The organism is Micromonospora sp. DT44 (assembly GCF_049841635.1).
Taxonomy (GTDB): Bacteria; Actinomycetota; Actinomycetes; order Mycobacteriales; family Micromonosporaceae; genus Micromonospora.
Window position 1 is genome coordinate 37970 of sequence record NZ_JBNCKS010000012.1, and the last position, 52535, is coordinate 90504.

The window sequence follows — 52535 nt, forward strand, 5'->3', positions numbered from 1 at the left end:
CGCGGTGGGGGGGGGGGGGGGCGCCCCCCCCTCCCCGGTGGGGGGGGGGGGGGGGGGGGGGGGGGGGGGCGGGGCGGGGGGCCGCCCCCCCCCCCACCACGTCGGGTCGGGTCAGGTCAGGGCGGCGGCGTCCGCGCGCGGTCCGTCGGCCTCGTCGGGGGTACGGAGCCAGACGGCGGTGTCCGACGGCAGCAGCCCGTCGTCGAGTGGGCCGCTGGCCAGCAGCACCTCTCCCTCGGCGGGCATCGGCACCGCCGCGTCGGTGAGGTTGACGAGGCAGTGGAAGCCGCCGCCGCGGCTGAAGGCCAGCACGCCGTCGGGGGCGGGCAGCCAGGTCAACTCGCCGTCGCCGAGCGCCGCCTCGGCGCGCCGGACGTGGATCGCGTCCCGGTACAGCTCCAGCATCGAGGCCGCGTCGCCGGTCTGCGCCAGCGCCGTCCGGTCCTTCCAGTCGGCCGGCTGGGGCAACCAGGGCGCCGCCGAGCCTTCGGGGCTGAACCCGAACGGCGGCTCGTCACCGGCCCAGGGCAGCGGAACCCGGCAGCCGTCACGCCCGGGGTCGACCCGTCCGGAGCGTTCCCACATCGGGTCCTGCCGCATCGCGTACGGGATGTCCTCGACCTCCCAGAGCCCCAGCTCCTCGCCCTGGTAGACGTAGGCGGCGCCGGGCAGCGACAGCGACAGCAGCGCGGCGGCCCGCGCCCGCCGGGTGCCCAGCTCCAGGTCGGTGGGGATCCCCTCGCGCTTCGCGGCGAAGCTGAACGTGGTGTCCGCCCGGCCGTAGCGGGTGACGTGCCGGGTCACGTCGTGGTTGGAGAGCACCCAGGTGGCGGGCGCCCCGACCGGCGCGTGCGCGCTCAGCGTGCCGTCGATGCTCTCCCGCAGCGCGGAGGCGTCCCAGGCGCAACCGAGGAAGTCGAAGTTGAACGCGGCGTGCAGCTCGTCGGGGCGCAGGTAGTTGGCGAACCGCTGCCGGTCCGGCAACCACACCTCACCGATCAGCGCGCGGTCGGCGTACGAGTCGGCGACCCGCCGCCAGCCCCGGTAGATGTCGTGCACCCCGTCGAGGTCGTGGAACGGGTGCGGCCGGTCCGGCTCGACCTCCGGCAGCGTCCCGTCCTTCACGAGCAGACCCGCGGAGTCGATCCGGATACCGTCGACGCCCCGGTCGAACCAGAACCGCAGGATGTCCTCGAACTCGGCCCGTACCCGGGGGTGGTCCCAGTTGAAGTCCGGCTGCTGGGGGGCGAAGAGGTGCAGGTACCAGTCGCCGGGCGTGCCGTCCGGGTTGGTGGTGCGGGTCCACGTCTCGCCACCGAACTCGCCGACCCAGTCGGTGGGCCGCTGGTCGCCGTTCGGGCCGCGCCCCGGACGGAACCAGAACAGGTCCCGCTCGGGCGCCCCCGGACCGCCGGCCAGCGCGGCCTGGAACCACGGGTGCGCGTCGGAGCAGTGGTTGGGCACCACGTCGACGATCGTCCGGATGCCCAGATCGTGCGCCTCCGCGATCAGCGCCTCAACCTCGGCGAGCGTGCCGAAGACCGGATCGATGTCGCGGTAGTCGGACACGTCGTACCCGGCGTCGGCCATCGGCGACGGATACCAGGGACTGAACCAGATCGCGTCGATGCCAAGCGCGGACAGGTGGTTCAGGCGGGAGCGGATACCTGCGATGTCACCGATGCCGTCACCGTTGCCGTCGGCGAAGCTGCGTGGGTACACCTGATAGATAACGGCTCCACGCCACCACGGACTGCTGTCTGCTGTGGACACGAGCACCTGCTTTCTGCGTCAGTACGTCGCCGGGTACGCCGGTGGCGATTGTGTGTCGGACGAACGGCCGTTGTTCGCTCCGCTGTCTTCGGTGAGGTCTATCCCTTGATGCTGCCGGCGGTCAGGCCAGACATGATGTTCCGCTGGAAGATCAGGAAGACGATAACGGTCGGGATGGCGGCGATGACCGACGCGGCGATCACGATGTTCATGGGCGTACCGCCCGCGAAGGAGTAGATGCCGACACTGACCGTCCGGGTCTCCGGTGAGGGCATGACCAGCTTCGGCCAGAGGAAGTCCTTCCAGACCGCCGTCATGGCCAGGATCGCGACGACGCCGAGGATCGGGCGGGACATCGGCAGGATGATCGACCAGAGCGTCCGCAACGACGTCGCCCCGTCGACCAGGGCCGCCGCCATCAACTCCTCGGGAATCGAGTCGAAGAATCGCTTCAGCAGAAAGATGTTGAATGCGTTCGCCACCAGCGGCAGCCAGATGGCGAACGGCGAGTCGAGCAGGTTGATGTGCAGGATCGGCAGGTCGATCACGGTCACGTACTGGGGGACGATGAGCACCATTGCCGGGATCATCAGCGTGCCGAGCATCAGCCCGAGAATCACGTTGCCGAAGATCGGTCGCAGTTTCGACAACGAGTATGCGGCGGCCGCGTCGAACACGAGCTGGAACAGCACCGCGCCGATCGCGTAGTAGAACGTGTTGAACAGCAGCTTGGCGAGTTCCAGATTGTTCCAGGCGTCGATGTAGTTCTGCGGCTGCGGGTCCTTCGGGAACAGCGTGGGTGGGGTCTGCGCGATCTCCTGGCCGGATTTGAGCGCGCCGGTGACCATCCAGTAGAGCGGCCCGAGGAAGATGAGCGTGAACGCCGTCACGACGACGACCAGCAGCGTCCAGTAGATGACCCGCCCGCGCCCCCGGCTGATCTGGGCATGCGAGATGAGGGTCCGGGTTCCGGAGTCCTGTGCCATTGGGCGCCGTCCTAGTCCTGTTTCGCAGTCAGCCGCACGTACACGGCGGAGAAGCCGGCCAGCACCACGAGCATGAGCACGCCGAGTGCGGCCGCGCCGTTGAGGTCGTTCTGGAAGAACCCGTGCTGGTAGATGAGGTACGCCACGGTGGTCGCGGAATCCTCCGCGCCCGCGCCGTTGGCGAGGATCAGTGGCTCGATGAAGAGCTGCATCGTGGCGACGATCTGGATCATCGCCAGGAGCGCGAGGATGAGCCGGGTCTGCGGGATCGTCACGTGGCGGATCCGCTTGAAGATCCCGGCGCCGTCGAGCTCAGCGGCCTCGTACAGCTCGCCGGGGATGTTCTGCAGCGACGCCAGGTAGATCAGGACAGCGCCACCCATGTTCATCCAGGTGGACGCGATCACCATGGCCGGCATCGTCATCTCCGGCGACTGCATCCACTGCGACGTCGGCAGGTGCAGCGCCTTGAGGATCGCGTTGAACAACCCGGCATCGCTGGGGTCGTACGCGTAGAACTTGAAGAGGTACAGGGCCGAGGCCGGCGGCAGCATCACCGGCAGGTAGACCAGGATCCGCAGGTAGCCCTTGGCGTGCCGGAACTCGTTGAGCAGGATCGCCACGAAGAACGGCACCGCGTACCCGAGCACGAGCGCGAGCAGCGTGAAGTAGAAGGTGTTCTTCCACGCCGGCCAGAAGCTGGGGTCGGCGAGGAGACGGGTGTAGTTGTCCCAGCCCACCCAGGTCGTCTCGCCGCGCCGGGTCCGCTGGAAGCTCATGACGACGCCACGGACCATCGGGTACCAGGAGAAGACCAGGAAGCAGAGCACGGCGCCGATCAGGAAGGCGTGCCCGGTGAGGTTGTCCCGTACCTTGCGGCCGAGGCTCGTACGCTGCTTCGGCCCTGCCGCGTACGACGGCATCGGGCGGCCCGGTTTCCCGGGGGCCTGGGGGGCGGCGGTGATCGCCACGGCACACTCCTGCGGAGATCGGTGAGGCGGACGGTGCGGCGCCGGGGTGTGGGGGCCGGTGCGACGGCCCCCACACCAGCGGATCAGCTCTCTGCGGCGAGGAGCTGGTTGACCTTTTCTTCGGCCGTCTTGAGCAGCGCGTCGATGTTCGCGTTCGGGTTCGTCAGCACCCCGGACATCGCGGCGTCGAGCACCGCGTAGATCGCCTGGGCGTTACGCGGCTCGCCCTTGATCGGCACCGGGGTCGCCTCGAAAAGGGCGAAGTTCGTGGTGTCGACGTTGGCATTGGCCTTGCGCAGGTCGAGTTCCTGCTTCTGCACCTCACTGCCGTTGGCGAACAGCAGCGGCTGCGGCAGACCCACCGGGTAGTTCTGCGGCTTGGCCCGCACGTAGTCGAACTGGCCCTTGCCCGGGGTCAACTTCTGGTACGCGACCCACTTCAGACCGGCCTTGACCTGCTCGGGAGAGAGGTCCTTCTTGAAGAAGTAGCCCTCGCCGCCGCCGAGCGTGCCCTTCGCCGGGCCGTCCTGGCCGGGCAGCGGGCTCATCGCCCAGTCCTGGAACTTGCCCTGGAACTGGCTGACGATCGCCTGGGTGGCGTCCGGCGCGCCGATGAACATGCCGACCTTGCCCGCGCCGGCGTTGGTGAGCAGGTCACCCCACTGGAGCAGCTGACGGGAGCCCATGCTGTTGTCGCCGTACCGCATGTCCTTGATGTTCTGCAGGACCTGCCTGCCCATCGGGTTGTTGAAGTCGGCCTTCTTGCCGTCGGCCGTCAGCACCTGACCGCCCTGCGAGTAGAGCAGGGAGGTGAAGTGCCAGCCGCCGGTGTTGCCGGCGCTGTACTCCGAGTAGCCGGCGATGCCGTTGCCGAGCGCCGAGATCTTCTTGGCGGCGGCCCGGACCTCGCCCCACGTCTTGGGCGGGTTGTTGACGTCCAACCCGGCCTGCTGGAACAGGACCTTGTTGTAGACCAGGCCCATCGAGTAGTTCTTCACCGGTACGGCGTAGAGCTTGCCGTTGTCGGTGAAGACCTCCTTGAGCGCCGGGTCGACGCTGTCCCAGGTGGAGATCGTGTCCTTGTTGACGTACTGGGAGATGTCCATCGCCTGACCGGAGTCGAGCACCTGCGCCAGATCCGTCATGTACCCGTAGAACACGTCGGTCACGGTGCCGCCGGCCAGGCGGGCGGTGAAGTCCGGCGGGTTGTTGCACTGCTCGCCGACGCTCACGCTCTTGATGACGATGTCCGGGTTCTGCTTCTGGAACTCGGCGACGTCGTCGTTCCAGTTCTTCAACAGCTCTTTCTGGGCGCCGACCGGCTGGCAGTCCACGGTGATGGTGACCTTGCCGCCGGCGGTCGAGTCCTTGTCGTCACTCTTCGTGGAGCATGCCGTGAGGCTGAACCCCAGGCCGGCCACGAGCGCCAGCGTCGCAGCCCTTCGGTATTGCGGTACGGACATCTGTCCATCCCTTCGGGAACGGGTGTCTCCATGAGATGCGCTGATCTGCGGTGATGCGACCTGACGCCCTGTAGCTGCGCCGGAGCCAGGTGTGAGTGGAGTCACTGTAACTAGCACGACTCATTTCAGCAAGGTGTCGACGATGTTTTGAAAGGACTCGACATCAGGGCGACAGACGGCGACAGGATGCGGGATTGCGACCGTTATGCGGCTACTTGGACACCAAAAAGGCCGCCGACCGCGAGAGCGGTCGACGGCCTTCGAGAAGGTCGTTCAGTAGGCCAGGAGCGCGATCACCGACCGGGTGCGGGCGCGGTCGAGCCGCGGACCACCAGCTCCGGCTCGAACAGCAGCTCGTCCTGGAGGACGCCGACACCCTCGATCTGGGTCACCAGCAGATCCACCGCCGCCTGCCCCATCGTCTCGATCGGCTGCCGGACAGTGGTCAACGGCGGATCGGTGCAGGTCATGAACGCGGAGTCGTCGAAGCCGACCACCGAGATGTCCGTCGGCACCGCACGACCCAGGCGCCGGGCGGCCCGGATCGTGCCCAGAGCCAGGACGTCGCTGGCGCAGATGATGCCGGTCACGCCCCGCTCGACCAGCTTCGTCGCGGCAACCCGTGCGCCCTCCATGGAGAAGCTGGACCGCTGGACGCACTCAGCGTCGTCCTCGCCCCAGCCAGCAACCCGCACCATCGCGTCCAGCTTGCGGCGCGACGGCACGTGCCCCTCCGGGCCGAGCACCATCCCGATCCGCTCGTGGCCCAGCGAGCGCAGATGCCCGTACGCCTGCTCCACCGCCACCGCGTCGTCGGTCGAGACCCGGGGAAAGCCCAACTCGTCGACACCGGCGTTGACCAGCACCACCGGGAGGCCCCGGTCGGTCAGCCGTCGGTAGTGGTCGTGCCGGGCGTCGGCGAGCGCGTACGAGCCGCCGGCGAAGATCACGCCGGACACCTGGTGATCGAGGAGCATCTCGACGTAGTCCATCTCGGACACGCCGCCGATGGTGCGGGCGCACAGGGCCGGCGTGTAGCCGCGCTGGGCGAGCGTCCCGGTCACCACCTCGGCGAGCGCCGGGAAGATCGGGTTCTGCAACTCGGGCAGCACCAGCCCGACCAGCCGGGCACGCTCACCGCGCAGCTTGGTCGGCCGCTCGTAGCCGAGCACGTCGAGCGCGGTCAGCACCGCCGTCCGGGTCGCCTCGGAGACACCGTCCCGGCCGTTGAGCACCCGGCTGACGGTGGCCTCGCTGACGCCTGCCTTCTTGGCAACTTCAGTCAACCGCTTGGTCACGGCCGCAATCGTACGTCACAGAAATGAAAGAAATGAACCGTGAAACGGTCAGATTTTGCGGTGCAACTGTCGCAGGTTGCCACGATTCATCCGCTCAACTTCGGTCGTCGTCGTCGTCGTCAGGACAGGTCGCGCAGCGCGTCCTCGATGGCACGGTGGAACGTGGGGTACGCGTAGATCATGTGCCGCAGTTGGCTCAGCGGCACGGCCGCGTGCACCGCCACCACGAGCGCCGACAGCACCTCGCCACCGGCCGGGCCGACCGACGTCGCACCGATCAGCACGCCCTGGTCGGCGTCCGCGATGAGCTTGATGAAGCCCTCGTCGCCGACCCGGTGGATCCAGCCCCGGGTCGAGCTGCTGAGCTTGGTGAACCCGACCTGCACGTTGATGCCGCGTTCGCGGGCCTGCCGCTCGGTCAGCCCCACCGCGCCGACCTCGGGATCGGTGAAGGTCACCCGGGGCAGCGCGCGGTAGTCGGCGCGCGGGACGGTGCCGGCCGAGCCGCTCGATCCGCTGGCGGCCAGCGAACTGGAGGAGCCCATCGCGCCGCCGACGACGCTGGCGGTGCCGCTGGCGTCCGGGCCGGCCGTCGCCTGCCGGTAGTGGGCGAGGATGTCGGACACCACGATGGCCGCCTGGTACATGGCGATGTGCGTGAACGCCCCCTCGCCGGTCAGGTCACCCACCCCCCAGATGCCCTCGGTGACGTGCATCCGGTCGTCCACCGGCAGGTAACGCTGCTTGGCGTCGACGCCGACGGTGTCCAGCCCCAACTCCTCCAGGTGCGCCCGACGCCCGGTGACCACGAGCAGTCGCTCCGCGGTGAACTGCGCCCCACCACCGCCGTGCAGCGTGAAACGGTCACCGTCGTGTTCGACCCGTTCGGCGCGTACCCCGGTGTGGATCTCGACGCCGTCGGCGCGCAGCGCGGCGGCGGCCACGTCGGAGGCCTCCGGCTCCTCCACGGCCAGCACCCGGTCCAACGCCTCCACCACGGTGACGCGGACGCCGAAGCGCGCGAAGACCTGGGCCAGTTCCAGCCCGATGGCGCCGCCACCGAGCATCAGCAGCGACTCCGGCAGCTCCTCGACCTCGATGGCCTGGTGGTTGGTCCAGTACGGCGTGCCGGCCAGGCCGTCGATCGGCGGCACCGAGGGCCGGGTACCGGTGCCCAGGACGATGCCGTGCCGGGCCTGGAACACCTGGTCGCCGACCCGGACGCGCCCCGGGCCGTCGAGCCGGCCACTGCCCCGGACGAACCGGCCACCCTTGCCGGTGAACCGGTCGACCGCGACCTTGTCGTCCCAGGTGTCGGTGGCCTCCTCGCGGATCCGCTTCGCCACCGGCGCCCAGTCCGGCCGGACCTGCGCGGTGCCCGCCAGCCCGTCGACCCGACGCGCCTCGGCCAGCGCGTTCGCGGCCCTGATCATCATCTTGCTCGGGATGCAGCCCCAGTACGGGCACTCGCCGCCGACGAGGTCCCGCTCGATGCCGACGACGCTCAGGCCGGCCTCGGCGAGTCGCTCGGCCACCTCCTCGCCGCCGACCCCCAGGCCCACCACGACAACGTCCACCAGCTCCGGCTCCGCCACCCCAACAGCATCCCCCAGCGGTACCATCCCGACCACCGGGGTCCGGAAAGTCGGCGGGCGCACCGCGCCGGAGCGCCTACGGTGATCCGATGCACGCACGCTTCGCCCCCGTCCGGGACTGTTTCCACGACCTGCTGACCGCCGGTCGGGAGACCGGTGCCAGCCTCACCATCTGGTACGACGGCCAGCCGGTGGTCGACCTGGTGGGCGGCTTCCGCGCCGGCGACGGGCCGTCCGGCCAACCATGGCGGCCGGACACGCTGGTCAACGTCTACTCGGTCGGCAAGCCGGTGGCCGCGCTGTGTCTGCTGCTGCTCGTCGACCGGGGCCGGGTCGACCTGGACTCGCCCGTGCAGCGGTACTGGCCGGAGTTCCGTACCCCGGCCACCGTGCGGCACGTGTTGTCGCACACCGCCGGGCTGCCGGCGTTCCCGGTGCCCCGACCGGCCAGCGCGATCGCGGACTGGGCGCTGCTCGCCGGCGACCTGGCCGCCGCCGACCCTGAATGGCCGCCCGGATCGTTGGCCGGCGAGCACGCCTGGACGTACGGCCATCTGGTGGGCGAGCTGGTCCGCCGGGTGGACGGCCGGAGCGTGGGCCGTTTCCTCGCCGACGAGATCGCCGGCCCCTGGCAGCTCGACCTCGGGTTCGGGCTGGTCGAGACGGACCAACGGCGCTGCGCGGACCTGCGCTACGGCGACCCGGAGTGGCCGACCCGCAAGCTCGGCGAGCCGGAGACCCTCCGGGCGAGGGCGATGGGCAACCCGGCCGGTGGGCTGGACCTCGCCGTGCTGAACAGCCCGCTGTGGCGGAGGGCCGAGATGCCGGCGGTCAACCTGCACGCCACCTCCGTGGGCCTGGGCCGGCTCTACGCGGGCCTGCTGGCCGGCGGCGTCCTGGACGGCGTACGGCTGTTCAGCCCCGCCCTTGTCGACGAGGCGACCCGGGTCCAGTACGACGGCCCGGACCTGGTGCTGGACCGCCGGGTCCGGTGGACGCTGGGCATGCAGTGGGAGCCCGACCTCAGTTGGGGCATGGGCGGGCTCGGGGGCAGCAGCGCCTGGGCCGACCCGGTGCGTGGCTACACGCTCGCGTACGTCACGGCACAGCTCGCCGAACACGACCGGGTCGACCAGCTGGCCGAGGCACTGCACTCCTGCCTCTGATCAGCGCAGCCAGACCGGATCGGTGCCGGGCACGGTGAGCGGCGGCGGATAGTCCAACGTGCGGCGGAGGTCGTCGGGCAGCTTCCACGGCTGGTGGATGGCCTTGCCCGACACCTTCGCCAACTCCGGAACCCAACGGCGTACGTAGTCGCCGTCCGGGTCGTACCGCTCGGCCTGCCGGACCGGGTTGAACCCCCGGTACGGCTTGGTGTCGTTACCGGTGCCGGCGACCCACTGCCAGTTGCCGGAGTTGTTGGCCACGTCGCCGTCGAGGAGCCAGCGGAAGAAGACCTGCACGCCGGCCCGCCAGTCCTGCCCCAGGTGCTTGGTCAGGTAACCGGCGGTGATCAGCCGGGCCCGGTTGTGCTGCCAACCCTGTGCCCGCATCTGCCGCATCCCGGCGTCCACGATCGGCATGCCCGTCCGGCCCTCGGTCCAGGCCGTGAGGGCATCGTCGTCGTAGCGCCACTCCTCGGTGGCGCCCCGCCGGTAGGCGGCCGTCGAGATCTGCGGGAACGCGGCGGTGACCTGGTAGTAGAAGTCGCGCCAGCAGATCTGCCGCACGAACGGACCGGACCGGTCGCCAGCGCGGTTGGCCACCGACAGCGGCGACACGCAACCGAAGCGCAGGTACGGGCTGAGGCGGGAGGTGTCGTCGCCGGCCATGTCGTCGTGCTGGTCGTCGTACCGGCCCAGCTCGGGCAGCCAGTCGGTGAGCCGCTGCCGGGCGACGCCTTCGCCGCCGACGGCCGCGTCCGGTGACTCCCCCGCCGGCAGCGCCGGCAACCGGCCCACGCTCACCCCGTCGGGCAGCACGATCCGGCGGGGCGCCGCCAACTCCTCGCGCCACCGCGCGGCGGCCCACGCCCGGTGGTAGGGGCTGAACACGCGGTAGTGGTCGCCTCCACCGCCGGGGCGCAGCGCACCCGGCTCGACGACCGTCAGCCCCGGAAAGAGCCGCAGGTGCAGCCGGTGCCGCTCGCACTCGGCCCGCAGTCGGCGCTCCCGCCGGCGGGCGTAGTGGCTGACATCGGCGGACAGCGCCACGGCGGTGGCACCGACCTTGCCGGCCAGCCGGATCGTCTCGGCCACCGGGTCGCCGCGCCGCACCACCAGGTCGCCGCCGCGCTCGCGCAGCGCCTCGCGCAGATCGGCGAGCGCCTGGTGCAGAAACCGGGTGCGGTTGGCCGACAGCCCGGCCAGGGCCGGGTCGAGCACGTACAACGGCACCACCCGGTCGAACGCCGCACAGGTCGTCGCCAGCGCCGGGTGGTCGTGCACCCGCAGGTCGCGGGTGAAGAGCACGACCGCGGTGCCCCCGCTCACCGGGCCGCCGGCTGGACCGTCGGGCCCGGGATCGTGACCGGGGTACCCGTCGACGTCAGCAGAGCACGCGCGGCCACCGCCATCCGTCGCCGCTGCGGCACCAGGGCGCGACGGGAGAAGACGTCGTAGTCCTGCTCGGCCACCTCGTCGAGGATGCCGCCGTAGAGCGCGTACGCCGTGCGCATGCACGCCTGCGAGGCGGGAGCGAGCATGGTGATGCCCGGCGCGGCGGCGGCGTAGTGCGCCTGGGCCCGGGTCACCTCGTACTCGATCAATTCGCGGGTGCGGGGCGTGCCCTGCCCCCGGTCGCGGGCCTCGATCAGCTCCTCGCGGGTGACGCCGAACTTCGCCAGGTCCTCGTCGGGGAGGTAGGTGCGGCCCCGGTCGAGGTCCTCGGCGACGTCCCGGATGAAGTTGGTGAGCTGGAAGGCGAAGCCGAGCTGCCGGGCCGGCTCGCGGGCCGCCGCCGGGTCGGAGCTGCCCAGGATCGGCAACATCATCGTGCCGATCACCGCCGCCGAACCCTCCATGTAGTCGAGCAGGTGGTCGTACGTCGGGTACGAGGTGACCGTCAGGTCCATCGCCATGCTCTTGAGAAACGACGCGAAGTCGTCCCGGTCCAGATCGAAGATGGCGATCGTGTGCAGCACGGCCGGCAGCAGCGGGTCGTCAACCGACGCGCCATGCAGGCCGGCCACGAACCTGCTGGCCCAGTCGTCGAGCAGCGCGGCCCGCTCGGCAGGTGGGAGGGCCTCGGTGCTGTCGACGATCTCGTCGGCGTACCGCGTGAATCCGTAGAGAGCGTGCACATGTCGTCGTTTCCACGCGGGGAGCAGCCGGGTGGCGAGATAGTAGGTGCGGCCATGGCGTTTGTGCAGCTCACGGCACCGGTCATAGGCAGCGGTGAGATCCGTTTCCACCGGCCCTCCTCAGATATCGACGCACCAATCGACGCAACTCGTACCCTAGGGTACGCTCGCCCACATGGCCAACGACGCAGTTGCGGGCAACGCGATACGTGTGGCGCCGACGGAGCCAGGCGAGCGGGACGACCCGGTCCGCGCTGTCCTGGCCGCTTACACCCAGGACCTGATCACTGCGGTCGACGAGACCCTCTCCACCTTCCTCACCGCCGAGGTCGACGCACTCACCGAGATCGACGCAGCCATGGGCGGATTCGCGTCCGCCGCCCGCGCGGCCGTGCTGTCCGGGGGAAAGCGGATCCGGTCCACGTTCGGCTACTGGGGCTGGCGCGGGGCCGTCGGTGGCGACGAACCGCTCCCCGCAGTCCTGCCCGCGCTGGCCGCGCTCGAACTGCTGCACACCTTCGCGCTCGTCCACGACGACGTGATGGACGCCTCCACCACCCGTCGCGGCCGGCCCACCGCGCACGTCGCGCTCGCCGCCCAGCACGTCGCCGCCGGTCACCGGGGCGACCCGGACCGGTTCGGCGAGGCCGCCGCCGTGCTGATCGGCGACCTCTGCATGGTCTGGGCCGACAAGCTGCTCGCCCGCGCCACCATCACCCCGGCGAGGCTGTTCGAGGTCCGCCGCTGCTACGACCAGATGCGGGTCGAGACGGTCGCGGGGCAATACCTGGACGTGCTCGGCGAGAACGACCCGGACAGCTGGTCGGTCGACCGGGCGCTGCGCGTGGCCCGCTACAAGACCGCCAGCTACACGGTGCAGCGACCGCTGCTGTTCGGCGCCCGCCTGGCCACGGTGACGGCCGACGACGCGCTGATCACCGCGTACACCCGCTACGGGCTGGCCGTCGGCGAGGCGTTCCAGCTCCGCGACGACCTGCTCGGCGTCTACGGCGATCCGGAGTCGACCGGTAAGCCGGCCGGCGACGACCTGCGCGTCGGCAAGCCCACCACGCTGCTCATGCTGGCCCGCCAGCTGGCCACGCCGAGCCAGCTCCGGGCGCTGGAGCAGGCCGACGGCGAACCCGTCGAACGGCTCGCCGACGTGGTCGCCGCGACCGGCGCGGTGGCCCGGGTGGAGCGGATGATCGCCGAGCGGGTCGGCGATGCCCTGGCCGCGCTCGACAGCGCGCCCGTGGACCGGACGGCGCGTACCGCGCTGACCGGGTTGGCCACCGCTGCCACCGGTCGGCGGGCCTGATGATCGAGGATCTCGAGGAGGTGGTCACGTGCGGACGGTGACGGGACGGACGGACCGGGTGGTGGTCGTGGGTGCCGGGCTGGGTGGGCTCGCCTGCGCGCTGCACCTCGCCGGCAGCGGCCGGCAGGTGACGGTGCTGGAGCGCGAGTCGGTCCCCGGCGGACGGGCCGGCCGGCTCGCGGTTGACGGCTACGAGTTCGACACCGGCCCGACCGTGCTCACCATGCCCGACCTCATCGCCGAGGCGCTCGGGGCCGTCGGCGAGGAGCTGCGCGACTGGCTCGACCTGACCCCGCTGGACCCGGCGTACCGGGCGTACTACCCGGACGGGTCGACCCTCGACGTACGCACCGACACCACCCGGATGGCGGCCGAGATCTCCCGGGTCTGCGGTCCCCGGGAGGCCGACGGCTACCTGCGCTTCGTCGACTACTCGCGCGAGCTGTGGCGGCTGGAACGGGCCGACTTCATCGAGCGCAACCTGGACGCGCCGACCGACCTACTCACCGGCAACCTGCTCAAGCTGCTCACCGGTGGGGCCTTCCGCCGCCTCCAGACCAAGATCAACCAGTTCTTCCGGGACCCGCGTACCCAGCGGATCTTCTCCTTCCAGGCGATGTACGCCGGGCTCGCCCCGCACGACGCGCTGGCCATCTACGCGGTCATCGCGTACCTCGACTCGGTGGCCGGGGTCTACTTCCCCCGGGGCGGCATCCACGCGGTCTCCCGCGCGATGGCCGGCGCCGCCGAGAAGCACGGCGTACAGATCCGGTACGACACCACGGTGACCCGGGTGGAGACCGCGAACGGGCGGGCCACCGGCGTGCTGACCGCCGACGGCGAGCTGGTGCCGGCGGACGTGGTGGTACTCAACCCGGACCTGCCGGTCGCCTACCGGGACCTGCTGCCCGCCGCGCCCGCCCGACGCCTCACCTACTCGCCGTCCTGCGTCGTCCTGCACGTCGGCTCGCGGCAGGGCTATGCGAAGATCGCCCACCACAACATCCACTTCGGACGCGCGTGGAAGGGCACCTTCGATGAGGTCATCCGCAGGGGTGAGCTGATGACCGATCCGTCGCTGCTCGTCACCAATCCCAGCCGGACCGACCCGTCGGTGGCACCAGCGGATCGGCACACCTACTACGTGCTCGCGCCCGTGCCGAACCTCGACCGGGCGCCCTTCGAGTGGCGTGGCGACCTGACCCAGCGGTACGGCGACCAGCTCATCGCGACGCTGGAGGAGCGCGGCTACGTCGGGTTCGGCGACGGCGTCGAGGTGCTGCGGGCGATCACCCCCGCCGAGTGGGCCGAACAGGGCATGGCCGCCGGCACACCGTTCGCCGCCGCGCACACCCTCTTCCAGACCGGGCCGTTCCGCCCGTCGAACCTGCACCGACACCTGTCGAACGTCGTCTTCGTCGGCTCCGGCACCCAACCCGGCGTGGGCGTACCGATGGTCTTGATCTCTGGCAAGCTGGCCGCCGGCCGGATCACAGGGGAGGGACGATGAGCAGCCGCGAGGACCATCTCGTCGAGCTGGTCGACGACGCCGGGCGAGCCCACGGCGACACCACCGTCGCCGCCGCACACCAACCGCCGGGGCAACTGCACCGGGCGTTCTCGGTGATGCTCGTCGACCCGGACGGCCAGGTGCTGTTGCAACGACGGGCCGCGGTCAAGACCCGCTTTCCGCTGCGGTGGGCGAACTCCTGCTGCGGCCACCCCCGGCCGGGCGAGTCGCTCACCGAGGCCGCCAACCGGCGGCTGCGCGAGGAGCTGGGCACCGGTCCGGTCGAGCTGACCCAGGTGGGCGTCTACGTCTACTACGCCGAGGACCCCACCACCGGTCGGGTCGAGTTCGAGTACGACCACGTGCTGCGCGGCGAGTTCCGGCCCGTCGCGCCACTGAGCCCCGACCCGGACGAGGTGGCCGAGCTGCGCTGGGCCGACCCGGCCGCCCTGGAAGCCGACCTCGACCGGGACCCTCGTTCGTACGCGCCCTGGCTGGGCGGGGTGGTGAACCGTCTGTTGCGCCCCGCGGGGTCGTCGTCGGACACCCCCGGCTCCACCACCAGGACCCCGCCCGGATCGCCGGCGGACGACGCGGTGGAGCGGTCGGGTGGCCGATGAGGCGTTGAGCGCGGGCGCCGTCGCGCGCCGGCTGGGGGTCGCGGTCACCACGCTGCGCACCTGGCACCAGCGCTACGGGCTCGGGCCCAGCGAGCACGTGCCCGGCCATCACCGCCGGTACACACCGGCCGACCTGGCCCGCCTCGAAACCATGCGGCGGCTGACCGCCGAGGGCGTCAGCCCGGCCGAGGCGGCCCGATGGGCCCGGCAGGCACCGGACCGCACGCACCTGGACACCGTCCCCCGGGGTCGGATCCGTCCGGCGAGCCGCGACGGCGGCGGCGCCATCGGGGTGGGCCGCGCCGGACCGGCGGCCCGGGGCCTGGCCCGCGCTGCCATGCGCCTGGACGCGGCGGCGATCAACGAGACGATCGCGCACACGATCGCCGCCAGCGGGGTCGTCGCCACCTGGGAGACCCTGCTGCGGCCGGTCCTCGCCGGCATCGGTGACCGGCATGTCGCCACCTCCGGCCTCATCGAGGTGGAGCACCTGGTCTCCCGATGCGTGTCGGAGGCGTTCGCCGCGGCCAGCCGGGCCAACCCGCCCGCCGGGGCCGCCCGGATCCTGCTCTCCTGCGCCGACGAGGAGCAGCACACCCTGCCCCTGGAAGCACTGGCCGCCGCGCTCGCCGAGGCCGGGGTGGGCTACCGGATGCTGGGCGCCCGGGTGCCGGTGGCCGCCCTCGTCGAGGCGGTCAACCGGACCGGACCGGCCGCCGTGGTCCTCTGGTCACACACCCGGGCCACCGCCGACCCGGCCCAGCTCAGCGCGCTGCTCGCCGCACCCCGTCGCCCGCTGCTGATCCTCGCCGCCGGCCCGGGCTGGCGGGCCGACGGGCTGCCCGCCGGAGTGGTCCGGCCGGTCGACCTGGCCGAGGCGGTCTCACTGGCGGTGGCGGTCCGCGACTCGCTGGACCAGTCGCGAGAGGCCTGACCGACCTGTCGGCTCCCCGGCCGCTTCCACTACCGTCGGGGTGGTCCGCCCACCCCGACCCTCCGGGAGCGAACAGATGCAAGCCCGCGCCGCCCTGGCGTCCGTCCTCGCCGTGGTGCTGGTCTTGTCCGGTTGCGCCCAGCCAGACACTGCCATCCACGTCGCCGGGCCGCCGCAGCCCGTCGAGTCGACCACCGGCCCCACGCCGAAGCCCACCCCCTCGCCGAGCGCCACCCGCACCAAGCCCCCGAAACCGCCGCTGCGACCGCTGCCGGCGAAGCTCCCGGCCGGGCTCCGGCGCAACACCGGCGTACGGCCCGTGGCGCTGACCTTCGACGACGGGCCCAGCCCCGCCTGGACGCCCAAGGTGCTCGACCAACTGAAGGCGGCCCACGTCACGGCCACCTTCTGCGTCGTGGGCCGCGAAGCCCAACGGCACCCGGAGCTGATCCGCCGGATCGTCCGGGAGGGCCACCAACTGTGCAACCACAGTTGGCGGCACGACCTCGACCTCGCCCGCCGACCGGTCGCCGACATCAAGGCCGACCTGGCCCGGACCAACAAGGCCATCCAGACAGCCGCCCCGGGCACTCCGGTGCTCTTCTACCGGCAACCCGGCGGCCGGTGGACGCCAGAGGTCCTCGGCGTGGCCAAGGAGCTCGGCATGCGCCCCCTGCACTGGGCCGTCGACCCGCAGGACTGGGACAAGCCGACCGCCGCCACGATCGCCAAGCGGGTCCACAACGCAGCACGTCCCGGCTCCATCGTGCTGCTGCACGACGGGGGCGGAAACCGGGCCGCGACGCTCGCCGCCTGCCCGCACCTGATCGCCGACCTGAAGCACCGCTACGGCATCACCCGGCTCAAGTAGATTGGCTCTGACCCGCGGTTATACGGTCCACCACGACCCCGGCGATACCGGTTTTGTCGACCGGCCAGGCATCACGTATGCTTTCCAAGCCTCCGGCGGGGCCGGATGGGAGCAAGTCCGCTTGAAGTTGCGAATGTGCAATGATGGCGGGGCCGCCCTCATCGTCTAGCGGCCCAGGACGCCGCCCTTTCAAGGCGGTAGCACGGGTTCGAATCCCGTTGGGGGCACGACCGGCGCAAGCCGGAGCAACACAAGCTAGGTCCTGTGGAGCAGTTGGAGTGCTCGCCGCCCTGTCAAGGCGGAGGTCGCGGGTTCAAGTCCCGTCAGGACCGCAGCGCTGACGCCGCGCCTCGCGCGGCGTTCTGCGTATCGGAGCGTGTGATCCTGTCAGCAGCTCAATCTGCTGACGGGTAGCATGAGCCGAGCAACACGGCCAGGTAGCTCAGTTGGTACGAGCGTCCGACTGAAAATCGGAAGGTCGGCGGTTCGACCCCGCCCCTGGCCACATAGCCTTTCGCCGGGCTATCCAGGGGAAACGCCCCACCGAGGTTAACTCCGGTGGGGCGTTTCTCTGCGTATGGGGACACCCTGGGGACAGGTGGAGCTACTGCCGCTGCCCGGTCTGCCCCTTCGGTAGAGCCGCGGCAAGCCGATTGACCGTCTCCCGGACACCCTCGACGTGGCCGCGCTCGAGCGCGCTGGCGAGCAGTCGGAGGGTGGTCGCGCCGAGCAGCAGATCCACCGCCACCAGGAGCACGTACCGAGCCGTTACCGGCGGGTGTTCGGTGTCGTAGGCGTACATCGCCAGGAGGGCGAGCAGGACCAGGGCGGCGGTGCCGGTGACGCAGCCGGCGATCAGCATGGTGCGGTTGCGGTGGTGGTGCATGGGGTCAGCTCCTCGTTGCCGATGTGCTGTGGGGAGGGCGGAGGTCGGGGACGCCTCCAGCCGGCCGCGGGTGGCCGGCAACCGAGACCCGCCTTGACGGTGGCGGGTGGGTCAAATCACGCGGGGCGTGGATCCAGGTGCGTCGACCAGCCTGCGGGGATGGCGGACCGGGCCCGCAGCGCGGCCAGTCGGCCCAGGGCCGGCCAGATCAGCGCGCCGGGGGTGTCGCCGAGGGAGGGCTCCGAGCTGGACGCACCCGGGCAGTGAACGGCAGCCATGCTCGTCACATCGGCATCAGGGCCAAGCGGCGCGCCGGGGCAGGGTCGAGTCACCTGGCCGGCTGCGCGCATGTCGCCGCGGCGTTCGTGTTCGGCAGCCATGGCGATCAGGGCCCGCCGAACCTCTTCCAGGGTCTGCTCGTGCTGGCTGCACTCGCTGACCTTCACCGTCGGCTCTGCGGCCGGCTCGGGCGGGCGGATGCCGTCGTCGAGCGTGCGGCCGAGGACCGGACCGATAGGGACAGGCAGGTCGGTGAGCGTCGACACGTGCACGGCCGGTTCGGTTGCCGTCGAGTCGGGCGTGGGCGCCGTGTCCACCTCGGTGTCAGCGGCCGGCTGCGCGACGGGGCCGACGATCGGGAGGGTGATGACGATTGGCGTCGGCGTGGTGGGTGCCGGGTCCGTGGCCGGTGGCGCGGCTGGGCGGGGAGCAGGCACCTCGATGACGATCGGCGGTGTGATCACGGTGATCGGCGGGACCACGGGCAGGTCGATCGGCAGCTCAATCGACGGCAGCTCGATCACCGGCGTACCGGCTGGCGGGTCGTCGTGGGGTGCGGGGGTGGTCTCGTCGGCCGGGGTTGTGTCCTTGGCCGGTTCGTCGCCGCTGTCGTCCGGGCGGTCGGCCGGTGGCTTGGGTTCGTCCGCGGGCTCGTCGTCTGCGGGCTTCGGCTCTGCGGTGGGCTTTGGCAGGACCTGGTCGACGACGTCGCGGACGGTGCCGAGCAGACCCCCCGGCTGCTCGGCGACCGTGGCGGGCCGGTCGTCGGCGCGAGCGGCGTTGGGACCGAGGGCGGCGAACGCGCACCAGGCAGCTCCGGCAAGGCCGCAGAGGATGGCGGCGCGGGCTATGACTGGTGCGCGCAAGCTGTGCCTCCCCCCGGTGGCTACTGCTGATCCCGTTGGCGGGACTAGCAGGCAAGGCAGCCATAGTGACGCAAACGGCCTGCGACCGCACTACTGGTGAGATCGATTCACGTCGCGGTTACGACAGTCACCGTGTACAAAAGAGTCCAGATCGGGCGGTGACTTGCGCGATATGCAAATTGCAGCCTGTCACCCACGTGGGGCAGATCAGTCACCGGGGCATGATTCGCACTGGACGGATTCCCAAGATCGGCGATCAAGTCAGCGGGTCGTCAGCTCTACGCCGCTCGCCGGATGGACACCAACCACCCGGCCGCCCAAAGAGATCACCTGAACGTGCTCGCCGACCGCCAGCCCGAGCTGAGTCCGCTCGGCGGCCGTCGCTGGCCGGCTGATCACGGTCGAGCCTCGGGCCACGGACACCTGCCTGCGCTGCTCCGCTACCCGCACCCGCGTACCGTAGCTCGGCTCGGTGACCACCAGCCCCTCTGCGCGGAGCACCGCCAGGGCGCGACGGATGGTCTCCCGACTCACCCCGTGCTCCTGCTCCAGGCGCTTGCTCGACGGCAGCAGCTGGCCTGGGCGGATCGCCCCGGACGTGATCGACGCGCGCAGCAGGTCAGCGAGCTGCTGGTAGACAGCCCGCTCCGACGCAAAGTCGATCACACGGGCACGGTACGGAGTCGTCATCCACAAGGGACCCGGGGATCCTCGGGTCCCCGGCCCCCCACCTCACGCCGGAGGGCCCGGCTGACGCGGCCGAGCCCTCCGGGTGGTGCTGCCACGCCCGACCCGCAGAAGGGGCGGCACATCCCAGAGTATCGGGACGCACCGATGCCGGTCACTACGCCGACGGGGGCCGAATGAGTACGCTCGATGCCGTGCCGACCGGCATCATTCGTACCGGCAAGGAGGGCAGGTTGACCCCCAACCCGCTGGCCAGGCAGCGCCGACTCGGGCTCGCGCTTCTCTCACTGCGCGAGCAGCGCGGTCACAGCCACGCCGAACTGAGCCGCAAGAGTGGCGTCTCGGCCTCGGTCATCAGCCGGACAGAGAACCCGTTCGGCGACGTACACCGCAAGCCCGGCCTGCTGTCCGTACGCCGACTCCTCGACGCCCTCGACGTCGAACGCGGCAGCCGAGAGTGGACCCTCATCGAGAGCTACGCCGAGGAGGCCGCGAGCAGCCGATGGTGGGAGTCGTCGGGGTTCGTCCGGATGGGCGACGGGCAGCGCACCTACGCGCTCGTTGAGGCCGGCGCCAGCACCATCCGGGAGTACGCGGGGATGCTGCTGCCCGGCATCGTCCAGACCGCCGAGTACGCCCGGCACCGCGTCCTGGCCGTGACCGGCGACGGCCCAGTCGCTGACCCGGATCCGATCGTGCGGGGTCGTCAGGAGCGGCAGCGCCAGACCATCGGGGGCGTCGCCGACTACCAGCTGGTGCTCGAAGAGCAGGCGATCCGCCGTCGGCCGGTGCCGCCCGCGGTGATGCTGGAGCAGCTGCGCCACCTCCTGGCGCTGATGGACGACGAGCGGGTGAGTGTGCGGGTCGCGCTGGTCGACGCGCAGCTCGCCGCCGGGTACGCCCCGAGGGCGCCATACGCCCACGTGACCTACCCCGACATGGACGATCCGCCGATCGTGGTGGTCGACAACGTGACCCGCGCGTTGCTGGTCACCGACTCGGCGGAGGTGTCGGGGTACGCGCAGCTGCATCACCGGCTGCGTGAGGCCGCACTGTCTGACGCGGACAGTGCGGCGTACATCCGCCAGGCGGCCGGCGAACTGGCCGCCACGACCCGAGAGGCATGACCATGTCCGACCCGCAGCAGTACACCAACCGCACGAACCCGCGCTTCACCACCTGGATGAAGAGCCCCGAGTCCGGAGGCAACGAGGGGTGCCTGTTCGTCTCCACCGCGAACGACGGATCGGGTGATGTCGCCCTGGTCGAGAGCGAGGCCGGCACCGACGCGCCGATCCAGGTGGTCCCGCGGAAGTCGTGGACGGCCTTCCTGGGCGGCGCGAAGACGGGCGCGTTCGACCACATCTGACACCTGCTCGACGAGGGGACCGGCACCGGAGGGTGTCGGTCCCCTTCTATGTTGCTGCCCGTGTTGCCCTTGTGACCTTGGGCGAACGATGCCAGGGTGACGAATGCCGGGACGAATCATTCCGGCAGCCAGCCGGGCACGGCGTGAGCGACGGTCCCCCGTTCCGTCCGCGAGCACCGGGTCCGGGTAGCGGCGGCGGTGAACATCCGAACCCGACGCGATGTGTGCGACCACCGCCGCCGCTACCACCCCAGGAAGGGCGGGGGCGGACGTGCCGAGAGGGCCGTCCGCCTCAGTCCCTGAGGCGAGAGGGCACCGCGATGAGGAACCCGTTCCGACGCCGCCGGCAACCCGTGCAACTCGACCAGACCAGCCCGGCCGCGCCCGGCACTCAGCGCGCCACCGGGGAAGCCACCCCGCCGGCGAGGCGTGGCCCAACTCTGATCACCACCGTCGCCCCGTTGATGACCCCTGGCCAGGTCACCCGCACCTGCGGAGACATGCGGTGATGGCCGAGACCTACACCACCGTCCGGGCGGCCCAGGAGGCCGAGCACGCCCGAGGCCAGCAGGCGGTCGCCACCCTCGACCGGCGGCTTGACGGCCAGCACACGCCACGCCGACCTCAGTGGGACTGCGACGCCTGTGAGCAGGATTGGCCGTGCGCCCCGGCGCAGGTCCGCCTCGCCGAGTCGTACGGCCGGGACCGGGTTGGCCTGGCCATGTACCTCGGCGCGGTGTACGCCGCCGCCGTCAACGAGCTGCCCGTGACGACGTCGGGCGAGACGTGGGTGCGGTTCGTCGGCTGGGTGCGGTGAGCAGTCTCAACCCAGGCGATGAGGGCATGCACCACTCGGATTGGTCGCACCGGTGGTCCGGTGGTCCGGCCGACGAGGCGGGCCAGGCGGCGTGGCAGGCGGCGCTGAGAGAGCACATGGCGGATCACCGGCGTCAGGCACCACCGCCACACCCTGACGCCCGACCACACGCCCGCAAGGACTGATCGCAGTCTCAGCACGACGAGCTGAACAGCAAAAGCCCCCGCTCACCAGGTAGGTGGCGGGGGCGCTGTGTGTCGGGGCTACTGCTCGGGTTTGCCGGCCTTCTTCATGACGAGGGAGCGGCGTAGCTGGTAGATCCCGCGTCGGGAGAGCGGCTTGTACCGCCAGCCATCTCCTTCGTCGCCCCACTCTTCGGCGCGCTGCTCGTCGTCGGCGAGGGAACGTTGCACAGTGCGGTCGGACACCTCCAGGGCGTCGGCCGTCTCCCGCACGCTCATCCAATCGCTGCTCAACGCACGCTCCCCGCTTGGCCGAAGTCTGCCCACGGATGATCGCACGTCGATCACGGTCACGGTAACCATGCCGACAGGCTAGTCGTGTGGCGACACTTGCGACAGTGGCGACTATGGCGTCATGATGTGTGGCATGACGATCGACGACGTCCGCGAGGCGGCCACCACGCTGGTCGACCTCGCCCAACGCCACGGCCAGCCCGTGCTCTTCGGCGCCGGCGCGACAGCCGCGCTACTCGCCCTGGTCCTGGTGTGGCGATTCCTGCGCACCGGCGAGGTGCACGAGAAGCTCGGCCGAGTCGCGGTCACCCTCGCCACCCTGTTCGCGATGGAGGGCATGTTCGAGGTGGCCCACGGTCCCCTCGACCTGAACGTTGCGGGCAGCCTGATGTTCTGCGCCACCTTCGAGGTGGTCATGCTCCATCAGGGCAGCCTCGCTGCCCACAAACTCGCAGCTCACACCGACGGGCCGGCGCCGGACATCAGCCGGCACATGCGCTTCGTGTGGCTCGTCGCCGGTGCGTCCGGGCTGGTCGCGTCAACCGCTTCCGACTCGGTCACCGAGGTGGTGCTGCGCCTGGCCACGCCGCCGCTGGCCGCTGGCATCTGGTACATGAGCCTCTACGCAGACAAGGAGCCCGCCGAGCGGCAGCCGTCCCGCTGGATCTGGACGCCGCAGCGCATCGGGGTCCGCCTCGGCCTGCTCAAGCCGGGCACCGTCGACGACCTGGCCGAGGTGTTCCGGCAGCGGGCCGTCCGCCGCATCGTCGACGCGGCCGTGATCGTCTGGCACGCCGACAAGGCCCGCGCCGCCGGGGAGCTCGACGACGCCACCGCGAAGCACGCGGCGAAAGCGGGCCAGCGACTCGACGACCTCGCCAAGACCGTCGACCAGGCGACCATGGCCGCCGCGCAGCAGCAGATCCGGCTGACTCTCGGCATCCGCCAGCAGCTCTTCGCCGGGATCGAGGGCGGCGAGGTGGACGGCTGGACCCGCCAGCAGCTCGACCAGACCAGCGCCGAGGCCCGCCGCGCCGCCCTTCGCTCCAAGATTCACGCCGCCCGCGCACAGCGAGCCCTGACCCGCCCGCGCACTGAGTCGATGGTGGAGATGGGCGGCATCGTGATGCCGGCTCACCTCGCGGCCCGAATCGGCCCGCTGCCTGACCCGGCCCCGGTTCACTCGGGCGGCTCGCTGGACGCGCTCGTCGAGGCTGTCGCCGAACCGGTCCGTGAATCGACTCACCTGGCCATCGACTCACCCCGTGAATCGGCACCGACCGACCCCGATGAATCGACTCGATCCGCCGATCCGTCACCGCGCCGTGAATCGGTTGGCGGCGATTCACCGAATCGACCCAGCGCGGCCCGGCGGACGACCCGCCGGACGGTCACCGAGCCGGTCGGCGAATCGACTCAGCAGCCCAACTCAGTCCGGCTCGCCGCCGCGTGGGAGCGATTCATCGGGCGTGAGGGCCGCGAGCCGAGCGACCAGGAACTGGCAGACGAGGCGGGGCTGTCGAAGGCCACCGCGAACCGCTGGAAGAACCGCAACGACCCCACCCTGACCGAGGAGAAGTGATCATGACGCAGCCAACGAACGGCCGGTCGTTCTTCACCGGCGCCGACTCCCTCACCGACAACGTCGCACTGCTGGAGTGGTGCGAGGGATCCCGCAAGCTCCTTCACGCTGGCGCCCTGGAGTTGGGCATCTGCGCGTCGGAGCTGGACGCTCGCCTGCGCGCCATCAGCCGCAGTCCCGTCGGCGGGCTCTCTGGCCGGGCCCGCGCCCGTCAGGTCGCGCGACCCATCCAGCAGGCGTCCGAGGCCCTGGTCATCGCGTCCCGGTACGTGGTCACCGCCTCCACCCGATTCCAGGCCATCTACCTCCCCGAGCTGGAGGCCGCCGGGCACCGGCCGCGCCGCCAGGACTTCCGTTTCAAGGCCTGACCCGAACAGGAGCACATGGTGAAGACCACCACCCGGATGCCGAAGAACGCCGGCTACGACGGCGTGGCCACCGTGCACACGGTGAAGCTGCCCCTCTGGCCGTACCTCGTCACCCCGGCCAGCGCGGTCGGACTGTGGGCGGCCACGGCCGGCGCCCATGCCTACTGGGGCGACAGCCCAGTCGCAGCCGGCGCGGCGGCGGCCGGCCTCACCCTGGCCGGCACCGCCCTGTCCGCGCTGACCTGGCGGGCAGCCGCCGCCCGCGGCATCGTCCGCCAGGCGGTCGCCACCGCGACCTGCGTGGCTGGCAGCGCCTGGACCATCGGGTCGACCCTGGCCGCGCCGTGGTCGCGGCCGTGGCTGGACCTGTGGCTGATCGGAGCGCCGACCGCGTCGATCGCCATGGGCGTGATTCGGGTGCTCCGATCGGGTCAGCCCGGTGACGGGGAGCAGGGTGGTGGCCTCGCCGAGGCCGTGAAGAGCCTGCGCGGCGCCCGCGTCGGCCGCGCCCACATCGACGGAGCCCGAGCCACCGCCCCGGTCATCCTCGACCCGGGCACCACCGCCGGCGACCTGGCTGCCGATCGGGGCGCGCTCGCCTCGGCGCTCGACGTGCCATCGACGGCAGTCCGGGTCATCCCCAACCCCGATTCGGCGCGACGGGCCAAGGTGTCCGTGGTGCCCGTCGACCAGCTCCGTGAGACCCGCTACTGGCCGGGCCCCTCGGCACCCGGCGCGTCGATCGCCGACGCGCCGATCCGGCTCGGTGTGATCGAGGACGGCGAGCCGCTCGACCTGTGGCTCCCCGGCGACCACAAGGCCGGCCGGAACTCGGCTCACCTGTCCGTGGTCGGCATGTCCGGCGCGGGCAAGACCGAACTGGTGCTGAACCTGTGCGCCGATGTGCTGACCCGCAATGACGTCGAGCTGGTCGTCACCGACACCCGCAAGGGCGACCAGCTGCCCGAGTGGCTGCGCAAGGGCGCACACGAGGCTTACCTCGACGCCGAGTCGGCGGAAGACTACGTCGAGGACCTGCCTCGACTCATCGCCGAGCGGGCACGGCACCTCGGGCAGCGCGGGCTCAAGCAGTGGGTCAAGGGCTGCGGCCTGCCCTACCTCGTGCTGGTGAACTTCGAGGCTGCCCGACTCGTCGCCGACAGCAGCACCTTCGTCGACGTCACCGAGTCGGCCCGATCGGTGGGCATCTTCCTCCTTGTTGAGCTGCAGCGCGCGACGCACGACCGGTTCCCCACCTCCGCGCGGGCGAACATCTCGGCGAAGGTGTGCCTCGGCGTGGAGCGGAACACCGACGCGGAGGCCGCCCTGTCGGAGCGCACCCTCGACTCGGGTGCCGCGCCGTGGGAGTGGAAGAACAGCCGTCCCGGCTACCTGTACGCCGAATTCCCTGGCGTCGACCCGGAGCGGTGGTCGATGCCGGCACGGGCGTTCATCGCCCGCAGTGAGGACGACCGGGCCGCCGCCATCGCACCGTTCCGGCCTGTCACCGCTCCGACTGCGCCGCCTCGCCCAGCCCCGACTCAGCGCCCGGAAGGACAACCCGTGAAGCAGCGCGACGACCTGGACGACGAGCGAGAACTCAACGCGGCACTCGACTTGGCCGAGCCACCCGATGACGTCGACCCCGCGCAGCCGATCGCAGTCCCCGCCGACATGCCGCGGCTGGCGTTCGGGCAGCTGCGCAAGCCGCCGATGGGCACGACCGAGGCGCGTGCATGGACGCGCGACTACCTGCTGCGGATGCACGAGTCCGGGAAGACCGAGTTCAGCCCGGCCGAGCTGGGCGACGTCATTGAGGCGACAGGTCTGACCGCGAGCTGGGTGGGCAAGGAACTGCGCCGGCTCTGCTCGGGGCCGGACTCGATCCTGCGGAAGACCGACCGTGGCATCTACAAGATCAGGGTTGCCGAGCCGGCGTGACGATCAGCGACCGCCAGGGCGTACGGACCGTCCGGACACACTCCTGTCCGGACGGCGTCCGTACGCCCATCTACCTGGAGTGGGCGGGATCCGTGCGGACGGTCCGTACAGCGCGCCCACCAATCACGGAGAGTGAATCATGAGCAGGAGCCTGGTCATCGCGTTCAGCGCCGGGGTGATCGTCGGCGTGCTGGTCACCTGGGAGGCCGCCCGCCGATGGGAGCGGGCCGCCTGGGCGTGGTCCTGGGCGTCGAGTTGGATCGCCGAGGCGCTCTGGCTCGCTGGGCAGGCTGCCGGCTGGATCACGGTCGTGGTGGTGACGCTCGCCGCCGCCGGCGTGGCGGTCTGGATCGCATTCTGACCGATACGACGAAGCGGCCCCGCCTCCTGCTGGAGTGCGGGGCCGCAGTGCGTCCGGGTGGTCAGTCGGCGGCGACCTCGGTGGCTGCGAGCTGGTCGATGAGGGCGGCCCGGAAGACGTAGGAGTTGCCGACCCGGGCGCAGGCGACCTCGCCCCGGGTGACGCGGTTGAGCAGGGACTGCTTGCTGGCGTAGCCGAGCCGGGTGGTGGCCTGCTGGAGGGAGTACAGGTCGGGGATCTCGGGGTCGCGTACGGGGTCAGCCATGCCATCAGAGTACACGCGGACTGGACGGACGTCCACAGGAAAGCGCATTCCTGATCACGCCGGAAATTTGTTCTCGGAATTCGCCTCTCGCACTGGACGAACGTCCATTGAGGGTGCTAGACTAATGACACAAGGGAGAACGAGAGAGGGAGACGGAAATGAGCCGGACCGCCGAGAACATCGCCACCGAGATCCGCACCGCCTACGACACCTACACCACCCAGCACGGCGAGGGCACCTGGATGTCCATCGTCACCCTCGCCGAGCGGGTCGACCTCACCCCCGAGCAGATCGCCGCCGGCGTGAAGCACCTCAACCGCACCGACCGGGCGTTCGCCACCGCCGGCAAGCCCGACCAGTGGTCGCTCACCGACATGGACCGGACCTACGCGGTCACGATCGGCGGCCAGGCCAACCACGTCATCACCTGGGGGTGACCCCACCCGGGGGCCGGGCGACCGGCCCCCGGGAAGCGCGATCGGAAAGCGCTTTCCTTCCTCTCCCTGTGCACACAGGAGCGCCCCCACTCGGTTCGGCCGAGTGGGGGCGCTTCGCCGTCGGGAACCCGACGCCGGCCTTGCCCCGTTGCCCCCGATCGGTACGGTGCCGGGAATGACCCGCCTCCCCCACCTCCTCCTCCCCGCACTGCTGCTCACCGCCGCCCTCACCGGCTGCTCCGGCGACAGCAAGCCGACGCCCGCGGCCGCCACCGCCAAGGCCACCACCGCGCCGGCCGCCCGCAGCATCGCCGGAACCCTGATGCTCGCCGACGCCGACGGGTTCACCTGGGACGCCACCACCGGATGCCAAGGGTCCGGCGGATACGACGACGTCACCCCCGGCGCTCAGGTCACCATCACCGACGCGGCTGGCGCGACCGTCGGGCTCGGGAAGCTGGGCAACGGCATCTTGGAGACGGCTGCGGGAGCCGCGACCGCCGACGGCTGCAAGTTCACCTTCACCGTGAAGGACGTGCCGACCGGGAAGGACTTCTACGGCGTGGAGGTGTCCCATCGGGGCAAGGTGCAGTATCCCGAGCAGCAGGTGTTCGGTGCGCTGGCGCTGACCATCGGCTGACCCCGGACAGCACGACGCGCCCCCCGCCACGAAGGCAGGGGGCGCTTCGCTTGTCGCTATGTATGCGACATCAGGACAGCGGCATCGGGTCCGACGTCGGGGTGACCTGCGGGCGGATGCCGAACAGGGCGAACCCGGCCAGCACCGCCGCGCTGAGAGCGCCGGTCACGCCGTCGGGGACGTTCATCCCGTACTCGGCGACCAGCGCCACCCCCGCCGCGATGACCGCGGTGAACAGGGCCGGCGCGACCGGGCGGGTGGTGGCCGCGATGATGCACGCCGCGGCGAACGCGGTGATGGCGGCGGCGGCTCCGGCGTCGATGCCGGGCACGTTGAGGCTGGCCAGCACGGTGAGCAGTGCACCGACACCGCCGATGACGAGGGCCGGCTCACGTCCGAAGATCTTCACGTCAGCCCTCCGGCTCGAAGGTGAGGGTGAACGCCTGGCCGACCTCGAACCGGTCGGCCACCTCACCCTTGAGGCCCATCGTCAGCGACAGGCCCGGGGTCCAGCGCGCCCACTCCTTGTTGCGTCCGTCGTTGTAGTCGGGGGCGAAGGAAACGTTGACCTGTCGGTCATCGCCCTCCCCGGCCTCCTGCTTGCTTTGGCACACGATCTTCGCGGTGATCACGATGTTCCTCCTGGGTACGGTGTGGGCATGGCTGGGTTTCCGCAGCTCCGCGAGGCGGGCTGGTTGTACGGCGACGACCCGTACCTGCCGCTCGCCCTGGTCAGGCTGTTCGAGCACGTGGACGGCACGGGGCGGTGGGAGGTGCGGTTGAACGCGCCCGCCGAGGCGGAGACGCAGCTGGCGATGTTCGAGGGCGAGGCCGGGGCGCGGGCCGAGGTGGCTCGGGTGTACGCCGACGGCAAGCAGTACGGCCAGTGGCGGGTACGGCAGCCCGACGCGCTTTAACCGCAGCGCTGAGACGGCGGCGCCGGCAGCGGGTTCGCCCGCCGGGCGGCGTCGGCCTGGTCCCGGCTCTCGTTGTACTGCCGCAGCGCGTCGATGCCCAAGCGGGGCTGCTCGGCGATCGACCGGAACAGGACGTCCTGCGCCCGCCGGTCCTGCTCCGCCGCCGCATACCGCGCGGCCTGGCTGCGGTTGTTGGCCTCGTTGTAGTCGGCGAGGCACTGAGTGAGCTGGCGTTGCTGCACACCGATGTACACCGACAGCGTCAACGCCACCACGGCGACGACCTTGACGGCCATGTCGGCGGCCGAGCTGTTCAAGGCACGCACCACGGGGGTCACCGATCACCACCGCCGATCCGGTTGAGCAGGGGACGCAGCGCCAGGCCAAGGCCCGCCGCGACCCCAAGGGACACGATGACTTGCAGGCCGTAGCTCACGAAGCTCTCTCCTCTACAGGGGTGCCAGGGTCAGCGCCGGACCGGCCGGGCAGCTTGGGCGGGGCCAGGGCGAGCACCAGGAAAGCGGGAACGCCGAGCAGCGCCGCGTCAGGCAGCTTGCCCTGGGCGAGGTAGGCGATGACCACACCCACCCACGTGCCCAGCCCCACCAGCATCACCAGGTTGCGGAGCCACGTCGACATGCTGCTCCCCGTCGGTCGTCGTGATGGATCAGCCCTGGAGTCGCTTGGCGAGCGCGTCGGCGACCTGCTCAGTGAGGGCCTCGGGGATCGCGGCGGCGATGCGCTCCGGGGTCAGCCCGGCCAGCACGTCCCGCACGATCGCGGCCTCGTCGGTGAAGTCGCGCCCGGCCAGCGCGGTCAGGGCCGTCTGCACGGCGGTGAGCTGCTTCCCCAGCGCCGCCAGTGACGGGAACGCCTGCTTGTGGGCGGCGCCCAGCACGGCGTCCGTGCCGTCGGTGATGCGCGTGTACGCCTGCCCGATCGGGTTGCGGCCGTCCATCACCGTGAGGTTCTTGTGCACGGTGGCCAGCCAGTTGTGCTCTTCCGGGGTCATGTCGTCCTCCTGCGCCAGGGCCTCGATCTCGCGCCACGGCGAGCCGTCGTTGTCGTACGCCGGGTCGCCCGAGAAGTGGGCGTGGTGGTCGTGCGGGTTGGAGCCGCTGTAGGGCTGCTGCGCCCAGCCCGACGAGGCCGACCAGATCCGCCGGTTGTAGATGACGTAGATCAGGCGGCGGCGCAGCGCCGGGGTGCGCACCACCTTCTGGACGACGGCTTCCATGTCGTCGCCGGGGATGTGGTCGATGCGCAGGTCACGGTCGATGTCACCGGCGCGGACCTCGGGGGTGGTGTCGGAGTCAGAGCGTTCGGCCCTCACGCCGGCGGTGTCGTCGGGGTTGTGGCCGGACACGCCGGTGGAGTGCGCCAGGTCACCGATGGTGCCGTCGCTGGTCTTGTCCCGCGCGGGTGCGAGCTTGTTGACCGAGGCGAACAGGGCCTTGATGTTCGGTGCGACCACCCACGCCATCAGTTCACCGCCATCTGCTGGCAGGGGATCCAGTTCGGCACCTGGCCGCCCGGCCGCCGCCCGGTCAGCCCGCACGGCAGCGGCGCCTGCGGCGGGGTGACCAGCGACGCGGCGATCGTGTTGAAGATCAGCCGACCCATGACGTCGTAGCCGCCCGGCGTCGGATGCACGCCACACTCGTCGAGGTAGCCCTCGGGGATGGACTGCAGGTCGATCCAGCCGGGCACCCGCCGGCCGAACTCGTCGACCACCCGGACGGCCCGGTAGATCGCGTCGTTGACCTTCGCCTCGGACGCCGGCAGCCACGCCGGACCGGGCAGTCCGCCGCCCGCCGCACACGCCGGGGTGGGCCGGCCCGCGCTGTACTGCACCCACGTCGGCCACACGATGACGTCGGGGTCCAGGTCGAGGGCCGTGTCGAGCAGCCCCCGGTAGGTGGCCTCGAACGTGGCGACCTGCTCGGCCGACGCCGCGCTCAGGTTGTTGTTCGTGCCGCACGCCAGCACGATCACGTCCGGACGGTGGGTGGTGACCAGGCTGGCCATCCTCGACGACCAATACCCGCACGTCGTCCCACCCAGCGCGCCGACGGCGAAGGTGTGCGGGATGCACGCGGCATCGAGCAGCCGGCCCAGCTCCGCCCGGTACGACGGGCTGACCGAACCCTGCATCGTCGCGCCCTCGGTGATGCTGTCGCCGACCGTGAGGATCGTCTTCGCCGCCGGTGCCGGGCTGGGGCATGTTGCCGCTGCCGCTCCGGTGGCCGGCTCCGGGCGGACGGCCAGGACAGCGACCGCGACGACAGCGACCGCGAGCCATGCTGCGATACGGCGCGTCACGGCAGCACCACCACCGAGATCTGCGTGTGGATGTTCAGCGCCTTGATCGCGGACGTGCCGACGCCCCGCAGCTTGAACGTGTGGTTGCCCGACGTGGCCAGGGTCGTGGTGAACGAGTTGCCCACCGTGACGCGGGCGCCGACGCCGGCCCCGCCCGGGTTCCATACCGCGTTCTGCGGCTGGTCCACGCCGTCGATGCTGACCAGCGTGTACGCGGTCACCGACCCCGTGGTCTGCACCTGGAAGTCCGTCGACCAGACGATCAGCGCAGGTGCGCCAGCGCGCGGCACGTTCAGGGTGACCGACGCGCCGACGAGGTCGGCCATCGACGCCGTCATCGTGTACGCCGTGGTGAGCTGCCCGCTGCCCATCAGCGGCGTCTTCGCCACGAACAAGTCGTTGACGTTCTGCGCGAGGGTCTGGATGTGCTCCCAGATCCGGGTGTGCGCAGTGGACGCCGGGTAGGTCAAGCCGAGCGAGGTCGTGGGCATCAGCCTCTCCTCCACGTGATGGTCAAGGTGAATGCCGGCGACCACGAACCGCGGCCCGCGAACCGGACGTACGGGGAGCCCCCGGAGGTGAAGAACGCCAGCCCGCCTGCGGTGCCGTCGACCATCGCCTGCGCCCACGAGGTGGGCACGTCGTAGGCGTTAGTCGTGGCGCCGACCGCGAGGGTCGGTCCGGCGCCGGAACTGGTGAGGGTGGGCGCCCCGCCGGGGCGGGTGGCCTGCGTCATCAGCCGCATCGTCGTGGACTGCGCCGAGTACGCCCCGGCGGACAACCGCTTGACGCGGATCTTCGCGTCAGTGACGGTCGCCCCGGCCAACGACCGGGGCTTGCTGCCGTAGAACACGGCGCCGGTGTGATTGCCCCACCCGCCGTACTGGCCCTGGTAGACGTCGGTGTTGTCGGTGCGCCACCCGTACGACGGCCGGTACGAACGGGTCTCCACCGGCGACACGACGAGCGTGCCGGTGACCACCGCCGGTTTCGGGTCCGGCGGGCGCACGTTGTCGTCCGGCGGGGTGGGCGCCGCGCTGTACAGGCGGACCAGCGCGAACCACTGCGCACCGACGCGCTCGACGAGCAGCACGTCACCGGCCGCGACGGTGAGGTCCCGGGCCACCTGAACGGTGGTCTCCACCCCGTTCACCACGGCCGTCACCGTGCTGCCCGACTTCGCCGCGGTCGCCGTGGCCAGGATGCCGCTCACGTCAGGCTCCTGACCTTGAGCTGCTGCCGGCCGTCGCCGGCCGTGTACGGCAGCGTCAACGCCTCCACCGAACACAGCAGGCCGGTGTACTCGTCGGTGGTGACAGAGATGGTGTCGCCCGCCTGCATGCCCGGGTGGGGCACCATGTCCACGCTGAACTCCTTGGACGTGCTGCGCTTCTTGCGGGCGAGGACGGTCTGCGCGGCCTTCGTCGCCTGCGCCACCGTCGTCACCAGCGGGCTGCTGTAGAAGTAGGGCACGGGCAGCGGGTTGAACGGGCCGCCGACCGCCGCCGGGCCGGTGAAGTCGTAGGCCACGCCCTGGACCTGACTGCCATCGGCGGCCGTCCCCCGGGCCACGACCACATTCCAGGCGTCCTTGCGGCTACTCGACCCGGTCGCCTCGATGATCGTGCCGCCGGCCAGGCTCGTCAGCGACAGCGCCGGCACCGTCGACGGGGTCGCGTCGGCGACGTACAGGTAGCCGTCCTCGGTCACCCACGCCTCGGCGCCCCACGCGTCGAGCAGCTCCAGCACCGCGTCGAGGCGGTCCTCGTCGTAGTTGACGCCGGTCGGCACCGCCCGGTCTGTGAGGCCAGGGTCCACCACGACGGTCAGTGCGGGCTCGACCAGTCCGCGCAGCGTCGACAGCAGCGTTCCCGTCGGCTGGTACGGGCTGACCAGGCGGGCCTCGTCGACGAGCGACATCAGGCCCACCGCGGTCACGGACACGTCGTCGCCGTCGGCCTCGGACTCCTCGATGACGAACCAGCCGCGTTGCAGCCACTCCGTGTCGCCGTTGCCCACACCGATCCCGAGCTGCACGCGCAGCCGCTGCCCGCGGGCGGCCAGGGGGTGGTCGTCGGTGGTGGGCGACCACGACATGCCGCGGTCACGCCGCGGCACGGTGAGAGTGACCCGCTCCGCCACCCGCAGCGACCGGTCAGACTCCTCCCGGGCCGAGTCGACGGGGATGTCGTCGGCGAGCAGTTGCCCGCCGAGCCACGACTCCACCCGCAGGCTGTACGTGTACGAGCGGGTCAGCACGGACGCCGCGGCGCTGCTGATCGGGATCATGTCCAGTCCGCCTGGGCGATGTCGAGCAACGTCGGGTAGGCGTTGGACAGCGCGGTCAGCGACTCGTACGCCAACCCCAACGTCGCCTCATCGACGTACAGCAGGTGCGTGTTCGGCGGTGTGCTTGTCTCCCGCGCCACCAGCGTTGCCCGCCCTGCCGTTGCCGGTGCTACGGGGGTGGCGGTGACCTGCGTCCACGTGTTCGCGGCCAGCGCCACCGGCGTGAACGAGTTGGAGATGAACACGCCAGCGGCGGTGTACCAGGCGATCCCCACATCGACGGTGCGCGCGACCGCGCACCGCACCCACGGGGTGGCTTGGTACACCTTGTTCGGGGCCACGGTGACCTGCGTCGACTCGGCCCGCGGGGTGGGCCCCGACCCAGATGGGGTGAGCAGCAGTGACGCCGCGCCTTGGTGGGACTGGGCGGTCGATCGGCTGATCGCGCCGTCCGCGCCGGACCACCCCGACACGTCCGTCTCGAAGTAGCTGTTCGGGATCAGGTTCGGGCCGGCCACGTCGTACACGGCGGCGATCTCGGCGAGGGTCGAGCCGCGGGCCTCCAGCAGCGGCGCCCACCCTTCGACCTCGGCGACGTCGAGGGAGATGACCCGGCGGGGGTCGGAGCCGTCCTGCGACCAGCGGCGCTCGGTCACCCCGAGCACCGACAGGTACGAGTCAACGCCGTCGTAGCCGCCGGGCTGGCGCACCTGCACGACACCCTCAGTCGCAGTCGCGAGCAGCCCGCGCAGGTTGTCCACGCCGCTGGTCACGTCGGTGAACAGCTCGATGGTGCCCTCGAACATGCCCAGGTCGCCGGACACGACGACGTTGCGGCCACCGACCTTGAACACCGTCGACTGCCGCTGATACGCCTTCTCATCCCACGCGAGGATGACCACCTCAGCGGAGTCGCCGGAGATGGCGTCGGTGACGGCGACCTTCCCGCCGGGCAGGGCGTACGTGGCCGGGCTGGTGGCGTACTCGTCGTCGTCGTTGACGACCGCCAGGTACGACACCGGCTGCCCGAACGGCAGCTCGGCATCGGTGCGCAGGAACGACGTGTCGGTGACGGCGTCGACCTCACCCGCCCGGACCAGCATCCGGATGCCGCCGACCACCCGGTACACGGCGATGCCGTCGCCGACGGTCAGGCCGGTCACCGACACGAGGACGCGGGGTGGCCAGGAGTCCTGCGCGGCGGCAGTGATGAGGACAGCCATCAGCGCCGCCCCACCTTCTGCCGCCAGGCGGTCCGCTTCTCGGAGGCGCTGACAGCGCGGGCGGTGTACGCGTAGAACGGGGTGCCATCGAGCGAGACGTTGACGGTGCTGTCCACGCGAACGGGAGTGGGTCCGCCGGTGCGGGACGTGCCACCGCCGGCCGCCGGCCCCCATGACTCGATCGCCGCGTTCTTCAACTGGGTGCCGACGCCGGGGATGTAGTGGTCGCCGGACGTCTTCACCTGGACGGTGACGGTCTTGCCCCGTAGGCCGTTGATCTTCTTCTGGAAGGTGTCGAGCCTGGTCGTCGCGGCAGCGGTGTTGACGTTGATGTCGGTCTTGACGTTGCGGGGGATGCGCAGCAGTTGCGCGGCGAGCTTCTCCGCCTCGGCCTTCGAATAGCCGGCCTTCTGCGCCATCGACACCATCGCGGCACGGTTGCGCTGGTAGGCGTTGCTGGCCGCGTTCGCCGACTGGCCCGACTTCTCACCGGCGACCGCCTCGGCGTTGAACGCGCGGGCGGCGGCGTTGAGGGCCGACTCGTTCTCCCGCGCCTTCGCTGAGTTGAACCCCTTGGCCCGGCCGTTTTCCTTGATGGTCTCCGTGGACTGCTTCACGGCGTCGCGGGCGGCGATCTGCGCCTCCCGCAGGCTCAGCGCACCCTCGGTCATCGCCTCGGCGGCCTCACGGGCCCGGGTGATGCCGTCAGCAGCCATGTTCGAGTCCGTGGCGAGGGCCCGGAAACCGCCGGCCAGGTCGAGGCTTTCACCCTTGGCCCGGTCCTGGCTGTCCGACATCGAGTCGAGCAGCCGCTTCCCGCCGGGGATTTTGTTGACGAAGAACTCGAACGCCTCCACCAGGGCGTTGAGGACCAGCCCGACCGACCGGATACTCCCCTCCACCAGCCAGAACACGCCCTTGAGCGCGAGGGCCATCGAATTGCCGTTGTCGGCCAGACCGGCGAAAACCTCGCCGGTGGCCTTACCGATCCCCTCGATGCCCTTGCCGATGACGGCGATGATCGGCCCGGCCTTACTGACCGCGCGGGTGATGCCGTCGAGGGCCGACTGGGCACCGCCAGCGAGCGACCGGGTCAGGGGTGCGACCCACGTCGAGCTGACGTCGAAGATCTGCTTCAGGTCGGGCAGCATCCCCCGGAACGCTGTCCGGGCGATCTTCACCGCGTTCAAGGTGGCCGGGATGAACCGCTTCGCCGCGTCCTGGAGGCTGGTGCCAGCCTCTTCCTTGAGGGCGGTGAACGCGGCGGACACCCGGGCGTCCTTCGACGCGATCAGGATCCCGCCGACCATCCCGCCCAGGCCAGCGCCGCCGACGAGCGCGCCAGCGATGGCCGGGGCAGCCGCTACCGCCGCAGCACCCAGCACCGCAACAAGGGCCACCTTGAGGTATGGGCCTGCGACGTCGACCGCCTTGGACAAGCCGCTGCCGATCGCACCACCCAGCTCAGCGAGCTTGCTGATACCCGCGCCGACGCCGCGTACGAACTTCTTCCCGGCGGCAGCGCCTGAGCCCGCCCAGGCGGCGGCCTTCCCGCCGATCTTCGACAGGCCCCGCCCCCACTGGTCGGCGACCTTCCCCAGCGCGCCGCGCTGCCGGTCAGCCTCCCGCGACACCTTGCGCAGGCCCTGCTCGGTGGACTTCACCCCCGGGCCGGTCTTGTCCCGGAGGTTGACATCGATTTCAACATCGCGGTCAGCCACGGCGGATCACCTCCAACGCGTCATCGACAGCCGCCAGGCAGGCATCGCGCCACTGGTCGACCTCTGCCGCCGGCCTCGTGAAGAACCCCGGGGCAACGGACTGGACATGCCATGCGCCCTTGCCGCGTCGGCCCCACGACGGGGCCCGCACCTTGCCCGCGTCAAGGCGCTTCAGGTCCGACTTGTCCTTGCTCGACTTGCGGGAGCCCTTGAGCTTCACGCCCGCCCCGCGTCCGGCCAAGGACACCCGGGCGGACACCTTCGTCTGCGCCGCCCACACGTTCAGGCCGCCCCGCTTGGGCAGGGTGTCGGTGGCGCGGCGGCGGATCGCCTTGCGGACGGCGGGGATGGGCTGGCGGATCTGCTTGCGCAGCGCCCTCGTGACCTCCTTGCTCCCCTCGAAGCGGCGCAGGTCGCGGATCAGCGCGTCGATCGACCCCACGGCTACCGCCTCTCCGCGCGGCGCCGGGCGGCGTCGGTCTCTTCCAGCAGGTCGACCAGGGTCGCCAGGTCCCGGGGATGCCAGGACTCCAGCCCGCCCGGGCCGGTCAGAGGCTGTCCGGTCCGCCAGGCGAGGACGACGAGGTCGAGGCGGGCGGATCCGTCAGGCCAGGGTCCAGGCCGTCAGCGGCGACCGCCGGCCCGTCGGCCCCCTCGTCTTCGTCGTCGCCCTGGGTGCTGTCGGCCTCCAGGCACGCCGCGTCGAACTCCGGCCACGCCAGCGTCACCTCACCGCGGCGGGACAGCGCCGACCAGGCCAGCCAGCGCATCGCCAACATCGGCGTCCGGTCCTCGACCTCCGTGAACGGGCAGCCGAAGTCCTGGACCTCCCACTTCGCGATGTCCCGCTGGTCGGCGACCACGCCGTACATGGTGCCGTCCTCCATCTCGACGTGCAGCTCGACCAGAAGACGGGCCATCAGGCGCTCACGCCGAACACCGGCTGCCCGACGACCGGCAGCTCCAACTCCTGCGTCAGCCAGGCGCCCTGCTCGCCGCCGAACTCCGGCATCAGCGCGATGCACGTGAACGTCGCCGTCGCCTGCCCGGTGCCCACCTGCGGCTGAAGGATGACCTCCAGCTCACCACCGTTCGCGGCGCGCAGCGCGTCGGCGAGGCCGTTCGCAGCGTTGATCTGCAACCCGGAGATCTCGAACGTCCAGGTGGCCGAGTCGACGTCGCTGACCGCGCCGTCCGGCACGAGGGTCCGCATCGTCTGCACCGGCTGGTCCGGCACCAGACGCGCCTTGTTGAGCTGGTTGGCGTACTCCACCTCGTCGATGGTGACCTTGGCGTTCTTGTAGACGCGGGCCCCGACAACTGCCGTCATGACTACTCACTCCTCATCGTGATCTGAAGGACGTACGGGTTCGCGTCGCCGTCGGGAATGGTGGTCGGCTCGATGCGGTCCACGAAGCCCACGTCTTCCAAAGCGTCGACCAGCGCCTCGTGATGGTCGTCAACCCACTGGGCCGACGCCGGGCCGTCCTGCGGCAGGAACACCAGCACCCGCCACGACACCTCGAACGCCCGGCCCGGGCCGCGTTCCATCGCCCCGAGCAGCGGCCACGCGTCACCGTGACGCAACCGCACCGGCCGGAACTCGTGCCCGGTCACATCGGGGGCAGTGGACAGGGCGGCGGCGATGGCCTGCCGGTCACCGGTGAGGCTCACGAGCAGCTCCTACTCGAAGGCGGGGGTGCGCGTCAGCGACACCTCGTCAAGCTCGGCGGTGACGACCAGCACCACCCGGTGCTGCGTCGCGTCGGGCACGGTGTGCGTCAGGTCCACGCCAGCCGACAGGCCGGCGACAGCGGCGAGCGCGAGAGCCCGATCACCCGCCGGGCCGCGATCCACGGCGAACAGGCCGCGCAGGCCAGCCCGGGTTTCCCGCAGGTCCACCGCCCAGCCGACCCGCTGCGACTGGTCATGGTCGACCAGTAGCGGCACCCGACCCTGCCAGCGCAAACAGCGCGGCGCGTACCGCCACCGGCGACCCCGGTTCACCGCGATTCGCCCGTACGGCACCACCAGGCCGGTAATCGTGCGGGCGTGGTGGTCGACGGTCAGGGCAGCCATCCGCCCTGCTCGTACGGCTTGAGCAGTTCCCGCACCCGGTTGGGCACGAAGAACCCCAGCCGCACCTCACCGGGCACGCCCTCGCCGGGTGCGTCGGTGTCGAACGGGGCGTAGTCCCCACCGAGCTGCGGGCGGAAGTTCACCATCACCAGCTCCTTGGCGGCCAGCTTCACCGCCGCCGGGATCGACGTGCGGCCCGCCTGGTAGACGACCGTGACCGAGGCCCGACCTGACGCCCACCAGCCGCCCGTGCGGTACAGCACCCCGGAGTCCAGCGCCGCCGTGTAGCCGGTGACGGCCGTGCCGCCCTCGGTCACGGACGTGACACTCAGGACCGGCGGCTGGCGCAGGATCAGCACCTCGGTGCCGCCGTCGTGGGTTTCGGTCACCGCCCGCGGGTCGACCGGGCCGACGATGCCTTCCACCACCTCGGTGACCGCGGCGACGTACACCGCCAGCTCCGCATCCTGGGACGTGTCGTCGTCGGGGATGTTGAGCTGCTGTTTCACCTCGGCGACGGAGACGATGTCGGCCACGGTCGCTCCCTCGGGTTACTTGTCGCTGGTCGAGCGGCGGGACTTGTCCGCCGGGGTGCGGGTCTTCGCCGCGGGCTTCTCGTCGGCGTCGGCGGGCTCGGGCTGCTCGGCCGGCTCGTCGAGCAGCTGCGCGTCGGGGTACGCCTTCGCGTCCTCGTCGTTGAGTTTCATCACGGTCTCGAAACCGTTCTGGGTGACCTTGTACTTCCGAACCTGGCTCACGCCGGGCTCCTTCCTGATCGGGATGTCCACAGGGGTGACGGCGGTGACCGGCCCGCAGGCCGCGTGCGCGGCGCCGCAGATCGGGCAGGTCACCGCCGTGGTCGGCAGCATCAGGGAGCGATGACGCCGGCGGTGCGCAGCGCCGTCAGTGCGGCGTTGAGCTTCGTCTGAAGCGCCGACACGTCCGCGCGTAGCGCGTCGTACTCCGCCTTCGTCGGGTTCGCCCCGGCCGCCACCACGCTGGTCAGCGCGGCAGCGTTCGTGACCGCGGCAGCCTGCTTGGCCGCCCGCGCGTTGCCCTTCGTTGGGTCGAGGTATGCCACGTCAGCCGCCTCAGACCAGCGCGATCTCGACGAACGCCGACGGCTGGATCACACCGAAGGCCGCCCGCATCTCGGCCAGGATCGCGACCATGTTGCGGATGAAGAAGTTGGCGTGCGAGTTCGACACCGTGATGCTGGCCTGCTCCCGGTCCCACAGGACCGCCTTACGCCAGTCACCCACGTACGCGGTACCCGCCGGCACGGCCTCCGACTCGACCACCGGCAGACCCCACAGGGTCGGCTGGCCGAGGCGCATCGGGCCGCCGAAGTAGTACCGGTTCTCGTTGTCGGTGAGCAGGTCGATGGACTCCCAGTCGGCCGGGTTCATCACGTACGCCGTCGGCGTCGACCGGCCCACCGTGCGCACCAGGGTCCGCGCCTTGCGGGTGGTGGTCAGCTTGTCGGTGACGAACGCCTGCGACTGCGTGCCGGACACGTTGCCGATGCCCATGAAGTTCTCGCCCGACCCGGAGCCGTTGACCATCTGGTCCTCCAGCTCCTCCTCCAGGCCGTAGCGCAGGAACGTGTCGATGAGGGTGCGCATCTGCCCGGCGTCGGACAACGCCCGCGTGGTCGCGGGCAGCCAGTGCGCGATCGTCTTCACCGTCTCCGTGACCTTCGCCAGCGCCATCGCCGACTCCGGCTTGACACCGTTGGCCGCGTTCATCGTCCCCGGGTCCGCCGTGGCGGTGGACTCGGCGACCGGCGAGGCGTTGTTGGTGGTCGAGGTGACCCGCACGTACTCGACGGTGTCGGAGGTGGTGGTGCCGTTGGTGACCAGGTTGCGGATGGTCAGGGGGCGCTGGAACAGGTCCAGGCCCACCTGGAGGCCCCGGTAGTCGTTCTGCACCAGCGCGCCACCAGAGGTGTCACTGGTGCCGGTGACGAGGGTCTTCGCGCCGAACGGCGCCGAGTTGACCACCGCCCGCTCCGGGATGCGACCGTTCGGGTACTGCTTGAGCAGCGCGCCGAGCTGGTGGCTCTTGGCGAACGCCTGCCCGAGCGTCTCGCCCTTGCGGGGCGTCCACAGGGCGGAGCCGTCGCCGCCGGTGTCGCCGCGGTCCTTGCCGCCGTCGGGCAGCAGGGCGAGGCCATCGCCCAGGTCGCCGATCTGCGCGGTGAGGTCCGCGTCGGCCTTCGACTGGTCGATGCGGGCCTTGATGCCGGCAGCGTCCTTGACGGCCGCCTGGATGCGCTCGCGCTCCTCGCCGGTCAGGTCGCGGCCCTCGGACTCCGCCTTCTCGGCGATCTCCCGGGCCGGGGTCAGGGTGTCGGTCAGCTCCTTGCGGAGCCGCTCCATCGTTGCGGTGGCCATCTTCGGTGTTCCTCCGGTGTCAGATGTCGAGGTCGTACGCGAGCGCGTCGACCTGGAGTGACAGCAGGACATCGGCGGAGCGCAGGACGGGCTCTGTCGGCGCCGCCGGGGCCAGCGGGGCTGGCGTGGGCGTTGCGTCGACGACGGCCGGGACTGGCGTGGCCTTCGTGCTGTCGGGCTGCCCGCACGTCGGGCAGGTGCCGGCCTTCGCCGCCACCAGGTCGGTGGCAGCGTTCATGCCGAGCAGGGTGGGGCCGACCTCGAACACGTCGAGGTCACGCAGCTCGTACACCTTCTCGCCGTCACGCTCACCGAGCGCGCCGTCGCGGATGTCGTAGCTGAAGCTGAACTGCTTCACCCGGCGGCCCTTGAGCAGCCGGTGAACCTTCGCTGCCCGGGGCTCGTCGAGGTCGAGCTGACCGCGCACCCACAGGCCGCCGTTGCCGCGCAGCTTCTCCGGCAGCCGGTCGTCGCCGGCCAGCAGTTCCTCGGCGTCGAGGACGACGCCGATGTGCGAGTCCGGGTCGCCGATCTGGTGCGACCAGATCACCGGGATGGGGTCGCCGGCGGCCTTCCACTCGGCGAGGGAGCGGGAGAACGCGCCGGGCAGGACGACGTCGCCGCCGTGGTCGACGTTGCCGAACACGGACACGATCGCCTCGAACTGGCCGGCGGCCAGGCCGTCCTGCTCGCCGGCCGCCTTGACGTGGGCGGGGAACGCCTTAGTCAGCATCGGGTTCCTCCCCGGAGGTGTCGGCGCCGGGCGGGCCGGCGGGTAGTGCGGGCTGCGGCTCGGGTTCGGGCTCGCCGATGGACACGTTCAGGGGCACGATCAGTTCGTCGCCGCCGTCAACGCGAGGCAGGTTCGACAGGCCGCGCGCCTCGTTGCGGGTCATGTACGGGCCGCCCACGGCCATCTGCAACTGCTGGGCCTGCTCGTCGAACGAGCCCTGCAACTTCTCGGCGATGTTGAACTCGACATACACGCGGCGGCTGTTCGGCAGGTCCGGGATCAGCTGCAACCCGATGTCCTGCTCGATCTCCGCGCACAGCGGGCCGAGGGTGTCCTGGTAGAGCTGCTTGTGCTGCTCGCGGATGTTGCTGAAGGTGGCGTGGTCGAGGATCCCGACCAGTGGCGGCGCGATGTGGTACTCGGCCGCGACCTCCTCGCGGGTCAGCTTGCGCGACTCCACGTACTGGGCTTCCTGCGGGTTGATGCCGGCCCGGACGAACTCCATGCCGTCCTCAAGGATCGGCGTGCCGCCCGCCTGCGGCCCATCGCCTGCGTACTGCGCCTGCCAACCCGCCCGGAACCGGTCCCGCGCCGGGCCCGACCACTCCGGGGCCTCCAGCGGACGCTTCAGGTAGCCCGACACGCGGGCCCCGTTGGACCACATCTGCTCCCGCCAACGGGCCGCCGCGAACTCCTCAGCGAGCACCTGCCGCAGCGCCTCGATCGGCGAGCAGCCCCGCCGCCCGTCGTCCGGGTTGTAGCCGCGGAAGTGCACCACCTGCTCCGGCGTCAGGTCGACGTGCCCAGTCGTGCCGTGCAGCCGGTAGCCAGTCGCGTCGGTCCAGTCCGGGCCGAGCACCTCCATCCGCCACGGCGGCACCCGGCGCAGCCCCACCGGGCCGCCGGACTCGCCGCGCAGCTTCACCCAGTACGCGTCGTCGTAGATCGCCTTGTCGGACACGAGGGCGTTGATGAGCCGGTAGGTCGTGGTGTGCGGGTTCGGCTGGGCCAGCAGCGCCGCGATCGGGTGATCGGTCAGCCGGCGCCGGTCGTTGTCGGAGATCCGTCGGTAGGCGTGCAGGCCGAGTTGCGCCAGGTTGCGGGCCAGGAACGACACCACCGTACGAACCGCCGGCTGGGTGCGGTAGATCGCCGCGTAGGTCACGTTGTAGTTGGCGGTCACCTGCGCCGTGTAGCCCGGCCACGACGAGATGGCCCGGTCGGCAGGGTCCAGGGCGCGCAGCCGGCCAGACGAGACGACGAACGCCATCAGCCCACCACCTGCATGAAGTCGATCCGGTGGCGCGGGATGAGCACGGCGCCGTCGATCCGGCTCGGCTCGCCTGGGCCCTGGTGCAGCTCGGCGTCGGTGAGCTTTACCTGCCACGGCCACGACAGCCGGCGGGTGCCGGTGATGGTGGTGCGGCCGTCGACCAGGTTCACGACGACGGACTTGCGACGAACAGTCAGCACAGCCCCGCCCCCTCCCTGGTCACACGACCATCAGCTCGTTGTCGTCCTCGTACGCCGACCGGCGTGGTGGTGGCACCTTCACCGTCAGCACCGCCCACGTCCCGAACGTCACCGCCAGCAGCGGCGCCACCGACGGGTTCGCGTAGTCCCACGCCGTGGCCCCGGACAGCGCCCGAGTGCCAGCAGCAGCCAGGGCCACGTTCAGCGGCGCCTCATCGAGATGGAACAGCCGGCCCTGATCGACCACGGCGTCGATGAACAGCCCGTACGCGATGGCCACGTCAGCGGCCCACGGCACGACCAGGTCACCCCGCTTGGGCCGGTCCCGGTCCTCGGCCGGGACGATGCCCAACTCGGCGAGGTCGGTGAACAGCGGTCCCGTCGGGCCCTTGTCCTGGGCGACGACGAACAGCGGGTTGTGCCGGCGCTTCAACTCGGCCAGCCGCCGCGGCGCCCAGTGCGTGCCCGGGCGGTGGTCGACGATCGACGCGAGCAGCGTGCCGTCCGGGCGGGCGCCGACGGCGGCAATGGTGGTGTGCGTGCGGGTCGCGTTGACCTGCACCACGAACACCACATCGGTCGGGCGTACCGCCCGCGCCGGGTCGGCCGTGTCCGGGTCGGCCACCGACGGGTCGAGCTGGCGGCGCCACACCTCGTCAGCGATGACGCCCGATCCGCCGGTCACCCGGCGCGGCCAGATGCCGAACCGCTCCCGGGCGAAGTCCTCGCGCGACATCGCCCGGAACTCGCGGCGGATGTGCTCCAAGCTGATGCGGATGCCCATGGCCGGGTTCGCCGCAGCGGCCAGTTCCGGGCTGGACAGGTCCAGTCCGTCCAGGCCCTCCAGGTCCCCGGCGTGGCCCCAGTCGCGGTAGCCGAGCGCCTCGTCAGGCTCCCACGGCGGGGCGTCCGGAGCGCGCGGCGCCGACGGGTCGCCGCGCTCCCGCAGCGAATACATGATCTCGCCGGAGACGCCGTCTAGTGGTGGCGACGACGTGTAGACGACCTGCGGGTTCGGCCGTGCCGACATGGTCGGCATCAGCGCCGCCTGGTGCACGCTGGTGTACGCGAACGCCTCGTCGATCAGGTTGACGTCACCGGAGAAGCCGCGACCGCTGCCCTTCGACCGGGCCACGAAGCGGATCCGGGCGCCGGTGTCGAGTCGCTCCAGCGACTCCTCACCGTTGGTGTTGATGACCTTGATGAGAATGCCATCAACGTCGTACAGGTTGTCGTTCAGCTTCGTGCCGAGCCGGCCGAGCAGCCACACCACCCGGCGGAACGCCTCCATGGCGGTCTTGTACTCGTGCGCCGACCACATGATCAGCCGCTCGCCCAGCAGCAACAGGCCCGTGAGCGCCCGCGCCTCCAGCACGCCGCCCTTGCCGTTCTGGCGAGGCACGAACTCGCAGAACTCGAAGCACGCCCACTTGCCATCGGCGCGCACCGCCAGCATCGCGGTGATCGAGTCCTCTTGCCACGGGTCGAGCGGCTGGCCCGCCCGGCACATCAACTCGATGGCCTCCGGGCCGTACGAGTCGACCGATGGCGGCTGCGTGTCAACCCGTGGCTTGGCCGCGGCGGGCAATCCGAGCGGTGAGGTCAGTGATGCCACCGCCGCCTCCCGTCGCTCTTGGCATGGCGGGCTGGACGCCCGGCCGGCCCGTGGCCCCGGCGCGCGACGTACGCAGCTCGGCCAGCAGCGCCTTGAGCGCGACCTGCTGCTGCCGGACCTCCGACAGCACGTTGTTGACGATCACGGTCACCTCGTCGCCGCCGTCGTTGACCCGAAACCGCATCCACGCGCCCTCGTCACCGCGCAGGATCCGATCAAGGGTGTCCAGCCGGTCTGTGGTGCGGCACGCCTCCTCCAGCAGCACCCGCTCGGCCGGCTTGAGCGCCGCGCCGTCGTCGGTGAACTGCTGCCAGAGACGCCGGCCCCGCTCGTCCAGCTCAGGCGTTACGGCGTTACGCGTAACCGGCGGCGTGACGGGCGCCGTAACGGCCGTGCCGCCCTGCTGCTGCTCAGCCCGCCGCCGCTCGCGGTAGCGGCGCTGCCGCTCGGCGTTCGAGAGGCCCACAAGCCGCCTCCAAGATCCGGTGCGGGGGGAGAAAAAAGGGAGCGGGCGGGGTCTCCCGCCTTGGCAGGGGTCGAAGCGATTCCGACCCCCCTACCCCTGACCTGCGCAAACGCGAGGCATTCACCATCGAAGAGCGGGCTTGAACATCGATGTCAGTGGCTTGGTGCCGCGCTCTTGGTTGCAGTGGCGTGCGCAGGTGGGGCAGGGGTTGCCGCTGCCGTGTGCTGGGCGCATCCGTCGAGGGTCGATGGGCTGCTGTGCATCCACTGCGACGGGCACGAGGTGGTCGGCGGTGTGCGCACCAGCATGACCGCACAGGTGGCAGGTGTGCCCGTAGAGGGCGAACATCTGGGCTCTGGCCCTGCGATAGGGGCGGCCGACACGGTGCCTGCTGCGGGTCACGGGCTGCGTCCTCCCGCGAGGGTGCTCAGATCCCGCCGAGCACGTAGTACTTGACCTCGGTGGCGGTGGCGTCGATGGCCACCTGCACGCGCCCGTTCGCGTCGCCCCACTCCATCGGCACCCGGCCGGCTTTGTTGGTGCCGGCGGCCAGGGCGATGGTGCGGTCGGCGACGGCGAGGTCGCCTGCGGTGTTGTTCGTGGTGAGGGTGACGGTGTGCGCACCCACGCCGGTGTTGCGCCAGAGGACGAGGGTTCCGGCGGGCACGGTGTCACCAGTCGCGGCGCCGGTCCGTTCGGTGACGGTGGCGCCCACGCTGCTGGCGACGTCGGTGGAGGCGTGGTCGGCCATGTCTGCTCCTCGGTGTTGGCTCCGTGGGTGGTTGCGGGCAGGCCAGCGCCGCACCGGCCTGCCCGCGTTCCCCGCCCGTCGACCGCGCAGGCCCACAAACTCCCTGCGCATCCCGTGGTGTGGTCCAGGGGAATGGCGAGGGCTTGTACCCCCGCCGGCCGCTGCGCGCCCCGTCCCGGACGCACAACAACCCGGGAGCGAGACCGCTCTACCGGGTTGTGGGCACACCTCGCCTAAGAGGTGAGTGATCAAATCATCGGGCTCCCTGACGTTGTGTGTCAAGCGCACCCCGTGCACACCGTGTCGTGTCGTGCAGTCCGTGCCGGTGTCGGCCCCGAGGCGACTGCCGCTTGGCCGCCTCAATGCTGGCCGCCTGGTCGAGGGGGTGGTAGACCGTCCGGCCGATCGGGTGGCGTTCCAGGCCGTCGCGCTGTGCCCAGTTGCGGACCATGGCGACGGTGACGTCTGGGCCGAGGCGGGCGGCGATCTCGGCGGCGGTGCCGTACTCCCGACCCTTGAGGCGGATCACGGTCGCCACTCGTCGCGGTAGCCGGGCCGGTCGGCGTACGGCAGGGCGAGAGCGCGGACTGCGTGCTTCATCAGCTCCCATGCGTCGGGCTTCAGCTCGCGGCTCGTGGAGACGTCGTACAGCTCGAGGATGCGCCGCTTGGCGTCCACCTCGGCCAGCATCCGGCGGGCGGTGGTCTTGCCGTTCTGCCGGGCGCCGGTGGCTGTTGGGAGCCAGTCGCGCTCATCTTCGGCGAGCTGGGCACGCAGCCAGACCAACAGGTCGTCCACGGTCCTCATCGTACCTTCCTAGGCTGATTCCCTGGGTGGAACACCATAACGGTAACTATGGTGCTCACGGATTAGGGCTAAACCGGACAGCGCCGGCCCGTGACGCGAGGTGGACTCACGCCACGGGCCGGGCTCAGTCAGTCCTGATACAGCTCGTCGGGCACTACCGGCCCACGGTCGACGGGCTCGTAGGTTGCCTCGAAGATGTCGGGCTTGCACGGGTACAGCTCGCCCTGGACGCCTCGGATCAGCCAGTCGTCCCGGCCGCCGAGCATCCGGCCTTCCAACGTGACGATCTCGATGCTGTCGCGCAGGACGAGGATCGTCCCCCCTTCGTACGCGTCACGAACCCAGTCCGGCAGGGCGGGCCAGTCCGACCGGGCGGCGCGGATCAGGTCGGCGATGACGACGGCCTGGATCTCGACGGGCTTCTTGCGGAACGTCGGCATGGTGGTCTCCTTCGGTCAGGCGGGTTGGGTCGGTGCGGCCCCCGCGACCGCACCGGGGTCACCGGGCTGGCACAGGTCCAGGTCGTAGTCCGGCGGGTAGGTGTCGGCGTCGGGCTCGACGGGTTGCAGCACGGCGGACCGAGGCCAGATGTGGGCGACGCCTTCGACGGCTCCGGGCATCCCGCAGGGGCAGCCAGCGCCGACGCAGAGGCGTCCGGTGGCGCAGACGACGGTCCAGGCGTCGAGGGGGCCGGCTTGCTGGACGTAGAGCTGGCGCTCACCGCAGTGGGGGCAGGGCACGCCGGCGAGGGGTGCGTGGTCGGGGCCGACGCCGACGGCTTCGCGGATCCAGCGGTCCTCGTCCTGGAGGTGCTTGACGACGACGGCGGCGGTCCCGGGTTGCATCGCGGCGATCGCCTCGATGATGCGGGTGAGGCCGTCGTCGAGGCCGTACGGGAGACGGAGCGTTTCGGCGATCCAGTCGAGCTTGCCGTCGAGCCGTTCGCCCATCTCGGCCCACCGGTTGCGCCGTTCGGGCCGGTCGGCGATCCCGATCATGCCGGGTGTGGGGTCGCTGTGTCCGCCGCTGGCGTGCGGGGAGCCGTAGACCGGGGAGTGCAGCAGCGATGGAACTTCCCTGGCCTCTGCGTTGATCTGGGCGGCTTCTTCGGCGGCGAGGTCGGTGAGGTGGCCGCGCGCCGCCTGGAGGGACCAGGCGGCGGCGGTGGCGTGCAGGTGGTGCGGCGTCACGGTGCTCCTCAGGCGGTGCGAGCTTCGGCGGCGGGCGGGGTCTGTGCGGCTAACTGCTCGACGAGGGCTTCGATCTCGGCGACGTCGGTGTGGTCGTAGTCGACGCCCTTGGCTTCGAGCAGTTCCTGGGCGGCGTCGCTGTTGACCTCCTCCCCGGCAAGGTCGGCGAACAACTCGGCCGCGTACTGCCGGTAGGGAATCGTCATCTCGGTGCCTCCTCAGGCGACGGCGTGGGCGGTGATCATGCGGCCGATGTACTCGCCGGCCTGGGGGACGACGGCGTTGCCGAGAGCTCGGAGCTGAGGTCGCACCACCCCGGTGGGAACCCCATCAACCACTCGACCCACCGCGGGTTCAGCAGGCCACGGGCAGCCTCGGTCGGTGGCGCCGTCCAGTCCCGCCGGCGGCTGAGGGTCCCGCGCGTCGCCATGAAGTGGAGATCCCCACGGCCGCCACGCTCGCCCATCGACGCCGCTGGTGTCGGCCAGAGCCCATGCCGCGCCATCGTTTCCAGTGACGGTCGGACCCTGCCGGTCCGCCCCGCGGCTCCACCCTGGTTCGTTCCGTAGCTGGACGCGCTCGGGGTGGGCAGCAATGACGAACAGTCGCCAGCGGAGGTGCGGAGCACCCACGGCGGCAGCGGGGACACGACCCCACCACGCATCGAACCCGTCTTCGGCAAGGTCGCTGAGGACGTCTCGGAGACCGGTACGGACGAGGTTGGGGACGTTCTCGATGAGGACCCACTCCGGTGCGACGGCCTGGACGACGGCGCGGAACCAGGGCCATCCCCACCGCTCGTCGGCGGTGCCGAGCTGCTTTCCGGCGATGGAGTGGCCTTGGCAGGGGAAGCCGCCGGCGACCAGGCGAACGGGAGGCCGAGCTGCTCCCAACCACCAACCAGCTGCGGTGCGGACGTCGTCATGCTTGGGCACCTCCGGCCAGTTCTTGGTGAGTACTTGTCGGCAAAACGGGTCGATCTCGACCTGGCCGACGCAGGTCATGCCGGCGCGGTCGAGGCCGAGGTCGAGCCCGCCGATGCCGCTGAACAGGGACAGGTAGTTCACGGCTTGCCCAGCTCGCCGACGGCGGCCACGGCAGCGACAGCGGCCACCCCGTCGAGGAACGCGATGGAGGTGCCGGCGAACTGTTCAAGCCGGGCGCGGATGGCGTGTTCCAGCCGGTCCCGCAACGCCTGCTCCGACTCGTGCGCCTGCGCGTCGAGGGCGCCCAGGACAGCCTCCGTGCACTGCTCCCGAACCGACAGCGGCACGAACGGCCCGATGTCCAACAGCGTGCGGCTGAGGGCGTTGAAGGCCAGGGCGTGACGGCGGCGAACGGCCGCCTCGTCGTCCTGCGCGCGAGGCGACACGGAACCGAGGGGGGCCTCCGCTTCGTCGTCGGGCTCGACGGGGGTCACTTCGGGTGCGGTGTCGTACCGGGCGAGTGCCCGTTCGATGCGCTCCTGGGCGTCGCGGACAACGGCGAGCACTTCCCCGGCCGCACCCAGCTCGGCGGCGTGGAGGTTGATGACGCCTTGTCGGAAGGTGGCGACCTGCTGCGTGGAGTCGAGGTCGTGGCGGAGGCGGCGGATTTCGGTGGTGCGGTTGGCGAGTTCGTCGAGGACGTCGCGCAGGGAGGTGAGTGCCTCGTCGCGTTCGGTGGTGATCTCCCGTATGGCCCGGTCGTGGCTGGCGTCGTCGGCGGCCTGGCCGTCGTCGTGGCGGTGCTGCTCGGGGGTGTGGCCGCAGCCGACGCGCTCGGCCATGGTCGGCACCCGGCGGGGTGTGGCGGACGTGTCGATGTACGCCTCGCCCTGGATGCCGACGGCGTTGATGAGTCGGGTGATCGCGGGTGCGGGTTCCATGTGCTCGGCGGGCTGGTCGGTCATGGCGGTCCTTCCTCAGGCGGGGATGTTGGCGGCGGGGAGGTGCACGGTGGTGATGCGGCGGTGGAGGCGGGGCTCGTCGACGTGCTGGCGGCAGGGCACGGTGTCGAGCGGGTCGACGTGGCGCGCGGGCTGGGCCCGGCGGCGGGCGGGCCGCTTCCGCTCGGTGGCGGCCTCGTCGACGGACTTGTTGTGGTGCGCCTGGACGCAGCCGGCGCAGCTCCGGAGGTTCCACCACCGGTCGTTGCCGAGGTCGCTGTTGGGCGGCAGGGAGGCGAGGACGTAGCGGTCGCCGGGCCGGATGACCCGGTGGCAGGCGCGGGACTCGTTCTCGCAGCGGTGGGTCTTGCGTGCGGTGCGGACGGTGCGGATCTCAGCCACGGCGGCTCTCCTCAAGGGTGTTGGCCAGCTCCAGGAGGACGTCGGCGTGGCAGGGCTGGCCGGGCGGGCACCAGCACGCCAGGTCCTTGCCGCGAAGGTCGCCGCGCTCGAGCGCCGCCTTGAGGTGGACGTGGGCGACGATCAGCTCGTGGTCCCAGAACAGCGGCGGGAGGGTGTCGAGCGTGATCCAGGTGCGGAACTGGGCGACCAGGTCGGCGGGCTCGTAGTAGCAGCGGATGGTGGGGCCGCAGAAGTCGACGCCGGCCCGGAACGGGTTGCCGTAGCGGGTGGGGCGGCCGACGTAGACGGTGTTGGCGGGCATGTGCCAGCCGGCGGTGCGGCGGCGTTGGATGCGTGTGGGCATGGCGTGCTCCTCAGGCGCTTCGGCGGGGCAGGTGGATGACGACGGCACCGGTGGCGGGGTCGGCGGTGGGGACGGCGCGGCAGAGCGGGCAGGCGGGCCGGCCGTCGGGGCGGTTGCCGGCGGCGAACGCTCGGCCGTGGACCGGGCAGCCGCGGGCGGGTGCCGGCTTCTCCCCCACATCGGGAATCGGCTCTTCCGGCTGGGTCGCGCGCGGACCTGTCAGGGCCGTACGAACCTCGTCGTCAGGGGGGGTAGGTCGTATACCTGGTTGGTCTTGGTTGGTATCGCGGTCCGGTGGACCCCCCACGGAGGTTCCATCGGACCCCCCACGGGCGGGTTTGGTGGGTCCATCGGACCCCCCACGGGTTTCGGCCGGATCGGCTTGTGGGGGTACCGGTGGACCCCCCACGGCGTTCTGCCCGACCGGTTCCATCAGGGGTCCGGTGGACCCCCCACGGCTTCCGCGCTGCTTCTCGTACTCGGCGACCGCGAGCACCTTCAGTTGCGCCGGGGTGAGCACGTCCACCCGGTCGAGGAGATCGGTGGGGAGGGTCAGCCGGTACTCGTCGCCGCGGTGCTGCCGGCGGGCGCGGGCGCGGACCTTCTCCGTGAGGCCGATCTCGACCATCTTCCGCTTGACGGCCTGGGCGACCTTCAGCCCAACCTCCGCTTCGACGGCGACGGTGGCGTCTCCGGGGTAGATGCTGGCCCCGTCGGGGTCGGCGTGGGTGGCCCACACGTGGGCGACGGCTTTGAATGCGGCGCCGGATACTCCGCCTCGGGTGCCGCGTCCGTTGCCCGTGATGAGGCCGGCGAGGCGGGCGCGGTTGATGATCTGCTCCCACTCGAATCGGCCTACGGGGCGTAGCTCGCGGTCGGTCACCGGTGCTCCTGATCTGGTGTGCGGGTTGGGGCGGTGGTGGCCGGCCGGGCCCCGTGGTGAGGCCCGGCCGGACCGGTCAGGCTGCGTTCGGGTCGGGTTGGCCGAGCAGGGCGCGGGCGAGGCGGAGCGCGTCCGTCCAGTCCTCGCGGGCGTCCAGCGGGTCCGGCTCGTTGAGCGGGTGGACCAGCCAGCGCTTCGACGGGATGTGGTCCGGATGCTCGACTTCCTCGGCGTGCTCGTCGTGCATCTCGTCGCCGATGTTCTGGAGCAGCACGGCCAGCGGCTTGGCGAGCTGCTCGGGCAGGCCGGTAGCGAAGGGCAGGCGGCCGTCGAGGCGGCCGGCGGCCTCCAGGACGATGTTCGCCTCGGGCGAGTGGCTGTAGGCGACCTCGCGGGGGGTGGTCTCGGTGCTCATGCGACTGGCCTCCCTCTCAGCGGCGGAACAGGTTGGCAGTGCGGAAGCCCATCGACTCCAGGGCCGACGTGCTGACCACCTCGTCGGTGGCGGCCTCCAGGAGGTCCAGGAGGGTGTTCAGGGCGTCGGTGTCCGGGACGCGGTCGGCGGGCGGCTCCCACTGGCTGGCCGGGTGGAGGTGGACCTTGTCGATCCAGCCGGCCTTCAGGACGCGAGGGGCGTCGTCGGAGGCCACGGGGCGGCCGGCGGCGAGCGCGGCGTTGATGTTGTCGGCGAACTCCTGCCACGCTTCGGCCGTGCCGTCGATGTACTCCTGTCGGCGGCGTGTGGCCTTCTCCTGTGCCTTGGTGTTGGCCTCGGTGGCGGCGAGGATGCGGCGGCCGATCTCGGCCTGGACGCGCTTGATGAGGTCGGTGCGGTGGAACTTCATGCGACTCGGGTCTCCTTGGGTGCGGCGTAGCGGGCGAGGATGCTCTGGACGGTTGAGGCGGGCGTGCCGGTGGTGGAGGCGATCTGCCGGACGGACCAGCGCAGCCCGGCCAGACGCAGCACGTCGCCCTCCAGCCGCGCCCGGCGGGCACCGGCGGTCTCCTCCATGTGCGCCAGCGGGACGGCCGGGGCGTCGCAGACGAGCCGCCGGTCGGCGACGGTCCACACCGGGTCGCCGGTGATGCGGGCGCCGTCGTTGGCGGCCATCAGGTCGAGGGCAGCGCACGCCTCGGCCTTCAGCGCGGACAGGGGCCGTTCGGCGACGCCGATCTCCCAGATCGCGCGGTACGTGTAGCCGGTCACTGGTCGTCTCCGATCCGCCGGAGGTGTGCGGCTTGGGCTTCGGTGGTGTCGGGCAGCTCGTGCACCCGGTTCGCCCGGGGCAGGCCGCACGGCGGCCGGCACGGGCGCTGGCCCTTGTGGTCCGGCGGGATGTCCCGGTCGGCCTCGTACAGGTGCGCGGCGGTCGTCTTCTTCATGACGCCCACTTCCGGTACACCTGGCGGGCGGTCTTCCGAC

70 protein-coding genes, 3 tRNA genes and 2 pseudogenes (1 of these 75 cut by a window edge) are annotated in these 52535 nt (G+C 71.1%); 20 read left to right on the plus strand and 55 right to left on the minus strand.

The window, feature by feature from the left end; all coding sequences use genetic code 11:
• Positions 1-111 precede the first annotated feature (111 nt).
• The 7 genes and pseudogenes from ACLQ25_RS09270 to ACLQ25_RS09300 form a co-directional block, all read right to left on the minus strand.
• The gene (locus ACLQ25_RS09270; protein ID WP_425730489.1) at positions 112-1773 is read right to left on the minus strand and encodes a glycoside hydrolase family 13 protein; all 1662 of its coding nucleotides are present in this window, start codon (positions 1771-1773) and stop codon (positions 112-114) included.
• Between the two features lie 98 nt (positions 1774-1871).
• A complete protein-coding gene (locus ACLQ25_RS09275; protein WP_425730490.1) occupies positions 1872-2759 on the minus strand; it encodes a carbohydrate ABC transporter permease in 888 nt (295 codons plus the stop codon).
• A gap of 11 nt (positions 2760-2770) precedes the next feature.
• Positions 2771-3730, minus strand: a complete 960-nt coding sequence (locus ACLQ25_RS09280) for a carbohydrate ABC transporter permease (protein ID WP_396800659.1) — start codon at positions 3728-3730, stop codon at positions 2771-2773.
• Positions 3731-3813: 83 nt separating this feature from the next.
• On the minus strand, positions 3814-5193 hold the full coding sequence (locus ACLQ25_RS09285; protein WP_425730491.1) for an ABC transporter substrate-binding protein: 1380 nt from the start codon (positions 5191-5193) through the stop codon (positions 3814-3816).
• A 293-nt stretch (positions 5194-5486) separates the two neighbouring features.
• Complete coding sequence (locus ACLQ25_RS09290; RefSeq protein ID WP_425730492.1) at positions 5487-6491, minus strand: LacI family DNA-binding transcriptional regulator; 1005 nt, start codon at positions 6489-6491, stop codon at positions 5487-5489.
• 119 nt (positions 6492-6610) lie between these two features.
• A pseudogene (locus tag ACLQ25_RS09295) lies at positions 6611-6988 on the minus strand (NAD(P)/FAD-dependent oxidoreductase); the annotation flags it as partial.
• A 113-nt stretch (positions 6989-7101) separates the two neighbouring features.
• Positions 7102-8113 (minus strand): annotated as a pseudogene (locus ACLQ25_RS09300) (dihydrolipoyl dehydrogenase family protein); the annotation flags it as partial.
• Positions 8114-8175: 62 nt separating this feature from the next.
• Between ACLQ25_RS09300 and ACLQ25_RS09305 the strand changes: the two are divergent.
• A complete protein-coding gene (locus ACLQ25_RS09305; protein ID WP_425730493.1) occupies positions 8176-9252 on the plus strand; it encodes a serine hydrolase domain-containing protein in 1077 nt (358 codons plus the stop codon).
• Here ACLQ25_RS09305 and ACLQ25_RS09310 read toward each other — a convergent pair whose 3' ends face one another.
• Complete coding sequence (locus ACLQ25_RS09310) at positions 9253-10578, minus strand: cryptochrome/photolyase family protein (protein WP_425730494.1); 1326 nt, start codon at positions 10576-10578, stop codon at positions 9253-9255. It abuts the gene before it with no gap.
• Positions 10575-11498: a phytoene/squalene synthase family protein gene (locus ACLQ25_RS09315; protein WP_425730495.1), complete on the minus strand. Its 924-nt coding sequence runs from the start codon at positions 11496-11498 to the stop codon at positions 10575-10577. The genes ACLQ25_RS09310 and ACLQ25_RS09315 overlap by 4 nt, the downstream gene beginning before the upstream one ends.
• Before the next feature lie 64 nt (positions 11499-11562).
• Between ACLQ25_RS09315 and ACLQ25_RS09320 the strand changes: the two genes are divergently transcribed.
• The 8 genes from ACLQ25_RS09320 to ACLQ25_RS09355 all read left to right on the plus strand — a co-directional run bounded on the left by ACLQ25_RS09320 (position 11563) and on the right by ACLQ25_RS09355 (position 17145).
• Entirely contained in the window at positions 11563-12705 is a 1143-nt protein-coding gene (locus tag ACLQ25_RS09320) for a polyprenyl synthetase family protein (protein ID WP_425730496.1), read from the plus strand.
• Between the two features lie 28 nt (positions 12706-12733).
• Positions 12734-14215: a phytoene desaturase family protein gene (crtI, locus tag ACLQ25_RS09325; protein ID WP_425730497.1), complete on the plus strand. Its 1482-nt coding sequence runs from the start codon at positions 12734-12736 to the stop codon at positions 14213-14215.
• Positions 14212-14835, plus strand: a complete 624-nt coding sequence (idi, locus tag ACLQ25_RS09330; RefSeq protein WP_425730498.1) for an isopentenyl-diphosphate Delta-isomerase — start codon at positions 14212-14214, stop codon at positions 14833-14835. Before crtI ends, idi begins: the two co-directional genes overlap by 4 nt.
• Positions 14825-15769 carry a MerR family transcriptional regulator gene (locus ACLQ25_RS09335; RefSeq protein ID WP_425730499.1) on the plus strand — a complete coding sequence of 315 codons (945 nt, stop codon included), beginning with the start codon at positions 14825-14827 and terminating at the stop codon, positions 15767-15769. Before idi ends, ACLQ25_RS09335 begins: the two co-directional genes overlap by 11 nt.
• Before the next feature lie 76 nt (positions 15770-15845).
• Entirely contained in the window at positions 15846-16640 is a 795-nt protein-coding gene (locus tag ACLQ25_RS09340; protein ID WP_425730500.1) for a polysaccharide deacetylase family protein, read from the plus strand.
• A 154-nt stretch (positions 16641-16794) separates the two neighbouring features.
• Positions 16795-16867, plus strand: a tRNA-Glu gene (locus tag ACLQ25_RS09345).
• Between the two features lie 31 nt (positions 16868-16898).
• Positions 16899-16972 (plus strand) — tRNA-Asp (locus ACLQ25_RS09350).
• A gap of 99 nt (positions 16973-17071) precedes the next feature.
• A tRNA-Phe gene (locus tag ACLQ25_RS09355) sits at positions 17072-17145 on the plus strand.
• Positions 17146-17244: 99 nt separating this feature from the next.
• Here ACLQ25_RS09355 and ACLQ25_RS09360 read toward each other — a convergent pair.
• The 3 genes from ACLQ25_RS09360 to ACLQ25_RS09370 form a co-directional block, all read right to left on the minus strand.
• Positions 17245-17526, minus strand: coding sequence for a hypothetical protein (locus tag ACLQ25_RS09360; protein WP_425730501.1), 282 nt, complete (start codon positions 17524-17526; stop codon positions 17245-17247).
• A 116-nt stretch (positions 17527-17642) separates the two neighbouring features.
• Positions 17643-18671 (minus strand): hypothetical protein, encoded by a 1029-nt coding sequence (locus tag ACLQ25_RS09365; RefSeq protein WP_425730502.1) that lies wholly within the window; start codon positions 18669-18671, stop codon positions 17643-17645.
• 261 nt (positions 18672-18932) lie between these two features.
• Positions 18933-19337, minus strand: coding sequence for a GntR family transcriptional regulator (locus tag ACLQ25_RS09370; protein ID WP_425730503.1), 405 nt, complete (start codon positions 19335-19337; stop codon positions 18933-18935).
• A 197-nt stretch (positions 19338-19534) separates the two neighbouring features.
• On the opposite strand from ACLQ25_RS09370, the gene ACLQ25_RS09375 reads away from it, so the two are divergent.
• The 4 genes from ACLQ25_RS09375 (at position 19535) to ACLQ25_RS09390 (ending at position 21544) form a co-directional block, all read left to right on the plus strand.
• Complete coding sequence (locus tag ACLQ25_RS09375) at positions 19535-20485, plus strand: helix-turn-helix domain-containing protein (protein WP_425730504.1); 951 nt, start codon at positions 19535-19537, stop codon at positions 20483-20485.
• Complete coding sequence (locus ACLQ25_RS09380; protein WP_425730505.1) at positions 20482-20727, plus strand: DUF397 domain-containing protein; 246 nt, start codon at positions 20482-20484, stop codon at positions 20725-20727. The genes ACLQ25_RS09375 and ACLQ25_RS09380 overlap by 4 nt, the downstream gene beginning before the upstream one ends.
• A gap of 320 nt (positions 20728-21047) precedes the next feature.
• Positions 21048-21236, plus strand: coding sequence for a hypothetical protein (locus ACLQ25_RS09385; protein ID WP_425730506.1), 189 nt, complete (start codon positions 21048-21050; stop codon positions 21234-21236).
• Complete coding sequence (locus tag ACLQ25_RS09390) at positions 21236-21544, plus strand: flavin reductase (RefSeq protein ID WP_425730507.1); 309 nt, start codon at positions 21236-21238, stop codon at positions 21542-21544. The genes ACLQ25_RS09385 and ACLQ25_RS09390 overlap by 1 nt, the downstream gene beginning before the upstream one ends.
• Before the next feature lie 263 nt (positions 21545-21807).
• On the opposite strand, the gene ACLQ25_RS09395 is transcribed toward ACLQ25_RS09390, so the two are convergent.
• Positions 21808-22020, minus strand: a complete 213-nt coding sequence (locus tag ACLQ25_RS09395) for a hypothetical protein (protein ID WP_425730508.1) — start codon at positions 22018-22020, stop codon at positions 21808-21810.
• Between the two features lie 133 nt (positions 22021-22153).
• Here ACLQ25_RS09395 and ACLQ25_RS09400 point away from each other — a divergent pair, with 133 nt between their 5' ends.
• From ACLQ25_RS09400 to ACLQ25_RS09415, 4 genes are all read left to right on the plus strand, one after another.
• Positions 22154-23602, plus strand: coding sequence for a hypothetical protein (locus ACLQ25_RS09400; RefSeq protein ID WP_425730509.1), 1449 nt, complete (start codon positions 22154-22156; stop codon positions 23600-23602).
• Between the two features lie 2 nt (positions 23603-23604).
• Positions 23605-23970: a hypothetical protein gene (locus ACLQ25_RS09405; RefSeq protein WP_425730510.1), complete on the plus strand. Its 366-nt coding sequence runs from the start codon at positions 23605-23607 to the stop codon at positions 23968-23970.
• Between the two features lie 18 nt (positions 23971-23988).
• A complete protein-coding gene (locus ACLQ25_RS09410) occupies positions 23989-25911 on the plus strand; it encodes a conjugal transfer protein TraB (protein WP_425730511.1) in 1923 nt (640 codons plus the stop codon).
• 139 nt (positions 25912-26050) lie between these two features.
• Complete coding sequence (locus tag ACLQ25_RS09415; RefSeq protein ID WP_425730512.1) at positions 26051-26272, plus strand: hypothetical protein; 222 nt, start codon at positions 26051-26053, stop codon at positions 26270-26272.
• A gap of 61 nt (positions 26273-26333) precedes the next feature.
• Here ACLQ25_RS09415 and ACLQ25_RS09420 read toward each other — a convergent pair whose 3' ends face one another.
• Positions 26334-26537 (minus strand): hypothetical protein, encoded by a 204-nt coding sequence (locus ACLQ25_RS09420; protein WP_425730513.1) that lies wholly within the window; start codon positions 26535-26537, stop codon positions 26334-26336.
• A 158-nt stretch (positions 26538-26695) separates the two neighbouring features.
• Between ACLQ25_RS09420 and ACLQ25_RS09425 the strand changes: the two genes are divergently transcribed.
• Together ACLQ25_RS09425 and ACLQ25_RS09430 are read left to right on the plus strand one after the other, a co-directional pair.
• Positions 26696-26974, plus strand: coding sequence for a hypothetical protein (locus ACLQ25_RS09425; RefSeq protein ID WP_425730514.1), 279 nt, complete (start codon positions 26696-26698; stop codon positions 26972-26974).
• Between the two features lie 175 nt (positions 26975-27149).
• Positions 27150-27614, plus strand: a complete 465-nt coding sequence (locus ACLQ25_RS09430) for a hypothetical protein (RefSeq protein WP_425730515.1) — start codon at positions 27150-27152, stop codon at positions 27612-27614.
• Positions 27615-27684: 70 nt separating this feature from the next.
• Here the strand turns inward: ACLQ25_RS09430 and ACLQ25_RS09435 are convergent, their stop codons facing one another.
• Both ACLQ25_RS09435 and ACLQ25_RS09440 read right to left on the minus strand, forming a co-directional pair.
• On the minus strand, positions 27685-28023 hold the full coding sequence (locus tag ACLQ25_RS09435; protein WP_425730516.1) for a hypothetical protein: 339 nt from the start codon (positions 28021-28023) through the stop codon (positions 27685-27687).
• 1 nt (position 28024) lies between these two features.
• Positions 28025-28246 carry a hypothetical protein gene (locus ACLQ25_RS09440; RefSeq protein WP_425730517.1) on the minus strand — a complete coding sequence of 74 codons (222 nt, stop codon included), beginning with the start codon at positions 28244-28246 and terminating at the stop codon, positions 28025-28027.
• Positions 28247-28273: 27 nt separating this feature from the next.
• Here ACLQ25_RS09440 and ACLQ25_RS09445 point away from each other — a divergent pair, with 27 nt between their 5' ends.
• Positions 28274-28531, plus strand: a complete 258-nt coding sequence (locus tag ACLQ25_RS09445; RefSeq protein ID WP_425730518.1) for a hypothetical protein — start codon at positions 28274-28276, stop codon at positions 28529-28531.
• On the opposite strand, the gene ACLQ25_RS09450 is transcribed toward ACLQ25_RS09445, so the two are convergent.
• The 39 genes from ACLQ25_RS09450 to ACLQ25_RS09640 all read right to left on the minus strand — a co-directional run.
• Entirely contained in the window at positions 28528-28860 is a 333-nt protein-coding gene (locus ACLQ25_RS09450) for a hypothetical protein (protein WP_425730519.1), read from the minus strand. The genes ACLQ25_RS09445 and ACLQ25_RS09450 overlap by 4 nt on opposite strands.
• Before the next feature lie 103 nt (positions 28861-28963).
• Positions 28964-29170, minus strand: coding sequence for a hypothetical protein (locus ACLQ25_RS09455; RefSeq protein WP_425730520.1), 207 nt, complete (start codon positions 29168-29170; stop codon positions 28964-28966).
• Positions 29171-29198: 28 nt separating this feature from the next.
• The gene (locus ACLQ25_RS09460; RefSeq protein ID WP_425730521.1) at positions 29199-30014 is read right to left on the minus strand and encodes a hypothetical protein; all 816 of its coding nucleotides are present in this window, start codon (positions 30012-30014) and stop codon (positions 29199-29201) included.
• On the minus strand, positions 30014-30853 hold the full coding sequence (locus ACLQ25_RS09465) for an SGNH/GDSL hydrolase family protein (protein ID WP_425730522.1): 840 nt from the start codon (positions 30851-30853) through the stop codon (positions 30014-30016). The genes ACLQ25_RS09460 and ACLQ25_RS09465 overlap by 1 nt, the downstream gene beginning before the upstream one ends.
• Positions 30850-31344 (minus strand): hypothetical protein, encoded by a 495-nt coding sequence (locus ACLQ25_RS09470; protein ID WP_425730523.1) that lies wholly within the window; start codon positions 31342-31344, stop codon positions 30850-30852. The genes ACLQ25_RS09465 and ACLQ25_RS09470 overlap by 4 nt, the downstream gene beginning before the upstream one ends.
• On the minus strand, positions 31344-32066 hold the full coding sequence (locus ACLQ25_RS09475) for a hypothetical protein (protein WP_425730524.1): 723 nt from the start codon (positions 32064-32066) through the stop codon (positions 31344-31346). The genes ACLQ25_RS09470 and ACLQ25_RS09475 overlap by 1 nt, the downstream gene beginning before the upstream one ends.
• Positions 32063-33142 carry a DUF5047 domain-containing protein gene (locus ACLQ25_RS09480; protein ID WP_425730525.1) on the minus strand — a complete coding sequence of 360 codons (1080 nt, stop codon included), beginning with the start codon at positions 33140-33142 and terminating at the stop codon, positions 32063-32065. Before ACLQ25_RS09480 ends, ACLQ25_RS09475 begins: the two co-directional genes overlap by 4 nt.
• Complete coding sequence (locus tag ACLQ25_RS09485) at positions 33139-34365, minus strand: carbohydrate binding domain-containing protein (protein WP_425730526.1); 1227 nt, start codon at positions 34363-34365, stop codon at positions 33139-33141. The genes ACLQ25_RS09480 and ACLQ25_RS09485 overlap by 4 nt, the downstream gene beginning before the upstream one ends.
• Positions 34365-36086, minus strand: coding sequence for a hypothetical protein (locus ACLQ25_RS09490; RefSeq protein ID WP_425730527.1), 1722 nt, complete (start codon positions 36084-36086; stop codon positions 34365-34367). Before ACLQ25_RS09490 ends, ACLQ25_RS09485 begins: the two co-directional genes overlap by 1 nt.
• On the minus strand, positions 36079-36528 hold the full coding sequence (locus ACLQ25_RS09495) for a hypothetical protein (protein ID WP_425730528.1): 450 nt from the start codon (positions 36526-36528) through the stop codon (positions 36079-36081). Before ACLQ25_RS09495 ends, ACLQ25_RS09490 begins: the two co-directional genes overlap by 8 nt.
• A gap of 106 nt (positions 36529-36634) precedes the next feature.
• Entirely contained in the window at positions 36635-37006 is a 372-nt protein-coding gene (locus ACLQ25_RS09500) for a hypothetical protein (RefSeq protein ID WP_425730529.1), read from the minus strand.
• Positions 37006-37416, minus strand: coding sequence for a hypothetical protein (locus ACLQ25_RS09505; RefSeq protein WP_425730530.1), 411 nt, complete (start codon positions 37414-37416; stop codon positions 37006-37008). Before ACLQ25_RS09505 ends, ACLQ25_RS09500 begins: the two co-directional genes overlap by 1 nt.
• Positions 37417-37418: 2 nt before the next feature.
• Positions 37419-37760 (minus strand): hypothetical protein, encoded by a 342-nt coding sequence (locus ACLQ25_RS09510; protein WP_425730531.1) that lies wholly within the window; start codon positions 37758-37760, stop codon positions 37419-37421.
• Positions 37761-37769: 9 nt separating this feature from the next.
• The gene (locus tag ACLQ25_RS09515; RefSeq protein ID WP_425730532.1) at positions 37770-38165 is read right to left on the minus strand and encodes a hypothetical protein; all 396 of its coding nucleotides are present in this window, start codon (positions 38163-38165) and stop codon (positions 37770-37772) included.
• The gene (locus tag ACLQ25_RS09520) at positions 38153-38701 is read right to left on the minus strand and encodes a hypothetical protein (protein WP_425730533.1); all 549 of its coding nucleotides are present in this window, start codon (positions 38699-38701) and stop codon (positions 38153-38155) included. Before ACLQ25_RS09520 ends, ACLQ25_RS09515 begins: the two co-directional genes overlap by 13 nt.
• 15 nt (positions 38702-38716) lie before the next feature.
• Positions 38717-38923 (minus strand): hypothetical protein, encoded by a 207-nt coding sequence (locus tag ACLQ25_RS09525; protein WP_425730534.1) that lies wholly within the window; start codon positions 38921-38923, stop codon positions 38717-38719.
• 110 nt (positions 38924-39033) lie between these two features.
• The gene (locus tag ACLQ25_RS09530) at positions 39034-39246 is read right to left on the minus strand and encodes a hypothetical protein (RefSeq protein ID WP_425730535.1); all 213 of its coding nucleotides are present in this window, start codon (positions 39244-39246) and stop codon (positions 39034-39036) included.
• A gap of 10 nt (positions 39247-39256) precedes the next feature.
• Entirely contained in the window at positions 39257-40561 is a 1305-nt protein-coding gene (locus ACLQ25_RS09535) for a phage major capsid protein (protein WP_425730536.1), read from the minus strand.
• A 19-nt stretch (positions 40562-40580) separates the two neighbouring features.
• Entirely contained in the window at positions 40581-41294 is a 714-nt protein-coding gene (locus tag ACLQ25_RS09540; protein ID WP_425730537.1) for an HK97 family phage prohead protease, read from the minus strand.
• The gene (locus ACLQ25_RS09545) at positions 41284-42564 is read right to left on the minus strand and encodes a phage portal protein (protein WP_425730538.1); all 1281 of its coding nucleotides are present in this window, start codon (positions 42562-42564) and stop codon (positions 41284-41286) included. The genes ACLQ25_RS09540 and ACLQ25_RS09545 overlap by 11 nt, the downstream gene beginning before the upstream one ends.
• Complete coding sequence (locus ACLQ25_RS09550) at positions 42564-42767, minus strand: hypothetical protein (RefSeq protein WP_425730539.1); 204 nt, start codon at positions 42765-42767, stop codon at positions 42564-42566. The genes ACLQ25_RS09545 and ACLQ25_RS09550 overlap by 1 nt, the downstream gene beginning before the upstream one ends.
• A gap of 19 nt (positions 42768-42786) precedes the next feature.
• Complete coding sequence (locus ACLQ25_RS09555; protein ID WP_425730540.1) at positions 42787-44382, minus strand: hypothetical protein; 1596 nt, start codon at positions 44380-44382, stop codon at positions 42787-42789.
• Positions 44327-44848, minus strand: coding sequence for a hypothetical protein (locus ACLQ25_RS09560; RefSeq protein WP_425730541.1), 522 nt, complete (start codon positions 44846-44848; stop codon positions 44327-44329). Before ACLQ25_RS09560 ends, ACLQ25_RS09555 begins: the two co-directional genes overlap by 56 nt.
• 427 nt (positions 44849-45275) lie before the next feature.
• Positions 45276-45599 carry a hypothetical protein gene (locus ACLQ25_RS09565; RefSeq protein WP_425730542.1) on the minus strand — a complete coding sequence of 108 codons (324 nt, stop codon included), beginning with the start codon at positions 45597-45599 and terminating at the stop codon, positions 45276-45278.
• A gap of 253 nt (positions 45600-45852) precedes the next feature.
• A complete protein-coding gene (locus ACLQ25_RS09570) occupies positions 45853-46128 on the minus strand; it encodes a hypothetical protein (RefSeq protein ID WP_425730543.1) in 276 nt (91 codons plus the stop codon).
• Positions 46125-46397, minus strand: coding sequence for a DUF6221 family protein (locus tag ACLQ25_RS09575; RefSeq protein ID WP_425730544.1), 273 nt, complete (start codon positions 46395-46397; stop codon positions 46125-46127). Before ACLQ25_RS09575 ends, ACLQ25_RS09570 begins: the two co-directional genes overlap by 4 nt.
• A 137-nt stretch (positions 46398-46534) precedes the next feature.
• Entirely contained in the window at positions 46535-46846 is a 312-nt protein-coding gene (locus tag ACLQ25_RS09580) for a hypothetical protein (protein WP_425730545.1), read from the minus strand.
• 15 nt (positions 46847-46861) lie between these two features.
• Entirely contained in the window at positions 46862-47596 is a 735-nt protein-coding gene (locus ACLQ25_RS09585) for a hypothetical protein (RefSeq protein ID WP_425730546.1), read from the minus strand.
• 8 nt (positions 47597-47604) lie between these two features.
• Positions 47605-47802 carry a hypothetical protein gene (locus tag ACLQ25_RS09590; protein ID WP_425730547.1) on the minus strand — a complete coding sequence of 66 codons (198 nt, stop codon included), beginning with the start codon at positions 47800-47802 and terminating at the stop codon, positions 47605-47607.
• A gap of 12 nt (positions 47803-47814) precedes the next feature.
• Positions 47815-48663, minus strand: coding sequence for a DNA cytosine methyltransferase (locus ACLQ25_RS09595; protein ID WP_425730548.1), 849 nt, complete (start codon positions 48661-48663; stop codon positions 47815-47817).
• Positions 48660-49487, minus strand: a complete 828-nt coding sequence (locus ACLQ25_RS09600; protein WP_425730549.1) for a hypothetical protein — start codon at positions 49485-49487, stop codon at positions 48660-48662. The genes ACLQ25_RS09595 and ACLQ25_RS09600 overlap by 4 nt, the downstream gene beginning before the upstream one ends.
• Before the next feature lie 12 nt (positions 49488-49499).
• Positions 49500-49865, minus strand: a complete 366-nt coding sequence (locus ACLQ25_RS09605) for a hypothetical protein (RefSeq protein WP_425730550.1) — start codon at positions 49863-49865, stop codon at positions 49500-49502.
• Positions 49858-50229: a DUF4326 domain-containing protein gene (locus ACLQ25_RS09610; RefSeq protein ID WP_425730551.1), complete on the minus strand. Its 372-nt coding sequence runs from the start codon at positions 50227-50229 to the stop codon at positions 49858-49860. The genes ACLQ25_RS09605 and ACLQ25_RS09610 overlap by 8 nt, the downstream gene beginning before the upstream one ends.
• 10 nt (positions 50230-50239) lie before the next feature.
• Entirely contained in the window at positions 50240-51112 is an 873-nt protein-coding gene (locus ACLQ25_RS09615; protein ID WP_425730552.1) for a hypothetical protein, read from the minus strand.
• 76 nt (positions 51113-51188) lie between these two features.
• Entirely contained in the window at positions 51189-51527 is a 339-nt protein-coding gene (locus tag ACLQ25_RS09620) for a hypothetical protein (RefSeq protein ID WP_425730553.1), read from the minus strand.
• 16 nt (positions 51528-51543) lie between these two features.
• Positions 51544-51957, minus strand: coding sequence for a hypothetical protein (locus ACLQ25_RS09625; protein WP_425730554.1), 414 nt, complete (start codon positions 51955-51957; stop codon positions 51544-51546).
• On the minus strand, positions 51954-52319 hold the full coding sequence (locus ACLQ25_RS09630; protein ID WP_425730555.1) for a hypothetical protein: 366 nt from the start codon (positions 52317-52319) through the stop codon (positions 51954-51956). The genes ACLQ25_RS09625 and ACLQ25_RS09630 overlap by 4 nt, the downstream gene beginning before the upstream one ends.
• Entirely contained in the window at positions 52316-52495 is a 180-nt protein-coding gene (locus ACLQ25_RS09635) for a hypothetical protein (RefSeq protein WP_425730556.1), read from the minus strand. The genes ACLQ25_RS09630 and ACLQ25_RS09635 overlap by 4 nt, the downstream gene beginning before the upstream one ends.
• Positions 52492-52535: the final stretch of a hypothetical protein gene (locus ACLQ25_RS09640; RefSeq protein ID WP_425730557.1), read on the minus strand. Its footprint extends 181 nt past the window's final position; only the last 44 of its 225 coding nucleotides appear in the window; its start codon lies beyond the right edge, outside the window; it ends in the stop codon at positions 52492-52494. Before ACLQ25_RS09640 ends, ACLQ25_RS09635 begins: the two co-directional genes overlap by 4 nt.

Bases quoted from the DNA above. Each gene is read 5' to 3' on its own strand.
- ACLQ25_RS09275 (WP_425730490.1), bottom strand. From the start codon at position 2,759: ATGGCACAGGACTCCGGAACCCGGACCCTCATCTCGCATGCCCAGATC.
- ACLQ25_RS09285 (WP_425730491.1), bottom strand. From the start codon at position 5,193: ATGTCCGTACCGCAATACCGAAGGGCTGCGACGCTGGCGCTCGTGGCC.
- ACLQ25_RS09305 (WP_425730493.1), top strand. From the start codon at position 8,176: ATGCACGCACGCTTCGCCCCCGTCCGGGACTGTTTCCACGACCTGCTG.
- ACLQ25_RS09320 (WP_425730496.1), top strand. From the start codon at position 11,563: ATGGCCAACGACGCAGTTGCGGGCAACGCGATACGTGTGGCGCCGACG.
- idi (WP_425730498.1), top strand. From the start codon at position 14,212: ATGAGCAGCCGCGAGGACCATCTCGTCGAGCTGGTCGACGACGCCGGG.
- ACLQ25_RS09340 (WP_425730500.1), top strand. From the start codon at position 15,846: ATGCAAGCCCGCGCCGCCCTGGCGTCCGTCCTCGCCGTGGTGCTGGTC.
- ACLQ25_RS09360 (WP_425730501.1), bottom strand. From the start codon at position 17,526: ATGCACCACCACCGCAACCGCACCATGCTGATCGCCGGCTGCGTCACC.
- ACLQ25_RS09375 (WP_425730504.1), top strand. From the start codon at position 19,535: ATGAGTACGCTCGATGCCGTGCCGACCGGCATCATTCGTACCGGCAAG.
- ACLQ25_RS09380 (WP_425730505.1), top strand. From the start codon at position 20,482: ATGACCATGTCCGACCCGCAGCAGTACACCAACCGCACGAACCCGCGC.
- ACLQ25_RS09385 (WP_425730506.1), top strand. From the start codon at position 21,048: ATGAGGAACCCGTTCCGACGCCGCCGGCAACCCGTGCAACTCGACCAG.
- ACLQ25_RS09390 (WP_425730507.1), top strand. From the start codon at position 21,236: ATGGCCGAGACCTACACCACCGTCCGGGCGGCCCAGGAGGCCGAGCAC.
- ACLQ25_RS09400 (WP_425730509.1), top strand. From the start codon at position 22,154: ATGACGATCGACGACGTCCGCGAGGCGGCCACCACGCTGGTCGACCTC.
- ACLQ25_RS09405 (WP_425730510.1), top strand. From the start codon at position 23,605: ATGACGCAGCCAACGAACGGCCGGTCGTTCTTCACCGGCGCCGACTCC.
- ACLQ25_RS09415 (WP_425730512.1), top strand. From the start codon at position 26,051: ATGAGCAGGAGCCTGGTCATCGCGTTCAGCGCCGGGGTGATCGTCGGC.
- ACLQ25_RS09420 (WP_425730513.1), bottom strand. From the start codon at position 26,537: ATGGCTGACCCCGTACGCGACCCCGAGATCCCCGACCTGTACTCCCTC.
- ACLQ25_RS09425 (WP_425730514.1), top strand. From the start codon at position 26,696: ATGAGCCGGACCGCCGAGAACATCGCCACCGAGATCCGCACCGCCTAC.
- ACLQ25_RS09430 (WP_425730515.1), top strand. From the start codon at position 27,150: ATGACCCGCCTCCCCCACCTCCTCCTCCCCGCACTGCTGCTCACCGCC.
- ACLQ25_RS09445 (WP_425730518.1), top strand. From the start codon at position 28,274: ATGGCTGGGTTTCCGCAGCTCCGCGAGGCGGGCTGGTTGTACGGCGAC.
- ACLQ25_RS09455 (WP_425730520.1), bottom strand. From the start codon at position 29,170: ATGTCGACGTGGCTCCGCAACCTGGTGATGCTGGTGGGGCTGGGCACG.
- ACLQ25_RS09460 (WP_425730521.1), bottom strand. From the start codon at position 30,014: ATGGCGTGGGTGGTCGCACCGAACATCAAGGCCCTGTTCGCCTCGGTC.
- ACLQ25_RS09470 (WP_425730523.1), bottom strand. From the start codon at position 31,344: ATGCCCACGACCTCGCTCGGCTTGACCTACCCGGCGTCCACTGCGCAC.
- ACLQ25_RS09480 (WP_425730525.1), bottom strand. From the start codon at position 33,142: ATGATCCCGATCAGCAGCGCCGCGGCGTCCGTGCTGACCCGCTCGTAC.
- ACLQ25_RS09485 (WP_425730526.1), bottom strand. From the start codon at position 34,365: ATGGCTGTCCTCATCACTGCCGCCGCGCAGGACTCCTGGCCACCCCGC.
- ACLQ25_RS09500 (WP_425730529.1), bottom strand. From the start codon at position 37,006: ATGGCCCGTCTTCTGGTCGAGCTGCACGTCGAGATGGAGGACGGCACC.
- ACLQ25_RS09505 (WP_425730530.1), bottom strand. From the start codon at position 37,416: ATGACGGCAGTTGTCGGGGCCCGCGTCTACAAGAACGCCAAGGTCACC.
- ACLQ25_RS09515 (WP_425730532.1), bottom strand. From the start codon at position 38,165: ATGGCTGCCCTGACCGTCGACCACCACGCCCGCACGATTACCGGCCTG.
- ACLQ25_RS09535 (WP_425730536.1), bottom strand. From the start codon at position 40,561: ATGGCCACCGCAACGATGGAGCGGCTCCGCAAGGAGCTGACCGACACC.
- ACLQ25_RS09540 (WP_425730537.1), bottom strand. From the start codon at position 41,294: ATGCTGACTAAGGCGTTCCCCGCCCACGTCAAGGCGGCCGGCGAGCAG.
- ACLQ25_RS09545 (WP_425730538.1), bottom strand. From the start codon at position 42,564: ATGGCGTTCGTCGTCTCGTCTGGCCGGCTGCGCGCCCTGGACCCTGCC.
- ACLQ25_RS09565 (WP_425730542.1), bottom strand. From the start codon at position 45,599: ATGGCCGACCACGCCTCCACCGACGTCGCCAGCAGCGTGGGCGCCACC.
- ACLQ25_RS09580 (WP_425730545.1), bottom strand. From the start codon at position 46,846: ATGCCGACGTTCCGCAAGAAGCCCGTCGAGATCCAGGCCGTCGTCATC.
- ACLQ25_RS09590 (WP_425730547.1), bottom strand. From the start codon at position 47,802: ATGACGATTCCCTACCGGCAGTACGCGGCCGAGTTGTTCGCCGACCTT.
- ACLQ25_RS09600 (WP_425730549.1), bottom strand. From the start codon at position 49,487: ATGACCGACCAGCCCGCCGAGCACATGGAACCCGCACCCGCGATCACC.
- ACLQ25_RS09610 (WP_425730551.1), bottom strand. From the start codon at position 50,229: ATGCCCACACGCATCCAACGCCGCCGCACCGCCGGCTGGCACATGCCC.
- ACLQ25_RS09620 (WP_425730553.1), bottom strand. From the start codon at position 51,527: ATGAGCACCGAGACCACCCCCCGCGAGGTCGCCTACAGCCACTCGCCC.
- ACLQ25_RS09625 (WP_425730554.1), bottom strand. From the start codon at position 51,957: ATGAAGTTCCACCGCACCGACCTCATCAAGCGCGTCCAGGCCGAGATC.
- ACLQ25_RS09635 (WP_425730556.1), bottom strand. From the start codon at position 52,495: ATGAAGAAGACGACCGCCGCGCACCTGTACGAGGCCGACCGGGACATC.